The organism is Variovorax sp. P1_G12, from assembly GCF_056405555.1.
Map to the genome: position 1 here is coordinate 1 of NZ_JBFUBW010000037.1, position 57,518 is coordinate 57,518.

General features: G+C 67.5%; 46 protein-coding genes, 1 tRNA gene and 1 pseudogene (1 of these 48 running past the window's edge). 18 read left to right on the forward strand and 30 right to left on the reverse strand.

Annotation, left to right across the window (positions count from 1 at the left end):
- The coding region (locus tag AC1D2O_RS31115) for an Ig-like domain-containing protein (protein WP_478158442.1) at positions 1 to 2,094 on the reverse strand (2,094 nt) is incomplete at its 3' end.
- A gap of 621 nt (positions 2,095 to 2,715) precedes the next feature.
- Here AC1D2O_RS31115 and AC1D2O_RS31120 point away from each other — a divergent pair.
- Positions 2,716 to 3,357 (forward strand): response regulator, encoded by a 642-nt coding sequence (locus tag AC1D2O_RS31120; protein ID WP_478090688.1) that lies wholly within the window; start codon positions 2,716 to 2,718, stop codon positions 3,355 to 3,357.
- Positions 3,358 to 3,406: 49 nt separating this feature from the next.
- On the opposite strand, the gene AC1D2O_RS31125 is transcribed toward AC1D2O_RS31120, so the two are convergent.
- From AC1D2O_RS31125 to AC1D2O_RS31145, 5 genes and pseudogenes are all read right to left on the reverse strand, one after another.
- A complete protein-coding gene (locus AC1D2O_RS31125; RefSeq protein WP_478158443.1) occupies positions 3,407 to 6,442 on the reverse strand; it encodes an ATP-binding protein in 3,036 nt (1,011 codons plus the stop codon).
- Between the two features lie 53 nt (positions 6,443 to 6,495).
- Positions 6,496 to 7,275 (reverse strand): hypothetical protein, encoded by a 780-nt coding sequence (locus AC1D2O_RS31130; RefSeq protein WP_478092393.1) that lies wholly within the window; start codon positions 7,273 to 7,275, stop codon positions 6,496 to 6,498.
- Positions 7,272 to 8,114, reverse strand: coding sequence for a DUF1266 domain-containing protein (locus AC1D2O_RS31135; RefSeq protein WP_478158444.1), 843 nt, complete (start codon positions 8,112 to 8,114; stop codon positions 7,272 to 7,274). The genes AC1D2O_RS31130 and AC1D2O_RS31135 overlap by 4 nt, the downstream gene beginning before the upstream one ends.
- A 377-nt stretch (positions 8,115 to 8,491) precedes the next feature.
- Entirely contained in the window at positions 8,492 to 11,260 is a 2,769-nt protein-coding gene (locus AC1D2O_RS31140) for a YadA family autotransporter adhesin (protein WP_478158457.1), read from the reverse strand.
- Between the two features lie 243 nt (positions 11,261 to 11,503).
- Positions 11,504 to 11,695 (reverse strand): annotated as a pseudogene (locus AC1D2O_RS31145) (ESPR domain-containing protein); the annotation flags it as partial.
- Between the two features lie 349 nt (positions 11,696 to 12,044).
- Between AC1D2O_RS31145 and AC1D2O_RS31150 the strand changes: the two are divergent.
- Positions 12,045 to 12,719 carry a histidine phosphatase family protein gene (locus AC1D2O_RS31150; protein ID WP_478158445.1) on the forward strand — a complete coding sequence of 225 codons (675 nt, stop codon included), beginning with the start codon at positions 12,045 to 12,047 and terminating at the stop codon, positions 12,717 to 12,719.
- A gap of 27 nt (positions 12,720 to 12,746) precedes the next feature.
- On the opposite strand, the gene AC1D2O_RS31155 is transcribed toward AC1D2O_RS31150, so the two are convergent.
- The 4 genes from AC1D2O_RS31155 to AC1D2O_RS31170 all read right to left on the reverse strand — a co-directional run bounded on the left by AC1D2O_RS31155 (position 12,747) and on the right by AC1D2O_RS31170 (position 15,281).
- On the reverse strand, positions 12,747 to 13,088 hold the full coding sequence (locus AC1D2O_RS31155; RefSeq protein ID WP_478092375.1) for a hypothetical protein: 342 nt from the start codon (positions 13,086 to 13,088) through the stop codon (positions 12,747 to 12,749).
- Between the two features lie 19 nt (positions 13,089 to 13,107).
- On the reverse strand, positions 13,108 to 13,356 hold the full coding sequence (locus AC1D2O_RS31160; protein ID WP_478092377.1) for a GlsB/YeaQ/YmgE family stress response membrane protein: 249 nt from the start codon (positions 13,354 to 13,356) through the stop codon (positions 13,108 to 13,110).
- A 97-nt stretch (positions 13,357 to 13,453) separates the two neighbouring features.
- Positions 13,454 to 14,272, reverse strand: coding sequence for a creatininase family protein (locus AC1D2O_RS31165; RefSeq protein ID WP_478092379.1), 819 nt, complete (start codon positions 14,270 to 14,272; stop codon positions 13,454 to 13,456).
- Positions 14,273 to 14,378: 106 nt separating this feature from the next.
- On the reverse strand, positions 14,379 to 15,281 hold the full coding sequence (locus AC1D2O_RS31170) for a LysR family transcriptional regulator (protein ID WP_478092381.1): 903 nt from the start codon (positions 15,279 to 15,281) through the stop codon (positions 14,379 to 14,381).
- Between the two features lie 85 nt (positions 15,282 to 15,366).
- Here AC1D2O_RS31170 and AC1D2O_RS31175 point away from each other — a divergent pair, with 85 nt between their 5' ends.
- The gene (locus tag AC1D2O_RS31175) at positions 15,367 to 16,377 is read left to right on the forward strand and encodes a zinc-binding alcohol dehydrogenase family protein (RefSeq protein ID WP_478092383.1); all 1,011 of its coding nucleotides are present in this window, start codon (positions 15,367 to 15,369) and stop codon (positions 16,375 to 16,377) included.
- Positions 16,378 to 16,396: 19 nt separating this feature from the next.
- Here the strand turns inward: AC1D2O_RS31175 and AC1D2O_RS31180 are convergent, their stop codons facing one another.
- A complete protein-coding gene (locus tag AC1D2O_RS31180; protein WP_478092385.1) occupies positions 16,397 to 17,737 on the reverse strand; it encodes a PQQ-dependent sugar dehydrogenase in 1,341 nt (446 codons plus the stop codon).
- Positions 17,738 to 17,855: 118 nt separating this feature from the next.
- On the opposite strand from AC1D2O_RS31180, the gene AC1D2O_RS31185 reads away from it, so the two are divergent.
- The 5 genes from AC1D2O_RS31185 (at position 17,856) to AC1D2O_RS31205 (ending at position 25,545) form a co-directional block, all read left to right on the forward strand.
- Positions 17,856 to 18,608 (forward strand): alanyl-tRNA editing protein, encoded by a 753-nt coding sequence (locus AC1D2O_RS31185; protein ID WP_478092386.1) that lies wholly within the window; start codon positions 17,856 to 17,858, stop codon positions 18,606 to 18,608.
- Positions 18,609 to 18,653: 45 nt separating this feature from the next.
- Positions 18,654 to 20,846 (forward strand): protein-disulfide reductase DsbD family protein, encoded by a 2,193-nt coding sequence (locus AC1D2O_RS31190; RefSeq protein WP_478158446.1) that lies wholly within the window; start codon positions 18,654 to 18,656, stop codon positions 20,844 to 20,846.
- A gap of 312 nt (positions 20,847 to 21,158) precedes the next feature.
- Positions 21,159 to 21,848 (forward strand): redoxin domain-containing protein, encoded by a 690-nt coding sequence (locus tag AC1D2O_RS31195; protein WP_478158447.1) that lies wholly within the window; start codon positions 21,159 to 21,161, stop codon positions 21,846 to 21,848.
- A gap of 121 nt (positions 21,849 to 21,969) precedes the next feature.
- Positions 21,970 to 23,073: a uroporphyrinogen decarboxylase gene (hemE, locus tag AC1D2O_RS31200; protein WP_478088935.1), complete on the forward strand. Its 1,104-nt coding sequence runs from the start codon at positions 21,970 to 21,972 to the stop codon at positions 23,071 to 23,073.
- 372 nt (positions 23,074 to 23,445) lie between these two features.
- Complete coding sequence (locus tag AC1D2O_RS31205; RefSeq protein WP_478088934.1) at positions 23,446 to 25,545, forward strand: primosomal protein N'; 2,100 nt, start codon at positions 23,446 to 23,448, stop codon at positions 25,543 to 25,545.
- Positions 25,546 to 25,590: 45 nt separating this feature from the next.
- On the opposite strand, the gene AC1D2O_RS31210 is transcribed toward AC1D2O_RS31205, so the two are convergent.
- Positions 25,591 to 25,794 (reverse strand): hypothetical protein, encoded by a 204-nt coding sequence (locus tag AC1D2O_RS31210; RefSeq protein ID WP_478088932.1) that lies wholly within the window; start codon positions 25,792 to 25,794, stop codon positions 25,591 to 25,593.
- Positions 25,795 to 25,996: 202 nt separating this feature from the next.
- Between AC1D2O_RS31210 and AC1D2O_RS31215 the strand changes: the two genes are divergently transcribed.
- Positions 25,997 to 26,674, forward strand: a complete 678-nt coding sequence (locus AC1D2O_RS31215; protein ID WP_478088931.1) for a hypothetical protein — start codon at positions 25,997 to 25,999, stop codon at positions 26,672 to 26,674.
- A gap of 234 nt (positions 26,675 to 26,908) precedes the next feature.
- Here AC1D2O_RS31215 and AC1D2O_RS31220 read toward each other — a convergent pair whose 3' ends face one another.
- Entirely contained in the window at positions 26,909 to 27,943 is a 1,035-nt protein-coding gene (locus AC1D2O_RS31220; RefSeq protein WP_478088929.1) for an AEC family transporter, read from the reverse strand.
- Positions 27,944 to 28,065: 122 nt separating this feature from the next.
- On the opposite strand from AC1D2O_RS31220, the gene AC1D2O_RS31225 reads away from it, so the two are divergent.
- From AC1D2O_RS31225 to AC1D2O_RS31240, 4 genes are read left to right on the forward strand one after another with little or no spacing between them, the layout of a single operon-like run.
- Positions 28,066 to 30,168 carry an ATP-dependent helicase gene (locus AC1D2O_RS31225; protein WP_478158448.1) on the forward strand — a complete coding sequence of 701 codons (2,103 nt, stop codon included), beginning with the start codon at positions 28,066 to 28,068 and terminating at the stop codon, positions 30,166 to 30,168.
- Positions 30,165 to 30,653 (forward strand): hypothetical protein, encoded by a 489-nt coding sequence (locus AC1D2O_RS31230; RefSeq protein ID WP_478088926.1) that lies wholly within the window; start codon positions 30,165 to 30,167, stop codon positions 30,651 to 30,653. The genes AC1D2O_RS31225 and AC1D2O_RS31230 overlap by 4 nt, the downstream gene beginning before the upstream one ends.
- Positions 30,650 to 31,792 carry a phospholipase A gene (locus AC1D2O_RS31235; RefSeq protein WP_478088925.1) on the forward strand — a complete coding sequence of 381 codons (1,143 nt, stop codon included), beginning with the start codon at positions 30,650 to 30,652 and terminating at the stop codon, positions 31,790 to 31,792. Before AC1D2O_RS31230 ends, AC1D2O_RS31235 begins: the two co-directional genes overlap by 4 nt.
- Before the next feature lie 9 nt (positions 31,793 to 31,801).
- A complete protein-coding gene (locus AC1D2O_RS31240; protein WP_478088924.1) occupies positions 31,802 to 32,491 on the forward strand; it encodes a YceH family protein in 690 nt (229 codons plus the stop codon).
- A gap of 173 nt (positions 32,492 to 32,664) precedes the next feature.
- On the opposite strand, the gene AC1D2O_RS31245 is transcribed toward AC1D2O_RS31240, so the two are convergent.
- The 7 genes from AC1D2O_RS31245 to aptA all read right to left on the reverse strand — a co-directional run bounded on the left by AC1D2O_RS31245 (position 32,665) and on the right by aptA (position 39,519).
- Positions 32,665 to 33,303 carry a hydrolase gene (locus AC1D2O_RS31245; protein WP_442285315.1) on the reverse strand — a complete coding sequence of 213 codons (639 nt, stop codon included), beginning with the start codon at positions 33,301 to 33,303 and terminating at the stop codon, positions 32,665 to 32,667.
- 71 nt (positions 33,304 to 33,374) lie between these two features.
- Complete coding sequence (locus tag AC1D2O_RS31250) at positions 33,375 to 33,671, reverse strand: putative quinol monooxygenase (RefSeq protein WP_478088922.1); 297 nt, start codon at positions 33,669 to 33,671, stop codon at positions 33,375 to 33,377.
- Between the two features lie 29 nt (positions 33,672 to 33,700).
- Positions 33,701 to 34,390, reverse strand: coding sequence for an isochorismatase family protein (locus AC1D2O_RS31255; RefSeq protein ID WP_478088921.1), 690 nt, complete (start codon positions 34,388 to 34,390; stop codon positions 33,701 to 33,703).
- Positions 34,391 to 34,545: 155 nt separating this feature from the next.
- Entirely contained in the window at positions 34,546 to 35,418 is an 873-nt protein-coding gene (locus tag AC1D2O_RS31260; RefSeq protein ID WP_478088919.1) for a pirin family protein, read from the reverse strand.
- A 139-nt stretch (positions 35,419 to 35,557) separates the two neighbouring features.
- Entirely contained in the window at positions 35,558 to 36,502 is a 945-nt protein-coding gene (locus tag AC1D2O_RS31265; protein WP_478088917.1) for a LysR family transcriptional regulator, read from the reverse strand.
- A gap of 124 nt (positions 36,503 to 36,626) precedes the next feature.
- Positions 36,627 to 38,144 (reverse strand): CoA-acylating methylmalonate-semialdehyde dehydrogenase, encoded by a 1,518-nt coding sequence (locus tag AC1D2O_RS31270; RefSeq protein WP_478088915.1) that lies wholly within the window; start codon positions 38,142 to 38,144, stop codon positions 36,627 to 36,629.
- Between the two features lie 19 nt (positions 38,145 to 38,163).
- Entirely contained in the window at positions 38,164 to 39,519 is a 1,356-nt protein-coding gene (gene aptA / locus AC1D2O_RS31275) for an omega-aminotransferase AptA (RefSeq protein WP_478158449.1), read from the reverse strand.
- A gap of 108 nt (positions 39,520 to 39,627) precedes the next feature.
- Here aptA and AC1D2O_RS31280 point away from each other — a divergent pair, with 108 nt between their 5' ends.
- The 4 genes from AC1D2O_RS31280 to AC1D2O_RS31295 all read left to right on the forward strand — a co-directional run bounded on the left by AC1D2O_RS31280 (position 39,628) and on the right by AC1D2O_RS31295 (position 44,187).
- Positions 39,628 to 40,581: a LysR family transcriptional regulator gene (locus tag AC1D2O_RS31280; protein ID WP_478158450.1), complete on the forward strand. Its 954-nt coding sequence runs from the start codon at positions 39,628 to 39,630 to the stop codon at positions 40,579 to 40,581.
- A gap of 152 nt (positions 40,582 to 40,733) precedes the next feature.
- A complete protein-coding gene (locus AC1D2O_RS31285; RefSeq protein ID WP_478158451.1) occupies positions 40,734 to 41,888 on the forward strand; it encodes an aromatic ring-hydroxylating oxygenase subunit alpha in 1,155 nt (384 codons plus the stop codon).
- 89 nt (positions 41,889 to 41,977) lie between these two features.
- Positions 41,978 to 43,540 carry a long-chain-fatty-acid--CoA ligase gene (locus AC1D2O_RS31290; protein ID WP_478158452.1) on the forward strand — a complete coding sequence of 521 codons (1,563 nt, stop codon included), beginning with the start codon at positions 41,978 to 41,980 and terminating at the stop codon, positions 43,538 to 43,540.
- Positions 43,541 to 43,563: 23 nt separating this feature from the next.
- Entirely contained in the window at positions 43,564 to 44,187 is a 624-nt protein-coding gene (locus AC1D2O_RS31295) for a TetR/AcrR family transcriptional regulator (RefSeq protein ID WP_478091792.1), read from the forward strand.
- Between the two features lie 13 nt (positions 44,188 to 44,200).
- Here AC1D2O_RS31295 and AC1D2O_RS31300 read toward each other — a convergent pair whose 3' ends face one another.
- The 3 genes from AC1D2O_RS31300 to AC1D2O_RS31310 form a co-directional block, all read right to left on the reverse strand.
- Complete coding sequence (locus AC1D2O_RS31300; RefSeq protein ID WP_478091793.1) at positions 44,201 to 45,418, reverse strand: RtcB family protein; 1,218 nt, start codon at positions 45,416 to 45,418, stop codon at positions 44,201 to 44,203.
- Positions 45,419 to 45,554: 136 nt separating this feature from the next.
- Positions 45,555 to 46,361, reverse strand: a complete 807-nt coding sequence (locus tag AC1D2O_RS31305; RefSeq protein ID WP_478158453.1) for an SDR family NAD(P)-dependent oxidoreductase — start codon at positions 46,359 to 46,361, stop codon at positions 45,555 to 45,557.
- Positions 46,348 to 46,725, reverse strand: coding sequence for a VOC family protein (locus tag AC1D2O_RS31310; RefSeq protein ID WP_478091796.1), 378 nt, complete (start codon positions 46,723 to 46,725; stop codon positions 46,348 to 46,350). The genes AC1D2O_RS31305 and AC1D2O_RS31310 overlap by 14 nt, the downstream gene beginning before the upstream one ends.
- Positions 46,726 to 46,887: 162 nt before the next feature.
- Between AC1D2O_RS31310 and AC1D2O_RS31315 the strand changes: the two genes are divergently transcribed.
- Positions 46,888 to 47,787 (forward strand): LysR family transcriptional regulator, encoded by a 900-nt coding sequence (locus AC1D2O_RS31315; protein WP_478091798.1) that lies wholly within the window; start codon positions 46,888 to 46,890, stop codon positions 47,785 to 47,787.
- 91 nt (positions 47,788 to 47,878) lie between these two features.
- On the opposite strand, the gene AC1D2O_RS31320 is transcribed toward AC1D2O_RS31315, so the two are convergent.
- The 7 genes from AC1D2O_RS31320 to rpoC form a co-directional block, all read right to left on the reverse strand.
- Positions 47,879 to 47,954, reverse strand: a tRNA-Phe gene (locus AC1D2O_RS31320).
- Between the two features lie 18 nt (positions 47,955 to 47,972).
- A complete protein-coding gene (locus AC1D2O_RS31325) occupies positions 47,973 to 48,668 on the reverse strand; it encodes a response regulator (RefSeq protein ID WP_478091800.1) in 696 nt (231 codons plus the stop codon).
- Positions 48,669 to 48,746: 78 nt separating this feature from the next.
- Entirely contained in the window at positions 48,747 to 51,071 is a 2,325-nt protein-coding gene (locus AC1D2O_RS31330) for a sensor histidine kinase (protein WP_478158454.1), read from the reverse strand.
- Positions 51,068 to 51,646: a DUF4390 domain-containing protein gene (locus AC1D2O_RS31335; protein ID WP_478088588.1), complete on the reverse strand. Its 579-nt coding sequence runs from the start codon at positions 51,644 to 51,646 to the stop codon at positions 51,068 to 51,070. The genes AC1D2O_RS31330 and AC1D2O_RS31335 overlap by 4 nt, the downstream gene beginning before the upstream one ends.
- A gap of 34 nt (positions 51,647 to 51,680) precedes the next feature.
- On the reverse strand, positions 51,681 to 53,033 hold the full coding sequence (gene rsmB, locus AC1D2O_RS31340) for a 16S rRNA (cytosine(967)-C(5))-methyltransferase RsmB (protein WP_478088590.1): 1,353 nt from the start codon (positions 53,031 to 53,033) through the stop codon (positions 51,681 to 51,683).
- 51 nt (positions 53,034 to 53,084) lie between these two features.
- Entirely contained in the window at positions 53,085 to 53,705 is a 621-nt protein-coding gene (locus AC1D2O_RS31345; RefSeq protein ID WP_478088592.1) for a LemA family protein, read from the reverse strand.
- 93 nt (positions 53,706 to 53,798) lie between these two features.
- Positions 53,799 to 57,518: the 3' portion of a DNA-directed RNA polymerase subunit beta' gene (gene rpoC / locus AC1D2O_RS31350; protein ID WP_478088594.1), read on the reverse strand. It continues 519 nt past the right edge of the window; 3,720 of the gene's 4,239 nt are visible here — the last part of the coding sequence; its start codon lies off the right edge, out of view — the gene reads right to left on this strand; it ends in the stop codon at positions 53,799 to 53,801.

The following is a 57,518-nucleotide window of genomic DNA, read 5'->3' on the forward strand; positions in this document are numbered from 1 at the left end:
TCCGAAGGATTCCGAAGGATCGCTTTCGTTGCCGGCCTTGTCGGTTTCAGTGATGGTGATCGCGTGCGGTCCCTCGGCCAGGTCCTCGGCCGGGGTCAAGGTCCAGCGACCCTTGTCGTCGACGACGACCTCGCCGATCGGGTTGCCGTTGTCGTAGACGGTGATGGTGTCGCCGGGCGTGCCATTGCCAGTGAATTCGGGCTTGGCATCGTTCGTGACGCCGCCCTTGGAAATCGGGCCGGTGATCTCTACGACGTCGTCGATCACGCTCTCMAGCCCTTGACCATCRCCCACGCCGGGCKTTKTCGGCTTCGWCGTGTCGACGTCGACCACAAACTGGCTSCCGGCGCTGGTATTGCCCGCCGSGTCGGTCGCCGTCACTTCGAAGGTGTGCTCACCCTCGGCCAGGGGATCCTGGGGCGTGAACGTCCACGCGCCGGTCACCGGATCCGTGTCTGCCGTGCCAAGCACCTTGCCGTTGTCGATCACCGTCACCTTGCTGCCAGGCTCGGCCGTGCCGCTCAGCGTGGGCTGGGTGTCGTTGGTCGACTGGCCGCTTTGCAGAAAGCCCTCGTCCGGCGCAACGTCGTCCAGCACGGAACCGATCTCGGGGGCAGAGGGCGCCTGCGTATCGACATTCACGGGCACCTTGATCACGGTGCTGTTGCCGGCGTCGTCGATCTCGGTGACCACGACGGTGCCGCCGCCCTCGGGCAGCGGGTTCGCCGGCGCCGGTACGGCCCAGGTGCCGTCGGGCTGCACCGTCGTCTCGCTCGTCTCGCCGCCCGGGTAGGTCACAACGATGGTGTCGCCAGGCTCGCCCTTGCCGCTCAGCGTGGGCTTGTCGGTGTTGACCAGGCCGGTCTCGTCGACCGCGCCATCAATCTGCGCATCCGGCGCCTTGGGCGGCACGGTGTCCACGTCGAACTCGAAGGGATCCGAAGGCTCGCTCACGTTGCCAGCCTTGTCGGTTTCCGTGATGGTGATCGAGTGCCGACCGTCTTCCAGCGCGCCGCTCTTGTCATCAAGGGAGAAAGTCCAGTCCCCCTTGTCGTCGACGACGACCTGCCCGAGCACCACATCGTTCTTGTCGTAGATGGTGATCGTGCTGCCGGGCTCGCCCGTGCCGAAGAACCCAGGGCGGCTGTCATCGGTGACACCACCGGCGGGGATCTCGCCGACGATCGTGCCGATGTTGTCGATGGCCCCGCCCACGCTGGGCTTGCTCGGGGGCGTCAGGTCGACGACGAACTCGAAGGGGTCCGAAGAATCGCTCGTGTTGCCGTTGTTGTCGCTTTCCGTGGTGGTGATCGAGTGCGATCCCTCGGGCAGATCCTCGGTCGGGGTAAAGCTCCAGTTGCCATTGCCGTCGACGACGACCTCGCCGATCACCTTGCCTTGATCGTAGATGGTGATGGTGTTGCCAGGCGTGCCATTGCCGACGAATTCGGGGCGCGTGTCATCGGTCGCGCCCTTGTCCGAGATCGCGCCGGTGATCGGACCGACGTCGTCGATGGCGCCCGCCTGCGGCGGCGCGGAGATGGGCTTTGGCTGCTCGGGTTCGGGCTTGGGATCGGGCGTGGGTTGGGCAGGCTCGACCCAGTCCGAAGAACCGGAGTTGCTCGCCGCAATGCCGCCAGCCGCCAGACCACCGAGCATGAGCAGGGGCCAGAAGACACCGGCGTTGTCGTCATCACTGCCCGCAGTACCCGGAGCGACCGGATCGCCAGCCAGCGCGACCGCCGTCATGTCCCCGTCGGCCAACGAGAAGATCGCACCCGCCCCATCGGTCCGGCCATACGCATAGAGCTGGCCGTCTTCCGCGACGCCGAACAGGCCCGGAGGCTCGGCCAGCAGGAAGTAGCCTTCCAAAATCAAGGCAGGGCTGGTCTCGCCCTCCAAAGTCAACTGCAGGTCATCGCCGACACGCGTCAGGGTCGCGTTTTCTGGCGCAACGCCACTCTCGTCCTTGAGCAGGTATTTGACGTTGGGCAAAGCCTTGACCTTGACAGGCAACTTCCCGTCCAAGGCCACCGCCTCGCCTGCGTTCCTGCCATTCTTGTTGATAACAACTGCCGTCTTTTTTGTAGCCACTGGATGCTCGCGTCTAATGAAAATGAAATGAAACCGAAATTCGTTTTTCAACGGCAGATGCCGGGCAATGAGAAGCCCGACAGACTTGCCGCCGAACCGCAATCGGGTGCGACTGATAACTCCACAAGCTGAAAACGATGGCGTTTGCGCGCTCACCGCTCGATCGATCGAATCGAAACTGCATCGCGCAATTCGATTCAGTGATCAAGCGGATTGAAGGCACTATTGAGACGCCATTGAGTCACCTTTGCCGCGCGATTTCCGAGCACTCTCGGACCACGCTCTGCCGTCGGCGCTTGAGACTCAGAACTCTAGTAAAAGTGGATTCAATAGGGAATGAGAAAACGCCGCGATCGCTTCACGAAAAGGCCGAGCGTTGGTGCATTTCTGGCTTGCACCGAGCCCGTGCGACGACCACTCGCAGCCCCGGCGAAGGACTGGGCGGACGCCCGACAAAAATAGATACAATCCGCCGGCGCAGGCGATAGGTTGGGTCATGGTCGGTCGCGCGACACTTCTCACCGTCTTCATGCAGGAGCATTGCGGACTCGCATTCACGCGGACGCGGCGGCATCCTCTTGAACAGCCTTCGTGCCACTCCGACAGGAAGGTCTGATCGAAATGACAATGCGCGTGATCATCGCGGACGACCACCCGATCATCCTGGCCGGGGTGCGGATGCTGCTCGAGAACAGCAGCGAGATCGAGGTGGTGGCCGAGGCCGACTCACCGGACACGCTGTTGGCGGCGTTGCGCCAAACGCCCTGCGACCTGCTGATCACCGATTTTTCGATGCCGGGCGGCGAGGCGGCAGACGGCCTCGGCTTGCTTCAACGCATCCGGCGTGACCATCCCGATCTGCCGATCGTTGTCTTGACGATGATCGGCAACGTCGGCGTGCACGGCGCCATCCTGGAAGCCGGCGTTCGCGGGCTGATCGACAAGGCGTCCGGCATGGCGGAGATCTCCCTCGCGATCCAGGCAGTGGCCCAGGGCCGCAACTACATCAGCACCACTTTCAGGCAAGGCCTGCTGCAAAGCGAGTTCGACTCGGCTGCGGGCGAATCCGCGCGGCTTTCACCGCGCGAGCTCGAAGTGATTCGCCTGTTCGCATCCGGCTTGACGGTGACGGGCATTGCCGAACGCCTGGCTCGCAGCGTGAAGACGGTCAGTCGGCAGAAGTCGGACGCGATGGTCAAGCTCGGTCTCAAGAACGATCTCGAAATCTATGTCTATGCGCGTGAGAACGGCATGAATTCCTGAGCGGAGGCCTTGCCGGCCCTCGCACCGATGGATCGTGCGGCGCATTGTTTCAGGCGCCAGGGCCATGCATCCGAACGAACGCCGACGCCCTTGCCAGCGCCGACACCAGCGCTTCCCGCGTCGGGCCATACAGCGCGAGGACGGCCTTTTCCGATTCGGGCCCGTCGGCCTCGGCCTGCCGCTCGACGGCCCGCAATGCGCTGACCGCCTTGGCCTCGTCGAGTTGATGGCAAGCTGAGCTCAGCCTGTGCGCCAACTGCCGCAAGCGCGGAAGATCCTCGTGCGCGGCGGCCTGGTCCATCGCCTTCAGATCCTCTTCGGTGGCGGCGACGAAGATGCGCACCAGCTTGGCGACCTTGTCGAGGCTTCCGCCGCACAGCTGCATGAGAGCCGGATAGACCGCGTCCGTCGGCTCCGATGATCCGGTGGCCGGCGGGCCGGATGCCGTGGCTGCAGCACCCGCGGACTGCCGCTCCAGGATCTCGACCAACGCATGCCGCAGTTCATGAAGCTGCAAGGGCTTGGTCAGATAGGCGTCCATGCCGAGCGCCAGGCAACGCTCGGCTTCGCCCTGCAAGGCGTTGGCCGTCAGTGCGACGATCGGCAATCTCGAGGCTCCGAGCCTTGCCTCGTGAGCACGCAGCCGCTTCGTCAGGTCGTAGCCATCGAGCCGCGGCATGTGGCAGTCGGTCAGCAGCATCGCATAGCCGCCATGGGAGGACATCAGCATGTCCCAGGCCTGCTCGCCGTCTTCGGCGCAGTCGCAGGCGAAGCCGAGCTTGGCGAGCTGCAGCGTGAGGACTTCGCGATTGATCTCATGGTCCTCGGCCAGCAGCAGCTTGCGCCCGCGACCGATCGGCTCCGACCCTGGCCCGGCCGCGGCGGTCTTCGCCTGGCCGAACGAAGAGCGCGCTGACCGAACCTGCCCGGACAGGGCGCCCGCGCTCGGGATCCAGGGTCGCAAGGGCAGACTCACGGTAAACCGACTGCCCTTGCCCAGTTCGCTTTCGCAGCCGACGCCGCCGCCCATCAGCTCGACCAGTTGCTTGACGATCGTGAGTCCGAGTCCGGTGCCTCCGTAGCGCCGGGTGGTGGCGATGTCGGCTTGCTCGAAGGGCTGGAAGAGCGACTCAATGGCTCGCGGCTCGATGCCGATGCCGGTGTCTTCCACCGTCAACTGCAGCGAGCCGTCGACGCCCTTGTGGGCGCCGACCTTGACCCCGCCGCGATGTGTGAACTTGATCGCATTGCCGATCAGATTGGTGAGCACCTGCCGCAGCCGCACGGAGTCGCCAATGACAAATTGCGGTATCTGCTCATCGATCTCGACATCAAGGCTGATACCCTTGGGCATCGCTTCCGGCCGCAGCGTCTCGCACACGTCCTCGATCAGTCCGGACAGCGACAGCGCACGGTTTTCGATATTCAGCTTGCGCGCCTCGATCTTCGAGAAATCGAGGATGTCGTTGATGATCGTGAGCAACGCCACCGACGATTCGCGGCTGCGCTGCAACATGGCGCGCTGGTCTTGCGCGAGCGGGGTGTCCAGCACCAGATCGATCATTCCCAGCACCCCATTGAGGGGCGTACGGACTTCATGGCTCATCATGGCGAGGAACTGGCCCTTGGCGTCCAGTGCCGATCGCGCCTCCTCGGCCTTGGTGATCAGGTCCGCCTTGAGCGCCTCCTCCCTGGTGATGTCCTTGGCGATGCCGGTGAACGAGACCAGCACCCGATCGCTGCCTGCCTCCGCGCCCGTCGTCACGTGGCCTCGCACATCGACCGTACGCACCACGCCGTCACGGTTGCAGATGCGGAACTGATCGCGGTAGGCGCCGACCCCTTTTCGATAGGCCCGGTTCAGTGCGACGGCCGCTCGCCTGCGATCGTCCGAGTGCAGCAACCTGAACATGTCGCGATAGCTGAAGTCGGCATCGCGGCCGCAGATTTCGCGGACCTTGGGATCGGCCGCGATGAGGGTCGCGAGCAGTTCGCGGCCCGTCGGGCTGGCACCCTTGCGCAAGGGAATGACCGAACGCCACACACCCAGCCCGCCGCTGCCGAGGGCAAGTTCGAGTTCGAGCTGCGATTCCTCGAGTTTCGCCAGCACCCGCTCTGCCTGCGACTTGGCCTCGCTCATGGCGAGTTCGCCCAGGCGGCGCTCGGTGATGTCCCGGTTGACGCCGATCAGGTGGTTGTTTCCCCGGCGCATGCGATTGGGCGACGAGAAGCCCTCCACCCACCGGATCGCCCCTGAATCGTCGACGATGCGAAATACGTAGGCTGCCACATTCTTCTGCGTGATGGCGCGATCGACACGGGACTTGACTTCAAGCCTGTCATCGGGATGCATCCGGGCGTACACCATCGACACATCGACATGGCTGCCTTCCAGGCCCAGCACCTGCCTGCTGCGCTCATCGGCATGAAGCTCGCCGGTGCTCAGGTCCAGCTCCCAGGTGCCCATGCGCGCAGCTTCCAGCGCAATGCTCAGCCCGTCGAGTGCGTCCTCGAGTTGACGCTGCAGCTTCTTCTGCTCGGTCACATCGATGGCCACGCCGACCACGCCACGCAGCTTTCCGCGGCGATCGCGGACCGGCTGCTTGCGCGACTGGATGCTGCGGACTTCGCCATCGATCCACATCTCCTCGTCGAAGGTGCGTGCCTCTTGCGAAGCCATCAGTTCCTTGTCCTGGGCCACGAAGCGATCGCGAAGCTCGGGGCCGAAGAGCGCCATGTCGCCCGCGCCGATCGCGGCCGCTCTGTCGATATGAAACAAGCGCTCGAACTCCGCGTTCACTTCGCGATAGCGCAAGGCGGTGTCCTTGAAAAACAGGACATGAGGGACGGCGTCGAGGATGGCGTGGAGTTCGTCGTCCCGGCGTTGGCTGATTCGATTGCGCAGGAATTGCATGACCGACAGGACGATGATGCAGAGCGATCCCAGCGCCATCCAGAACCAGTGCAGCTCGATGGCCATCGGCTGGCCAAAAAAATAGCCCGCAACACCCAGCACGCAAGTCAACACCATCGTGACGGTGCTTGAATTGAGGCCCCGCACGACCAGATCGACCTTGGTGACCATGGAATCTCCCCCCGAGATGACAAGCAAACCGGGGGAGACTAAACGATCCCTGGTCAAAGCTCCAGGTGAAACCGATCAGGGGCCGAGCGTTCTGACGGGGATCTTCTGGCGGCGGCCCGTTGCACGCGCCGCAATTGGTAGCCGGTGTCGCCCAGGGGGTCGAGGGTCAAGCCGTTCGATTCGCTCAGTTGAATCGCCACGCGCAGGTCGTCGACGGTGCAGGCGATGTTGTCGATGCGATGCCAGACTGCGCCATGCCCGCCCGAAGGCAGCATGCGCTTGAGCCACTTCTTCGTCACAGGCTTCCCTATGTTGAAGAAGAGTTCGAGTGCGACGTCGAAGGCCACTGCATCCAGTGTCACTTCCTCGCCGGCGAAGGCGACGCTCTTCTCGAGCGGATGGAACGCGTAGACACCCCAGGAGAAACTCGCCTGCTCGCTTTCGATCCCCTGGGAGGCCAGGAAAGACATGACCGAGCTGCAGACATCGCCGAAGAAGCGCGGCGAAGCGGTGACGATGTTGTCGCCCGCCTCACCGCGACTGCGTGCGCGCCTGCGCCTGTCCAGGGGCGCGTGGAGCACCGGCACGTTCGGGCCGACCACGGCGAGAGCGCCCGCCACAACCGCACGCCCACGACTGTCCGTATCAGGCACATCACCGAGGAACAGCATGTCGAGGGTCGATGCGGCGGGGCCCATCGCCGTGAGTTCATCGAGATGGGCGAAGACCCGCGGCGCATAGCCGAGCGAGCGCAGAACACGTCGAAGATATTCGCGCGAGCGGGGGGCATAGGCGAGCACCCCGACACGCCGCATGGCAGCCGGGCGCGTCATGACGCGACCACGCTGGCCGTCGGGCCGCGGCTGCCGGGCTCGAAGCGGGCGGGCGCGCCCGGCGCGTTCCGCCGCGGGGCCGCAGCGCCCCATCGCGATGCGCTCCTGGTGGGCGAGCGGTGTTCGTTCAGGAAGACCGAATGCGTGCGTGCGAACTGCCTCCATTCCGCGTGGTCGAAGACTTCGAGCGACCCGCGCAGGCCAAGGCCGACCAGCGCCGCCAGCGAATAGTCCGTCCACGACGCATAGTGGGCGCGGGCGCGCATCTTCAGCGCCCCCAGAACCTCCTCGGCCGACGCCTTCGACACGTGGCCGGCCGTGCAGGCCAGGCGCACCAGATAGGCGAGTTGCTGGATGTCCCAGGCGAGGATGCTCAGGTGGTCCTGCCGGAGCTCGTCGACTTGCGCAATGTGGGCGCGCAGGGCCATGAACAGGCACGTGTCCTCGAGCGCCGCGTATTCGTTCGAGTCGACGGGTTCGCCGGTGAGCCATGCGGCGATGGCCCGCTTCTCGGCCGCCGACATCTTTCCCAGGCTCTCGAGGCGCGACTCGATCACGCGACGGCAGTCCGCCCGCGTCTCGATGCCCCAGTGCTCCCGAAGGACCCGTCCGATGCGCCGCTCGGACAGTGAACTCCCGATCTGGTTGAAGTTGTCGCGCATGAGCAGGGCGAAGTTGCCGCTGAGCAGGCAGCCGAACAACTGCTCGGGCGACATGGCTTCCTTCGGCTTGAATGCGATGGCGCGCGCCCAGGACTCCCTGGACGGACCGAATCGTCCGCGCAGAAAAATCCAGATGACAAAGCCCCAGATCAGGGCCACGGTGGTCAAGGCCGTCATGTTGGCTCCCTTGGTGCATTGCGGATCACGCATGCCCCGTTTGTTCGTTGATGATTTGCCGACGCGGCGATCGGCGGATGTCGGTCAGCCCTGCCAATTCGTCGAGGCTGCGAGGCTGCGAGGCAGAAAGTGCTTGCGTTCGGCCCGCCATGCCGGCCAACCGACTCGAGTGAAGGGCTGCAATGAATCGTACGGACCGCATCGCGGGCAGACCATCAGAACCGTCCGAAAGCACCCCCTGAAACATCAGAAGAAGTACTACAGCGCGATTGCTTACCGTTGGTAAGCCCCGGCGCGCCAGACGGTCGCACGACAAAAAAAAGGAGCGTCACGCTCAGCGTGACGCTCCTTCTTATCAATCCGTCGAGAACTTCGACTTACCAGTGAAAGCCGATGCCTGCGCTCACGCCCACATTGCCGCGCGTGTTGGCCGTGCCCGACAACTTCGTGACCCAGCGCCCGTTGTCGGCCACCTTCGACACGCCGACGGCGAGGGCGGACTCACCGTCCATGTTGCTGATCGCAGCCGATGCCATGCTGCGGCCCGGTTGGATCGACTGCGGCAGGGTCGCCACCGCCATGGCCGCCGCGGCCGCTGCGTTGGAGTCGCGCTTGACGCGGGCGATGTCCGACTGCACCTGGTTCATGCGCTGGTCGGTATAGGCCCTGGCGCTGTCCGCGACCGAGTCGAGCTGGCGCTTGTTGACGGCATCGGTGCTCATGACGGCATCCGCCACGTTGGCGATCGCGCGCTCGTTGCCTGCCGATCCGACGGACACGGTGTTCTCGCGATTACCGGTGGTCGAGCCTGCGCCGAGCGCCACGCTGTTGCTGGCCGAAGCCGTCGCGCCGGCACCGATCGCCACCGCGTTGTCGCCGCTGGCCACGGCCGTCTGCGTCACGTCGCCGCTGGTGGCCAGGTGCGAACTGGCCTGGGTCGTGCCGACCAATTTCTCGACCACGGTCAGGCGGGAGCCGTTGTGGTCGATGGTTCCGGCCAGTCCCTGCAGGGCGTCGCCGACACTGGTGTAGGTGGCATTGTTGACGGTGTACTTCGGGGCCACGATGCTGCCATCGGCGCCGACGGCCGCGCCGCCGCCCAATGCGGAAGCCACGCCACGCAGCTGGCCGACGTTGGCTGCATCCGTGTTGGCCGTGCCAGCGGCAACGTTGGAGAGCAGCACTTGCGCCACATTGGCGTCACCGAACGTGACCTTGGTGCGGTTGGAGTCTGCGTCGTAGATGACCGCATTCGTGTTGCCGTTGCCGTCGATGAGGCCACCCTTCTTGAGCTGACCCAGGTTGACGGCGTCGCCGTTCTCCGTACCGTCGGCCACGTTTTTCAGTTGCGTGCCGTTCGCGCCACCCAGGGTGATACTGCCCTTGTTCGAACCGGCGTCATAGGTCAGCACGTCCAGCGCATTGCCATTCGCGTCAATGATCCCCGACTTCCTCAGTTTCTCGTTGGTCGCAAACAGCTGCGAGCCGTTCACCGCGTCGGTGCTGGTCTCGTTCAGCGCGCCAGCCTTCACACCGCTCAGGGTGCGAGCACCTTCGGTGCCGGCGAAGCTCACCGATGTGCCCGGCTTGTCGCCAGCCACCGTGATCGCCTTGGTCGTCGCGTCCTGCTTCACCAGGCCCACCAAACCGCTGCTCACGTTGTTGGTCAGGTCCGACACCGAGCCTTCGACGATCGTGACACGGCCGTCGAGGCCAGCGATGGCCGTCGTGTTGCCTGCGATGTTGGTCGTGTTGGTCGCCACGTTCTCGTTGGTCGCGAACAGCTGCGAACCGTTCACCGCTTCGGTGCTGGTCCCGTTCAGCGCACCAGCCTTCACGCCACTCAGGGTGCGCGCACCTTCGGTGCCGGCGAAGTTCACCGACGTGCCCGCCTTGTCGCCAGCCACCGTGATCGCTTTGGTCGTCGCGTCCTGCTTCACCAGGCCCACCGAGCCGTTGCTCACGTTGTTGGTCAGGTCCGTCACCGAGCCTTCGACGATCGTGACGCGGCCGTCGAGGTTGGCGATGTTGGTCGTGTTGGCGGCCACGTTCTCGTTGGTCGCAAACAGCTGCGAACCGTTCACCGCTTCGGTGCTGGTCCCGTTCAGTGCACCAGCCTTCACGCCACTCAGCGTGCGAGCACCTTCGGTGCCGGCGAAGTTCACCGACGTGCCCGCCTTGTCGCCAGCCACCGTGATCGCCTTGGTCGTCGCGTCCTGCTTCACCAGGCCCACCAGACCGCTGCTCACGTTGTTGGTCAGGTCCGACACCGAGCCTTCGACGGTCGTGACACGGCCGTCGAGGTTGGCGATGTTGGTCGTGTTGGCGGCCACGTTCTCGTTGGTCGCAAACAGCTGTGAACCGTTCACCRCTTCGGTGCTGGTCCCGTTCAGCGCACCAGCCTTCACGCCACTCAGCGTGCGAGCACCTTCGGTGCCGGCGAAGTTCACCGACGCGCCCGCCTTGTCGCCGGCCACCGTGATCGCCTTGGTCGTCGCGTCCTGCTTCACCAGGCCCACCAGACCGTTGTTCAGGTCGTTGGTCAGGTTCGTCACCGAGTCGCCGATCGTGGTGATGTTGCCTTCGGCGGTCGTGACACGGCCGCCGAGGTTGGCGATGTCCGTCGTGTTGCCGGCGATGTTGGTCGTGTTGGTCGCGATGTTCGCCGTGTTGGCGGCCACGTTCTCGTTGGTCRCGAACAGCTGCGAACCGTTCACCACTTCGGTGCTGGTCCCGTTCAGCGCACCAGCCTTCACGCCACTCAGCGTGCGAGCACCTTCRGTGCCRGCGAAGTTCACCGACGYGCCCGCCTTGTCGCCRGCCACSGTGATCGCCTTGGTCGTCGCRTCCTGCTTCACCAGGCCCACCAGACCGTTGTTCAGGTCGTTGGTCAGGTTCGTCACCGAGCCTTCGACCGTCGTGACACGGCCGCCGAGGTTGGCAATGTCCGTCGTGTTGCCGGCGATGCTGGTCGTGTGGGTCGCAATATTCGCCGTGTTGGCGGCCACGTTCTGGTTGGTCGCAAACAATTGCGAGCCGTTCACCRCTTCGGTGCTGGTCGCGTTCAGCGCACCGGCGGCCACGCCGCTGAGCAACACGTCGTTCCCGGATGCCGTACCTGACAGGACATTCTTGGTCGTGCTCATGCCGGGATCCAGAAAAACGGAGAGTTTGCCGCTGGTAAGTCCCAAAGTGCCGCCGTTGGTTCCGATGATGGCATAGGCGGACGAACCGAAAAAGGGCAGGTAAGGGCTATTGCATCCGGTGGAAAGTGCGGTGGAACTCCCAAAAAACTGAGCGGACGAGGTGTCGTTCACACACACACCGGCGGCATTCGCCACAGGCGACAAGCCAAAGAAGAGCAAGGCCGAAGGCAGCGCGGCTGCCAGGAGAATGCGTCGCGCGGCGCGGCCCAGGCGGACCGAGCCACCCGAACGCTTGCCTCGTGATTTCACCTGTTCCGACGCAGCGACCCACGCCCCAAGGGCTTCATTCCAAACGCTGGTATATGACTTGTTCACCCGACTGATCCTTTTGATTTCAATTGACACCATGCCGCGCAGCCCGTCTGCGCGTGCCATCAATTACCCTCGGCCTGGATTACGTGAATCGCTTAATTGCAGAGAGCAACAACATGACCTCATGGTATTGCCGGCACCTTTCTGGTCATATGAGAACTGTCCGAAAGAAGACCGGACATCTGCCTAAAGAAGGCCAGAATTTTCAATCTACAGATCAATCGTGAAAAACTTCCTGAATTCGATCATTTCAATTCCGATAATTGAATTGGAATTTTCCTTCCAATGGAATGAGAATCTTCTTATATTCGGTTTGACGACGCCTCGATAAGCCTGGTCGGGGGTCAATTCTTGGCCCGGACGTCGCCGCCGCGACCCCGTGGGGCGAGCCTCGTGGGCAGAATCGCTCGCCATGGGAACTCTCTATCTCGTGCGCCACGGACAGGCCAGCTTCGGTGCGGCCGACTACGACCAGCTCAGCGACCTGGGCCGCAGGCAGGCGGTCCGGCTGGGCGAGTACTGGCGCGAGCGCGGCATGCGCTTCGATGCGGTGATCACCGGCACGCTGAAGCGCCATCGCCAGACCTGGGAGGGAATCGCGCAAGGCCTGGGGCTCGAGCGCCAGGACGTGCTGCCCTGGCCCGGCCTCAACGAATACGACAGCGAGGCGATCATTGCCACCATCCATCCCGGCAAGCTGGAGAAGCCCGACACGCCGGAGATGTACCGCCACCATTTCCGCCTGCTGCGCGAGGGCCTCGGCGCCTGGATGCAGGGCCGCACCGAACCGGTGGGCATGCCGAGCTATGTGGACTTCTTGGCCGGGGTGACGAGGGCCCTCGACCATGTGCGCGACAAGCACCATGGCGCCAAGGTGCTCGTGGTGTCGAGCGGCGGGCCGATCAGCACGGCCGTCGGCCATGTGCTGGGCACCAGTCCCGAGACCACCGTCGAGCTCAACCTGCGAATCCGCAATACCGCCGTGACCGAATTCGCGTTCACGCCGAAACGCCACATGCTGGTGACCTACAACACGCTGCCGCACCTCGACGGCCCGGCGTACGAGGGCTGGGTCACCTACGCCTGAACCTCGGCGCGCGCGGGGCGCCGCCTGCTAGGCCTGCCAGACCCCGTAACCCGCCTCGCGCAGGGCGATGCCGAGTTCGACCTCCATCTCGCGCGCGGCTTCGTAGGGCATCGGGTTGTACATCGCGTACAGCCTGGGCAGCAGCCGCAAGCCGTAGTCACGCACGAAGCTGTTGGCCTGGATGCCGGCCTTGTGCTTGTCGAAGCGCACATCCGGATCGAGCCCGGTCATGCCGACGTAGACGAAGGGCATGCCCAGGCGATAGTCGGGGTTCGCACGCCGGAAGCGCGCCACGTTCCAGACGCGGTCGTCGAGCTCGACCACGTAGACGTGGTGGTGATGGCGGCTGCGCGTCTTGCGGACCGGCATGCGCGCGCCCTGCGCAGGATCAGGTCTTGCGCTTGATCAGGCCATAGATGAACAGCAGCACGATCGCGCCGACCACCGAGGCGATGAAGCCCGCACCCTGACCCGCGGTGTACCAGCCCATGGCCTGGCCGACGTAGGTCGCGATCAGCGAGCCGGCAATGCCGATCAGGGTGGTGATGATGAAGCCGGCCGAGTCGTCGCCCGGTTTGATCGCGCGCGCCACCAGGCCCGCAACGAATCCGATCAGAATGGTCCAGACGATGCTCATACGGATCCTTGGTGTGGGTTGAGGCGGCAGGCGCACCGCCGGAGGCGGCACCGATTTGATGATAGCGGGCGCCGGCAACCCGCGCGTGGCGTCACGGTCAGGGCAGCGGCTGCGTGTGGGCGGTGGCCAGCGGCAAGCGCGACACCTCGGCCAGCAGGGCGGCCAGCTGCGTGGCGCTGGCATCGACCAGCGCCCGCCCCTTTTCAGCGGTGGCGGCGGCGGCATTCCCGGCCGCGCCCTCGGGGTTGTAGTCCTCCATCGCCCAGCCGAGCTTGGCGCTGCGACCGTTGCCGAGGATGGCGTAGTCGGCGGCGCGCTGGCGCGACGTGGAGCCGAAGTCGCGGGCCGCGGCCATCGCCACCTGCCCGGGCGCCAACGCCAGCATCATCGAGGTTTCCATCTCGCCGGCATGCACACCGAAGCGCTGCTCATCGGCGCTGAACTGCGCGCCGGCCTCGCCGAGCGGCAGGTTGAACCAGCTGGTGCTGTAGACGATCAGGCCGTGCGCCGCCCGCAGCTCGCGCGCGACGATGTCCATTGCCCCCGAATGTCCGCCGTGGGCATTGAAGAACACCAGCTTGCGCACCCCCGCGCGCGCGACGCCGGCGCCGATCTCGCTCCAGAGCCGGATCAGCGTGCCGGACGACAGGGTCAGCGTGCCCGGGAAGCGCGCATGCTCGGGGCTCAGTCCGATCTGCTGGGTCGGCAGGAACAGCACCGGAAGCTCGGCCGGCAGCAGGGGCAGCGCGGCCGCCACGATGCCGTCGGCGAGCGCGGAGTCGACCCCGAGCGGCAGATGCGGGCCATGCTGCTCGGTGGCGCCGAGCGGCAGCACCGCGACGGTCGCCGCCGGGTCGAGGGCGGCGAAATCACGCGTCGTGAGCTGGGACCAGAAGCGGCTGGCGGGGGCTGTCATGCGGCAATCTTAGAACAGAGCCCCCACGCTCCCTCACTGCGTGTGGTCGCTGCCCCCCGGGGGGCCCAGGCCGCCTTGGGGCGGCCCGGCGCCGGCCTGAGCCTGTTCACGCCGGGACAGCCTCGAACTTGAGCGCCAGGAAGTCCACCAGCGCCCGCACCCGCGCCGGGACGAAGCGGCCGCTGGGCAGCAGCGCGTGCAGCGGATAGGGCTCGGTCTCCCATTCAGGCAGCAGATGCACCAGGGCGCCGGACGCCACGTCACGCTGCAGGTCGAGCGCCGACTTCAAGGTAATGCCGCGCCCGGCCAGCGCCCATTCGCGCGCCAGCGAGGCGTCGTCGACCACCCGGTCGCCGTCCACCCGCACCTCGGTCCAGTGGCCGTTGCGCACGAAGCGCCAGAGCCGCTGGCGTCGCCCGCCGCGGTGAAAGGTCAGGCAGTTGTGCTGCAGCAGGTCCTGCGGCGTCTGCGGCGCCGGATGGCGGCGCAGGTAGGCGGGCGACGCGCACAGCGCCGGCCGCGATTCGGCGAGCCGCCGCGCCACCAGCCGCGAATCGGCCAGCGGGCCATAGCGCAGCGCGACGTCGACCTCGTCGCGGGTGACGTCGAGCGGCCGGTCGCCGACGGAGAGCGACAGCTGCAGGCCCGGGTGCAGGTCGAGAAACTCGTCGAGCCAGGGCAGCAGCACGACCCGCGTGAGGTCCGATGGCGCCGCCACGCGCACGGTGCCGACCAGCGCGCCGCGGTCGGCCAGCACCAGCGACTCGCCCTCGGCCAGCAGCTCGAAGGCGCGCACCGCGTAATCCAGCAGCGTCTGGCCCTGGGGCGTCAGGCGCATGGCCCGGGTCGAGCGCTCGAACAGGCGGACGCCGAGCTGCGACTCGAGCCGCTTGAGCGTCGCGCTGGCCGCTGCCGGCGTGATGCCGAGCGCCGATGCCGCGGCGGTGAGCGTGCCCGCCCGAGCGGTGTGGACCAGCACCTGCAGATCGGCTGTATTTTCAATTTTCATTTGAAAGTAATGCTTCGAAATGTCGGCTTATCAATTTCTATTTGCCACTCTACAGTCCCGGCATCGCAACGACCCAGGACGCCCCATGAAAGCCATCGGCTATCGCCAATCGCTCCCCATCGACAACCCCGCCGCGCTCGAAGACCTCGAGCTGCCGGATCCCACGCCGGGCGCCCGCGACCTGCTGGTGCGCGTGAAGGCGATTTCCGTCAACCCGGTCGACACCAAGGTGCGTCGCAACGCAGCGCCGGACGCCGGCCAGGCCAGGGTGCTGGGCTGGGACGCGGCCGGCACGGTCGAGGCGGTCGGCACGGCGGTCACGCGGTTCAAGCCCGGCGACCGGGTCTACTACGCCGGCTCGATCGTGCGGCCCGGCGCCAACAGCGAACTGCACGCGGTGGACGAGCGCATCGCGGCGCTGGCGCCCCGGAGCCTCGACGACGCCCAGGCCGCCGCGCTGCCGCTGACCACGATCACGGCCTATGAGCTGCTGTTCGACCGCCTGCGCGTGCCCCGGGACGGCGGCGCCGGCCAGACCCTGCTGATCGTCGGCGGCGCCGGCGGCGTCGGTTCGATCCTGATCCAGCTGGCGCGCCAGCTCACCCGGTTGCGCGTGATCGCCACCGCCTCGCGCGCCGAAACGCGCGCCTGGTGCCTCGCGCTCGGCGCCCACGCGGTGATCGACCACGCGAAGCCGCTGGCCGCGGAGCTGAAGGCCGCGGGCATCGGCGAGGTCGACAGCGTCGCCAGCCTGACGCAGACGGGCCAGCACTACGCCCAGATCATCGAGAGCCTCAAGCCCCAGGGCCAACTGGCGGTGATCGACGACATGCCGTCGCTCGACGCGATGGCGCTCAAGGGCAAGTGCATCTCGCTGCACTGGGAAATGATGTTCACGCGCTCGAAGTTCGAGACGCCCGACATGGCGCGCCAGGGCGAACTGCTCGCAGAAGTCGCGCAGCTGGTGGACGCCGGCCGCATCCGCACCACCGCCAACGCGGCCTTCGGCACCATCAATGCCGCCAACCTGCGCCGCGCCCACGCGCTGATCGAGAGCGGCAAGGCGCAGGGCAAGGTGGTTCTGGCAGGGTTCTGAGACCCGGCGGCGGCAATCGCTACTTCTTCCTGACTTTCCAGACGACGTTACCGACGTCGTCGGCCACCAGCAGGGCACCGCGCCTGTCGAGCGCCACGCCCACCGGCCGGCCCTGCGCCTCGTCGTCCGCGCTCAGGAAGCCGGTCAGGAAATCGACCGGCGGGCCGCTCGGCCGGCCGCCGATGAAGGGCACGAAGACCACCTTGTAGCCCGCGAGCGGCCTGCGGTTCCAGGAGCCGTGTTCGCCGATGAAGGCGCCGCTGGCGAATTCCGGCGGCATGCCGCGTGGATTCGAGAACGCGATGCCGAGCGGCGCGCGGTGCGAGCCCAGCGCGTAGTCCGGCACCACGGCCTTGGCGACCATGTCGGGGCGCTGCGGCTGCACGCGCGTGTCGACGTAGCCGCCGAAGTAGCTCCAGGGCCAGCCATAGAAGGCGCCGTCCTTGATCGAGGTCAGGTAGTCGGGAACCAGGTCGCTGCCGAGCTCGTCGCGCTCGTTGACCACGGCCCACAGCACGTTGGTGTCCGGCTCCCAGGCGAGCGCGGTCGGGTTGCGCAGCCCGCTCGCGAACAGGCGCTTCTCGCCGCTCTGGAGATCCACCTCCCAGATCGCGGCCCGCCCCGCCTCGACCTCGAGCCCGTTCTCTCCCACGTTGCTGTTGGAGCCGACGCTGACGTAGAGCTTGGTCCCCTCGCGGTTGGCGACGACGTGCTTGGTCCAGTGGTGATTGGGGTCCGCGGGCAGGTCGGTCACCTTCACCGGCGCCGCGGTGATGGTGGTCTGGCCCTCGACGTAGGGCACCTTGACCAGCGCGTCGGCATTGGCGATGAAGAGTTCGCTGCCGACCAGCACGACGCCGAACGGCGACACCAGGTCCTGCATGAACACCTGCCGCAGCTCGGCCACCCCGTCATTGTCGGCGTCGCGCAGCAGGGTGATGCGATTGGCGCTCTGCACGTCCGCGCCGGCGCGCTTCTGAACCAGGTCTGTGACCTTCCGCCGGATCTCGGCAACGAGGCCGCCGCCGTGGCCGTCCGCGGGCTTGGGCGGCTGGTTGCTCTCGACCGCCAGCACGTCGCCGTTGGGCAAGGCGTAGACCATGCGCGGATGGTCGAGCCCGCGGGCCAGCGCCGTCACCGCGAAGCCCTCGGGCGCGGTGGGGCCCGCGGTGTCGGTCCAGCCCACCGAGGGCGCGATGTTCACGGTGGGCAGCAGGGTGGGGTTCGGCGCCGGCAGCGTCGGCGTCGGGCCGGTTTCCGCTTCGGGCGGCAGCTTCGCCCTGTCGCCGCAGGCGGCCAGCAGCAGCACGGCGGCGATCGGCGCGAGCAGCCACCGCCGCGAGGAATGGGGCATCGTCATGGTGGAAGTCCTTTGGCGCATCGGTGAATGATGCCGGCGGCGCCGCGGCGCATTGTCGGCCACAGGCGCTTCCGAAGGTCGGCGCACCCCCGTCCGGCCGCACCGCTACCATCGAGCCATGACCGACGACCTGTTCCGTTCCGATGCCTACCTGCGCGAGTGCGAGGCCCTGGTGATGGGCGTCGACGAGGCCGGCATCCTGCTCGACCGCACGGTGTTCTATCCGATGGGCGGCGGCCAGGCCGGCGACAGCGGCCGGTTGCTGCTGGCCGACGGCCGCGAACTCGCCATCGCCGACACCCGCAAGGCCAAGGATGCCGAAGGCCGGCCGACCGACCGGATCCTCCACGTGCCCGCGCCCGGCCAGGAGGCGCTGGCGGCCGCGCTGCGGCCCGGCGACCGCGTGACCGCACGCATCGACTGGGAGCGCCGGCACCGGTTGATGCGCTTCCACACCGCGACCCACCTGCTGTGCCACCTGGTGCCGCAGCCGGTCAACGGCTGCTCGATCACGCCCGACTACGCGCGGCTCGACTTCCACATGACCGAGCCGCTCGACAAGGAGGCCCTGACGGCCGGCCTGGCGCGGCTGGTGGCTGCCGCCCACCCGCTGGCCGTCGGCGCGATCAGCGATGCCGAGCTCGACGCCAATCCGGCCCTGGTCAAGAGCATGAGCGTGCAGCCGCCGCGCGGCACGGGCACGGTCCGAACGATCCGCATCGGACCCGTGGGAGACGGCCAGGCGATCGATTTCCAGCCCTGCGGCGGCACGCATGTCGCGAACACGCGCGAGATCGGCGCCGTGGTGGTCACCAAGATCGAGAAGAAGAGCGCCAACAGCCGGCGCGTGGTGCTGGGGTGGGGCCCGTGAGCCGGCGCCGGAACTTCGCCGCGCCGGCCCGCTCCGACTGACGGCATGCCTCATCTTTCCCGCCTTCGTTTCGCGAGCTTTCTCTTCGCCGCCTTCGCAGTCTGCCTGCCAGCCGCGGCTCAGCTGACTTCCCGTATCGGCCCGGTGGTCACGACCCCGCACGTACGGGCCGAACTGGTCGCCCATGCGCCGGACGGCGTGGCCCCCGGTGCCCCGGTCTGGCTCGGCCTGCAGATCGTGCACCAGCCCGGCTGGCACACCTACTGGAAGAACGCGGGCGACTCCGGCCTGCCGACCGAACTGGCCTGGTCGCTCCCGGCGGGCGTCTCCCCCGGCGACATCGCCTGGCCGGTGCCGAGGAAGATCCGGATCGGCAACCTGGCCAATTTCGGCTACGAGGACGCGCTGCTGCTGCCGGTGCCGCTCACGGTGGCGCCCGATTTCAAGCCGCAGCCGGCCCTCGCGGGTGCCGCCCAGATCGACGTCAGGCTCAAGGCTTCCTGGCTGGTGTGCAGCAAGGAGTGCATACCCGAAGAAGGCGAGTTCCTGCTCAAGCTGCCGTTGCAGGGCTCGACGGCGCTTCACAAGGCGGAATTCGATGCCGCCTTCGCGGCGCAGCCGGCGCCGCTGGCCCGGCCGGGCCGGATCACGGTGGACGGCGACAAGCTGCAGGTCCGGCTCGAAGGCCTGCCCGCCGCCGCACAAGGCAGGACCCTCGAATTCTTCCCCGAAACCGCCGAAGTGATCCACTCCGCCGCCGTGCAGGGCAAGGACTGGACGCAGGCCTGGCAGGGCGAGGCCTGGACCGCCACCGTGCCGCTGGCGGCGCAGCGCAGCGCCAGCCCGGCGGTGATGCCGGTGGTGGTGACGCTCGCCGAGGCCGACCGGCAGGCCGGCCAGCCGATCGCCTGGCGCGCCGAGGCGCCGGTCGCCGGCGTCTGGCCGGCCACCGCGGCCCCGGCCCAGGTCTCGCCGGCCTTGCAGGCCGCGCTCGAAGCCAATGCCGCGGCGCCGCAGCCGCAGCCACAGGCCGCAGGCGGCTTCATCGTCGCCCTCCTGGGCGCGCTGATCGGCGGCCTGCTGCTGAACCTCATGCCCTGCGTGTTCCCGGTGCTCGCGATCAAGGTGCTCGGCTTCACGCGCCATGCCGACGACCGGCGCGCCCACCGACTGGCCGCACTGGCCTACACCGGCGGCGTGGTCCTGTCCTTCCTGGCGCTGGGTGGCGCGATGCTGGCGTTGCGCGCCGCCGGCGCGCAGCTCGGCTGGGGCTTCCAGCTGCAGTCGCCCGCCGTGGTGGCCGTCCTCGCGGCCCTGTTCACCCTGATCGGCCTCAACCTGGCCGGCCTGTTCGAGTTCGGCCGCATGGCGCCGGCGTCGCTCGGCGCCGTCCAGGCCCGCCATCCGCTGGCCAACGACTTCCTGTCGGGCGTGCTCGCAGTGGTGGTCGCCTCGCCCTGCACCGCGCCGTTCATGGGCGCCTCGCTGGGCTTCGCGATCGGCCTGCCCGCCAGCCAGGCCCTGCTGATGTTCGGCGTGCTCGGCTTCGGCCTCGCCCTGCCCTACCTGGCGGCCGGCTTCGTGCCGGCCGTGGCCCGCCTGCTGCCCAGGCCCGGCGCCTGGATGAACACCCTGCGCCGCCTGCTCGCGTTCCCGATGTTCGCCACGGTCGCCTGGCTGGTCTGGGTGCTGGGCCAGCAAAGCGGCATCGACGGCGCCGGCGCCCTGCTGGGCCTGCTCGTGTGCCTCGCCGCCATCGCCTGGGCGCTGACCCTGCGCGGCCGCACCCGGCTCGTGCTCACCGGCCTGACCGTGGCCCTGACCGCCGTGCTGGCGGGCGCCATCGGCGGCCATGTGGTGCGGCCGGCCGAGCCCGCAGCCAGCTCGGCCGCCGCGGGCCAGCGCTGGCAGCCCTGGTCGGCCGAACGCGCGCGCGAACTGGCGGCCGCCGGCCGGCCGGTGTTCGTGGATTTCACGGCCGCCTGGTGCGTGACCTGCCAGTACAACAAGCGCAGCACGCTGGACAGCGCCGAGGTGCTGGCCGATTTCGACGCCCGCCAGGTCGCGCTGCTGCGCGCCGACTGGACCCGGCGCGACCCGGCCATCACCGCGGCGCTGACCGCGCTCGGGCGCAGCGGGGTCCCGGTCTATGTCTTGCAAGCACCGGGAAAGCCGCCCGTGGTGCTGACGGAAATACTCGGCAAGGATGAACTGCGCGCCGCGCTCGCGGCGCTTTGACACCGGGCATCATTGGCTCCTTCGGGGGCCGCGGAGCGCCCCGGCGCCGGCCTTACTGGCCCCCCACGCTCCCTCACTGCGTGTGGTCGCTGCCCCCCAAGGGGGCCGCAGGCCGCCTTGGGGCGGCCCGGCGCCGGCCTTACTGGCCCCCCACGCTCCCTCACTGCGTGTGGTCGCTGCCCCCCAAAGGGGGCCGCAGGCCGCCTTGGGGCGGCCCGGCGCCGGCCTTAACGGGTTGTCACATGAACATGAGGAATCTGTTCTAAGCTGTCGCAGTTGTTGAGTATTTATCACCGGGAGTACAAGCTGACCATGTCATCGTCATCCTCCGCCTCGCGTTCCTACCGCGCCGCGCGCGATGCCCGCGCCGCCCTCAGCCGAGCCTCGCGGCGCGCCATCATGACGGCCGCCGTCGCACTTGGCGCCACCTTCCTGATGAACGCGCAAGCCGCCGCCGCGCCCGCCGTCGGCCAGCCCGCGCCCGATTTCGTCGCCGTCGACACCGCCGGCGCGCAGCACCGCCTGTCGGACTTCGCCGGCAAGTTCGTGGTGCTCGAATGGACCAATCCGGGCTGCCCCTTCGTCGGCAAGCACTACGGCAGCGGCAACATGCCCGCCACGCAGAAGGCCGCCACCGCCCAGGGCGTGGTCTGGCTGGCCATCAATTCGACCGAGCGCGGCGCCAGCGACTACCTGAAGCCGGCGGCGCTGGCCGCCTGGATGAAGGCGCAATCGGGCGCGCCGACGGCCGTGCTGATGGACGAAGACGGGGTCATCGGCCGCGCCTACGGGGCCCGCACGACGCCGCACATCTTCATCGTCGACCCCAAGGGCACGCTGGTCTATGCCGGCGGGATCGACAGCATCCCCTCGTCCCGCGCCGAGGACATCAAGACCGCCACCAACTACGTCAACCAGGCGCTCGGCGAAGCCTTCGGGGGCAAGGCGATCAGCGCCGCGGCCACCCGACCCTACGGCTGTTCCATCAAGTACAAGTCCTGACCGGACCCACGCTCCCCGAGGGGGCGGCCCGGCGCCGGCCCGAGCCGCCCGGCCGCTACGAAGGCGCATGCCAAAGCGCTGCTGTGCCAAGGTCATTCGACGCCCCTGCGACAATCGCAGGATGCCTTTCGCCCCCCTGAAGAACGACACGTTCCTGCGCGCCTGCTGGCGCCAGGCCACCGACCACACCCCCGTCTGGCTGATGCGCCAGGCCGGACGCTACCTGCCCGAGTACCTGGCCACCCGGGCCAAGGCCGGCAGCTTCATGGGCCTGGCCACCAACGTGGACTTCGCGACCGAGGTCACGCTGCAGCCGCTCGAGCGCTTCGCGCTCGATGCCGCGATCCTGTTCTCCGACATCCTGACGGTGCCCGACGCGATGGGGCTCGGCCTCTCGTTCGAGGCTGGCGAAGGCCCGCGATTCGCTCGGCCGGTGCGCGACGAGGCCTCGATCGCGGCCCTGGCCGTGCCCGACATGGACAAGCTGCGCTACGTCTTCGATGCCGTCACGTCGATCCGCCGCGCGCTCGCCGGCCGGGTGCCGCTGATCGGCTTCTCGGGCAGCCCGTGGACACTGGCCTGCTACATGGTCGAGGGCGCGGGGTCGAGCGACTACCGGCAGGTCAAGACACTGCTCTACAGCCGCCCCGACCTCATGCACCGGCTGCTGGCCGTCAACGCCGACGCCGTGGCCGCCTACCTCAACGCGCAGATCGACGCCGGCGCCCAGGCCGTGATGGTGTTCGACAGCTGGGGCGGCGTGCTGGCCGACGGCGCCTTCCAGGTCTTCAGCCTGGCCTACACGCAGCGCGTGCTGTCGCAGCTCAAGCGCGACGGCGCCGACGGCCGGCCGGTGCCGCGCATCGTGTTCACCAAGGGCGGCGGACTCTGGCTCGAAGAAATGCAGCCGCTCGACTGCGAGGTGCTGGGGCTGGACTGGACCGTCAACCTCGGACGCGCGCGCGCGCTGGTGGGTGAAGGCCCGGCGGGCAAGGCCCTGCAAGGCAACATCGACCCCAATGTGCTGTTCGCGCAGCCGCGCCAGATCGAAGAGGAAGTGGCCAAGGTGCTGCAGAGCTTTGGCCGCCCGCACACCGACCCGGACACCACCGGAGCGACGCACGTGTTCAACCTGGGCCATGGCATCAGCCAGTTCACCCCGCCCGACCACGTGGCGGCCCTCGTGAACGCGGTGCATGCGCAGTCCCGCCTGCTTCGTTCCTGAGCGCATTGTTATGACTTGTAAGCACCGGAGATCGACTGCCCGAGCGTTTGTCAAGCGCCAAAACGGTGAGGAGGGACTGACTTATGCACAAAACGGCTGCTGCGGTGCGCAAAAACATCTGACGCTCGATAAAGGCTGCTCCTAAAGCGATAGCGAAGCTAAGTCATTGATTCATATAGGTTTTGAACTTTGCTTTTTTTGCGTGCATTCCAGCCGAAGCCTTGATTTTCAAGGGCTGGCGACGAGTCGAGGCGGGATATCAACAAAGTTATCCACAGAAACTCTGGATGGACTGCAAAGCACTGAAAAATCAACAACTTAAGTCCATTTGCTCAAAGTCGCTTTAACAAACCCGCGCAGCGGGAACCCGCCTTGAACTGGTGCATCGACGTCGCCGTCCAGACCCCGGCGCACAGCGCACTAGGGGATGTACTTAGCTACAAAAGCCACGTCGCCCTGACTCCGGGGGCCCTCGTGCGGGTGCCGTTGGGCCGCCGCGAGGTGCTGGGCGTGGCCTGGGCGGTGCGCAGCCTGGAGGCCGACCCGCCTTCCCCGATGGAACTCAAGCCGGTCGCCGGCGCCCTGGACGCCTTGCCTGCGCTGGGCGAGGCCTGGCGCGACCTGGTGGCCTTCGCCGCGCGCTACTACCAGCGCTCGCTTGGCGAGATCGCGCTGGCGGCCCTGCCGCCGCAGTTGCGGGACCTGAGCGCGGTCCAGCTGGCACGGCGGCTCAAGCGCCAGGCCCCTGCGGCGCGCGCCGGCAACGCAGCGCCCGACGGCCCCGCGGTGGCGCTCACCGCCGAGCAGGCCGCCGCGCTGGCCCGCTTCGATGCCGAGCCCGGCCCCTTCCTGCTGTTCGGCAGCACCGGCAGCGGCAAGACCGAGGTCTACCTGCGCTGCGTGGCGACGCTGCTCGAGCGCGAGCCCGAGGCGCAGGCGCTGGTGATGGTGCCCGAGATCAACCTGACGCCGCAGCTGGAAGCCCGCTTCAAGGCGCGTTTCGGCGCCGACTCGGTGGTCTCGCTGCACAGCGGCATGACGAACCCGCAACGGCTCGCCAGCTGGCTGGCAGCGCACGGCGGCGCGGCGCGCATCGTGCTCGGCACCCGGATGGCGGTGTTCGCCTCGATGCCGGCGCTGCGGCTGATCGTGGTCGACGAGGAACACGACCCCAGCTACAAGCAGCAGGAAGGCGCACGCTACTCGGCCCGCGACCTGGCCGTCTGGCGCGGCCGGCGCGAGGGTGCCAAGGTGATCCTCGGCTCGGCGACGCCATCGCTCGAAAGCTGGCATCGCAGCCGGCCGGCCGAGGGCGAGGACGCCGGCGGCAACTACCTGCGGCTGGCAATGCCCTCGCGCGTCGGGGCCGGCGCGCTGCCGGCGGTGCGGCTGGTCGACATGAACCTGCAGCCGCCGAAGACCGTGCTGTCGGGCGCGCTGCTCGACGCCATCGGCCAGCGCATCGCGCGCGGCGAGCAGAGCATGGTGTTCCTGAACCGGCGCGGCTACGCACCGGTGCTGGCCTGTGGCGACTGCGGCTGGAAGAGCGAATGCCCGCATTGCAGCGCCTACCGCGTGTTCCACAAGATCGACCGCACGCTGCGCTGCCACCACTGCGGCTTCACCGAGCGCGTGCCTCGCGCCTGCCCGGCCTGCGGCAATCCCGACATCGCACCGGTCGGCCGGGGCACGGAGCGGCTCGAGGAGCACCTGGGCGAGCTGTTCGCCGCGGTCCGGCGGCCCGACGGCAGCGCGGTGCGCGTCGCCCGCATCGACGCCGACAGCACGCGCAAGCAGGGGGCGCTCGAGTCGCAGCTCGCCGCGGTGCACGCCGGCGAGGTCGACGTGCTGGTGGGCACGCAGATGATCGCCAAGGGCCACGACTTCCGCCGCATCACGCTGGTGTCGGCCATCAACCCCGATGGCGCCCTGTTCTCGAGCGACTTCCGCGCGCCCGAGCGGCTGTTCAGCCTCCTGATGCAGTCGGCCGGCCGGGCCGGACGCGATGCCGCCTACCTGACGGCGCAGGAGGCGACCGCCGAGATGTGGATCCAGACCCATCATCCGCAGCACCCGCTGTTCGCCGCGCTGCGGCGGCATGACTATGCCGCCTTCGCCCAGGGCGAACTGGAGGAGCGAGCGGCCGCCGGCATGCCGCCCTTCGCCTTCCAGGCGCTGCTCAGGGCCGACGCGCGCACGCAGGACGCGGCGCAGGCGTTCCTGAATGCCGCCAGTGCCGCGGCCGACGCGCTACCGGGCGCCGACCGGGTCACGCGCTACCCCGCGGTGCCGCTCGCGATCCAGCGGGTGGCCAATGTGGAGCGGGCGCAGATGCTGATCGAGAGCGGCTCGCGCGCCGCCCTGCAGCGGCTGCTGGCGGAATGGCAGCCGCTGCTGCACGCGCTGCGCCGCCAGCCCGAGGGCAAGGGCGTGATCCGCTGGCTGGTGGACGTCGATCCGCAGAGCATCTGACGCGAGCGGCGCGCCCATCGCGGAAACGCCGCGGAACCGGGAGCGCTACAGCAACCCGACCGGCTCCTTGCCCATTTCCACGTACTGGAGGCCGGATCGGCGGCGCCGGACAGCCCCTGGGACGAAGAGCAGCAGGCTCAGCACGGCCGCTGCCAAGGCAGCCCCGGTTCCGAGCGCCCCGCCGACCCACAGCCAGCCGACGACGGCCAGCCACACCATCCACAGCACCCCGCGTGTCAAAGTCGTCATGCCACTCTCCCGATGCAGGAGCCCACTTTAGCAGCGCTTCTGAATACAGAAGCATTAGCCAAAGGCAATAGTTCACGCAAACCCCTTCTTCGTGAGAAAAAAGCAAGAAATACTCTGCAACAACGGTTGACGAAGCGCCGGCTCGCTGCCCAAGCTATGGATGCGTCAGAACCCACTGCGGGGTTCTGCGAAAGGTCATCTCATGAAGACGCTTTCTAGGACTTTGTGGGGCCTGGGCCTTGCGATTGCTTGCCTGGCCACCGGCGCACCGGCGGCGGAGCTGGAGCTCGAAGGCAACCGGCTGCTGGTCAGCGGCATGCTCGATGGCAGCGCCCTCAAGGATTTCGAATCGCAGCTGGCCAGCGGCCAGGTGCGCACCGTGGTCTTCGAGAACGCGCTGGGCGGCTCGGCCGAGGTCGCCAAGGCGTATGCGCGTGCGATCCAGGCTTCTGGCGTCAACACCGAGGCCAAGGGCCAGTGCCAGGCAGCTTGCGCCTTCGCGTTCCTGGCCGGCAAGGAGCACCGTTTCGGGCGCGGCTTCCAGATCCACGCGCTGCTGATCCCGGTCGCCAGCCGGCCGCAGCCCGGCGAACTCGCGAGCCGCTGGCGGGGCGAGGATGGGGCGCATCGGACGCAGGCGGAGTTCAACCCGCCGGCCGGCGAGTCCGGCCCCGCCGCGATGCCGGCCCCGGCCTCCGGCGCACCTGCCGCGAAGGACACCTGGAACCCGAACCAGGGGGTTCTGTTCACCTCGACCCCCACGCTGTTCGGCCGGGTCCACAACACCTTCTATTGCGACGGCACGCAAGGGCGCGACCCGTCGCACTGCGAGCTGCTGTCCGATGCCGACCCCTACAAGCTCGGGGTCTTGACGCCCTAGCTCGCCCCCAGGTTGCCCCGCACTTCGTGTCGGGGCGCCCACCCCCTACCGGGGGCAACACCAGCGGCCCGGCGAAGCCGGTTCCGCGGTGTTTCACCAACGGGCCTGGCTGCGCCGGCCGGTGGATACTGGCGCTGGGTTCTTCTACGGCTGCGCGCAGCGCGCCGGTTCGTGGGCAGTCGCGGAACCGGCTTCGCCGGGCCGCTGACTGCGCCCCCGGTAGGGGGTGGGCGGCTACACGAAGTGAGCCAACCTGGGGGCGAGCGCGACCACCGGAAAGCTGAAAAACGCCGCCACCGTGCTCCACAGGATGATGCGGGCGATGCGGCCGTTGTCGGCGCCGAAGCGCTCGGCCAGCATCGACACGTTGCTGGCGCTGGGCAGCGCGGCCACCAGCACGATCGCCACCAGGGCCGGCGTTCCCAGCGGCAGGCCGAGCGCCATGGCGCCGCGGGCGACGCCGTAGACCAGCAAGGGATGCGCGATCAGCTTGATCGCGACCACCGGCAGCACATCGGCGAGCCGCGCCTGCGGCGGCGACCCGGGCCCGCCGGCCGCACTGCCCAGGGCCTGCGCGACGACCGCGCTGGCGCGGTGCTCGCGCGCCAGCAGCGCCGAGCGCGCCAGCACCGCGCCGATCGTGAACAGCGCCACCGGCGAAGCCGCCTCGGCCAGCATCGCAACCGTGCGGTCGACCGGGCCCGGGAGCGCCAGCCGCGTCGCCGAGGCCAGCACGCCCAGCAGGATCGACCACGGCATCGGGTTCAGCAGGATGCCGCGCAGCGCCTGCCGCGCCGCCTTGGCGGCCCCATGCTCGTCGGCGCCGTCGAGCCGCGACAGCGCGATGCACAGCGACGAGGTGACGATCATGTCGAACGCGATGGTGATGATGGTGGGCGAGGCCGCCTGGGCGCCGAGGATCGCCACCAGCAGCGGCACGCCCATGAAGCCGGTGTTCGGGAAGGCCGCCACCAGCGCACCGAATGCAGCGTCGTTCCAGCCAATGCGCCCGTTGCGGCTCAGGGCCACCGTGGCGCCGACCACGATCAACGCGCTCAGGCCCCACACCAGCGCCACGCCGCCGTCCAGCAACTGGCCGATCGGCGCATTGGCACCGAAGCGGAACAGCATGCACGGCAACGCGAAATAAAGGACGAAGGCGTTCAGCCCCGGAATCGACGACAGCGGCAACAGGCCGCCGCGCGCGGCCGCATAGCCGGCGGCGATCAAGGCAAAGAAGGGAACAGTAACCAAAAATATCTGCAGCACGCAGCCCATTGTGCTTGGGCTCCGGCGCCGGCTTCGGCCGAAGCCCTAGCACATCCGCCCGGCCGAGCCGCCGCGAAGGCCCCCGTATCATTGGCCGTTTGCGCCTTCCGTTCCCGAACTCCATGTCTTCCGGTCTCAATCTCGCGCAACAAGAAGCCGTCAACTACATGCACGGCCCCTGCCTGGTCCTTGCCGGCGCGGGCTCGGGCAAGACGCGCGTGATCACGCACAAGATCGCGCGCCTGATCCAGGCCGGCCTGGAGCCCAAGCGGATCGCCGCCATCACCTTCACCAACAAGGCGGCCTCCGAGATGCGCGAGCGCGCCAAGGGCCTGATCGGGCGCGACGCCAGGCACGTGGTGGTCTGCACCTTCCACGCGCTGGGCGTGCGCATGATGCGCGAGGACGGCGCCGTGCTGGGCCTGAAGCCGGCCTTCAGCATCCTCGACAGCGACGACGTCACCAAGATCCTCAAGGACGCCGGCGGCACCACCGACGCGGCCACCGCCCGCATCTGGCAGTGGACCATCAGCAAGTGGAAGAACATGGGCCTCAACGCGGCCCAGGCCGAGGCCCAGGCGGCCGACGACAACGAGCGCATCACGGCGCGCATCATGGCGCGCTACGAGGAGCGGCTGGCGGCCTACCAGAGCGTCGACTTCGACGACCTGATCGGCATGCCGCTCAAGCTGCTTCAGCAGCACGACGAGGTGCGCGCCAAATGGCAGGCCGCGCTCGGCCACGTGCTGGTCGACGAATACCAGGACACCAACGCGACCCAGTACGAGGTGCTCAAGGCGCTGGTCGGCGAGCGCGGCCGCTTCACCGCGGTGGGCGACGACGACCAGTCGATCTACGGCTGGCGCGGCGCCACGCTCGACAACCTCAAGAAGCTGCCGGTCGACTACCCGACCCTCAAGGTCATCAAGCTGGAGCAGAACTACCGCAGCACCAGCGCGATCCTGCGCGCCGCCAACAACGTGATCGGGCCGAACCCCAAGCTGTTCCCGAAGACGCTGTTCAGCGAACTCGGCGAGGGCGAGCCAGTGCGCATCGTCGACGCCGACAGCGAGGCCCACGAGGCCGAGCGCACGGTGGCGCGCATCCAGAGCCTGCGCGCCGGCGACGCCACCGCGCAGGGCCCGCAGCACAAGGAGTTCCGCGACTTCGCGATCCTCTACCGCGCCAACCACCAGGCCCGCGTGTTCGAGCAGGCGCTGCGCAAGGCGCAGATCCCGTACAAGGTCTCGGGCGGCCAGAGCTTCTTCGACCGTGCCGAGATCAAGGACCTGTGCGGCTGGTTCCGCCTCTGGGTCAACAACGATGACGACCCGGCCTTCCTGCGCGCGGTGACCACGCCCAAGCGCGGCATCGGCCACACCACGCTGGCCAGCCTCGGCACCTTCGCGAGCCAGTACAAGCTGAGCCTGTTCGAGGCGCTGTTCAGCCCCTCGCTGCCGAGCGTGATGCCCAAACGCGCGCAGGAGGGGCTGCACGAGTTCGGCCGCTACATCAACGACCTCGAATACAAGGCCCGCCGCACCATGGGCGCCGAGGACGCGCGCGCCTTCCTGGCCGAGTGGCTCAAGGAGATCGACTACGAGAAGCACCTGTACGACGGCGAGGACAGCGAGCAGGCCGCGGCCAGCCGCTGGACCAACGTGATGGAGTTCTGCGACTGGATGTCGCAGCGCTGCGGCGGCACGATCGACGACGCCTCGGGCGCCACGGTCGAGAGCGAGCGCAAGAGCCTGCTCGAGGTGGCGCAGACGATCTCGCTGCTGTCGACCATCAGCGAGCGCGAACAGGACCAGAACGTGGTCACGCTGTCGACGCTGCACGCCTCCAAGGGCCTGGAGTGGCCGCACGTGATGCTGGTCGGTGTGACGGAGGGGCTGCTGCCCTTCAAGCTCGACGACGACGGCGGCCGCCAGGAAAAGATCAGCGACGAGACGCTGACGCGGCTGCAGGAAGAGCGCCGGCTGATGTACGTGGGCATCACGCGCGCCCAGCGCAGCCTGGCCGTGAGCTGGACCAAGCGGCGCAAGAAGGGCCGCGAGATGGTCGCCGCCCAGCCGAGCCGCTTCATCGCCGAGATGGCGCTCGACAAGAAGACCGCCAAGGAAGACCCGCGCGAGAAACTCAAGGCGCTGCGCGCCGAGTTCGCGCGCAAGGTGCAGGACAACGCGGCCGCAGCGGCGGCGGCGGCCGCTTCGGCGCCATGAGGTTTCTGCAGACGGCCTGCCTGGCCGCCGCCTGCCTCGCTGCCGCCGGCGCGATGGCCCAGGGAGCGCCGGCGGCCCCATCGACACCGACGGGCCCATCGCCGGTTGCCTGCCCCGCCAAGGGCTCCGAGCTGCCGCTCGAGGCCTTGTTCGGCACCTGGGAGGCGCGCATCGACGGCCTGAAAGGCGTCGCAAAAGTCAAGCTCGACCAACATCCGGACTACGCCGGCGTGCGCGGCACAATCACGCGCGGCGGCGACGGCGCGCCGGCCACGGTCGCCCGGCTGGCGGGCGACATCGACGACGACGGCATGCTGAGTCTCGACGAATCGCTGGACGGCCACGCCATCAGCGGCGTCTGGCTGGGCGAGCTGGATGCGTCCTCGTGCGGCAACGCATGGAAGGGCGTCTGGCGCGACGCCGCGAACGACAGCACGCATCCCTTCGTGATGAACAAGACAGGCGACCCGACCCGCGATCGATGAACAAACGCATTCTTTTTTTCACCGCTTTTTTCGCAGGCATCGGCGCCACCGGCGCGCAGGCCGAGGCCGTGGACAAGCCGCCCAGCCCGCTGGCCGAATCGCAACTGACCTGGCAGCAGTGCCAAGGCCTCGCGGGCAGCGGCAACAACGAGGCGCGGCTGGCCTGCTTCGATCGCTGGGCCCAGCAGCAGACCCTGCCGGCCGCCGCGGTGCCGCCGGCGCCGCCGGTGCTCGCCGAAACCCAGCCGCCCGTGGACGCCACGGTGCCGGCCACACGCGTGATCACCCTCACCACCGAGGACGGCTGCCGCGACCACCAGTACTCGCCGCTGTCGCGCTTCTGGGAGCTCGAGGCCGGCAGCAACTGCGGCACGTTCGGCTTCCGCGGCTACCGACCGCTCAGCGTCGGCCTCGGGGTGGCCGCGAGGGACCCGGAAGTCGCGACCTCGCCGGCGCCCAACCACACCGGAGTCGACCGGCCCTACCAGTCCCAGGACATGCGCATCGGCCTGTCGCTGCGCACCAAGCTCGCGCAGGGACTGCTCACGGGGGACGACCCGATCAAGAAGGACGGGCTCTGGTTCGCCTACTCGCAGGCGTCGACCTGGCAGGTGTTCAACGAAGATCTCTCGCGGCCGTTCCGCACGACCGACCACGAGCCCGAGCTGATCTACAGCTACCCGACCGACTACCAGCTGCCGGGCGGCTGGCGCTTGCGCTACACCGGCCTGGGCCTGGTGCACCAATCGAACGGCCAGGACCTGCCGTACTCGCGCAGCTGGAACCGGGTCTACCTGATGGGCGGCATCGAACTCGGCGACAAGTTCGTGATCACCGGGCGGGTCTGGAAACGCATCTCCGAAAACGCCGCCGACGACGACAATCCCGACATCACCAAGTACCTGGGCAACGCCGACATCCGGGCCGCCTGGCAGGTCAACCGCCTCAATCAGGTCGGCGTCATGGTGCACGGCGGCAAGGGCGCGATCCGGCTCGAATGGCTGAAGGTGATCGGCGACCCGGTCAAGAGCAACCTGCGCTTCCAGACCCAGCTCTTCTACGGCTACGGCGACACGCTGATCGACTACAACCGCAAGCGCACCGTATTCACCATCGGGCTGGCGCTGGTCGACTTCTAATCTAACCCCATGAACTCGCCACTCCCGACCCTCTCGCTGCTGGAGACCCGCGTGCTGGGCGTCCTGGCCGAAAAGCAGCGCACGGTTCCCGACAGCTATCCGCTCACGCTCAACGCGCTGGTCGCGGGCTGCAACCAGAAGACCAGCCGCAACCCGATCCTGGAAGTGACGGACGCCGAGGCGCAGGCGGCCCTCGACAGCCTCAAGGGCTACAGCCTGGTGTCGGAGACCAGCGGCGGGCGCACCTTCCGCTACGCCCACAACGTCGACGGCGTGCTGCGGATCCCCTCGCAATCGATCATCCTGCTGACCGTGCTGATGCTGCGCGGACCGCAGACCGCGGGCGAACTGCGCATCGCCTGCGATCGCATGCACAACTTCGCCGACATCTCGGCGGTCGAGGGCTTCCTCGACGAGATGGCGCAACGGCCCGCAGGTGCGCTGGTCGTCAAGCTCGCGCGGCTGCCGGGCGCGCGCGAGAGCCGCTGGGCGCACCTGCTGAGCGGTGCGCCGGCCGAGGAGGCGGCCGGCGCCGGCATGGGATCGACTGCGGGCGCCGATGTGTCGCTCGGCGAAGTCGCAGCGCTCAAGGCCAACGTGGCGCGGCTGGAGGCCGAGGTCGCTGGCCTCAAGGCGTTGGTGGCGCGGGTCTGCTCGGAGTTGGGGATCGCGTCCGACGGGAACGACCCGGTCGCCTGAGCCACTCGGTGTTCAAGGGCGCTGCGTCGCGGACGTCCGCTGTATCGATTGGTGCACGACCTGAGCGGCAGCACGCGGATCGAGCGCCGAAGAACTATCGTGACAGCGCGTGACGTCGCCTGGCGCAGGGGACCCCGCAGCGAACGGGTCGATCCTGCCCCCGGCGTGCTGACCTACTCGCGATCGTAGGAGAACTGGATCCCCGCCGTGCCGCCGGTCTCGATGAAGAGATTGATGAACGCCGGCACCGTTTCCTTGCGCGCCCAATCGCGCTGCAGCTCGCAGAACAGCTGCGGCACGCTGATCATCTTGCCGCCGGCCTGTTCGATCCGGCGCAACGCCGCTTCATGGGCGGCCAGCGAAGTCCCGCCGACCGCATCGGCCACGACGTAGACCTCATAGCCTTCGTTCAGCGCATCGAGCGCGGGGAAGGTCAGGCAGGCCTCGGTCCACAAGGCGGTCATGATCAGCTTCTTCCGGCCGGTCGCCTTCACCGCGGCCCGGAACTCGACGTCCTCCCACGAGTTGATGGTCGTGCGGTCGTAGGTCGGGATGCCTTCCAGTGCTTTGCGCACCTGCGGGATCGGCGGCTTGTTGAGGCCGGTCTTGACATTGACGGTGGAGTGCACGATCGGCAGGCCATAGGCCACGGCGGCCTTGGACGCGCCGACGATGTTGTTGATCAGCAGTTGCCGGTCCATCGACGCGATCGAGTTCACCTGCACCGGCTGATAGTCGATGATCACGAACGCGGCGTTCTGGGGGGTGAGCAGTATGTCCTTGACGGGGTCTCGAATGGTTTCACTGGCCATGGTGTTCTCCTGACGGTGGGTCTCTATGTGCTGGAACGCAGCACGCGCGGATGCCCTGGGGCATGTCTCGATCAGGCGACGCGGTTCAGCTTGTGGAAGAACTCGATCTTTTCCACTGCGCCTGCGCCTTGTTCGTTGAAGCGGCGGATGTGCTCGCTTTGGGTGTGATGCTTCATCTGCGCCTCGGGGCTTGCCCAGTGCTCCACGAAAATGAAGCGGCGCGGATCGTCCTGGTCCGCGAACATCTCGTAGCGCAGGTTGCCCTCGTCCTTGCGCGACGGCTCGACCACGGCAACCAGGTGGGCACGCAGTTCGTCCTCGCGCCCTTCTTTCGCGTACAGCGAAACGACGATGAAGAAATCGTTCATGGCCTTGTCCTCCATGAATCAGCTCGCGCCTAGGTTCGCGTCGAGTCGAGCTGCTCGTTGCTCCGAGCGACGTCCTGCGCCTTCAGGTAGCTCTCGATGAGCAGGCCGTACGAAGGCATTGCCTGGGTGTAGACCGCCGCCCATTCCTGCGCGTCGGGACGGTTCCAGGTCTTCTGGATCTCGGAGAGGGCCGCCATGGTGTCCATGACGACGACGCCGGCCTGGAGCAGGCGCGCGACCGTCAGCTCGGACGCCATCTTGGACACGGTCCCGGATGCGTCCACGATGGCAAAGGTCTTGTAGCCGGCCGCCACGGCGCTGATGGACGGGAAGGCGAGACACACGCTCGTGATCGTGCCCGCGATCACCAGGCTCTTCTTGCCCGTCGCTTCGACCGCGGCCGCGAAGTCGGCGTTGTCGAAGGCGTTGATTTCACCGCGGCGCGCGATGTACCTGGCATGTGGCGCCAGTTCGTGAATCTCGGGAATCAGCGGGCCGTTCGGGCCTTGCGGGACCGAGGCCGTGGTGATGACCGGCATGCCGGCCAGCGTCGCGGCCTTGGCCAGGGCCTTCACGTTCGCGCGGAGCTGGGTCAGCGGAATATCCTGGACGACCTGGAACAGGCCGCTCTGGTGATCGATCAGCAGCATGGCCGCGTCGGCCGGATCGATGACGGGGCGCTGGCCGTTGAAGTTGGCAACATTTGCAAAAGCATTCATCTTCGTGGCTCCTGGCTGGCTGGGTTGAAGCAATTCTGGTCACTTCGCCCACGCTGCGGTAGCGGCACTTCGGGGAACACCACGTTCTCCGATCGAGAACACGGGCCCCGAGAAGAGGCGGGCTCCGACGTCGTCGAAGCCGCCCGTTCCATCGGTCAAGCTGCCGGTGCCGCGATCCGGCCCATGCGGCCGTTCTGGTAGTCGGTGAATGCGCTTGCGATCTCCGCCTCGGTGTTCATCACGAAGGGCCCGTATCCCACCACCGGCTCATTCAGCGGCTGCCCTGTCAGCAGCAGCACGGTCGAGTCTTCGGTCGCGTCGAACGCGAGCGCCGTCCCTTCTCGCTCGAGCACGGCGAGTTCGGCCTCTGCCACCGCATCGCTGCCGAACCGGATCGCTCCCTTGAGCACGAAGACCGCCGTGGTATGACCTTCCGGCACCTTGAACTCGACACGCCGGCCCGCCTTGACCCGAACGTCCCACACGTTCATGGGACTGAAGGTGTGCGCAGGTCCGGCCTGCCCCTCGAATCCGCCGGCGATCACGCGCACGGAGCCGGCGTCCTCGGGCAGCGCCATCCTCGGGATCTGCGCATCCGTGATGTTCTGGTACCCCGGCGAGGTCATCTTGTCCTTGGCAGGCAGGTTCACCCAGAGCTGGATCATCTCGAACGCTCCGCCGCGCTGGGCGAACCCGGCCCCGTGATACTCCTCGTGCACGATGCCGGCGCCCGCGGTCATCCACTGGACGTCGCCCGGCCCGATGGACCCGCCTCCTCCGGCCGAGTCCCGATGCTCGACTTCGCCGGTGTAGACGATGGTGACGGTCTCGAACCCGCGATGAGGGTGCTGCCCGACACCCCGGCGCTGTTGCGTCGGCGAAAAATCCGCCGGCCCCGCATAGTCCAGCAGCAGGAACGGTGACAGTTCCTGCGCGACGTCGTTGTACGAAAAGATGCTGCGCACCGGAAAACCGTCGCCCACCCAGTGGCGTCCGTTGTTGCGTCTCTTGAAGGCAAGTTTCTTCATGATGATCGACTCCTTTGCCTTCCCATCTGGGTCCTGGCAGGCGCTCCCGGTAGATCGCTTTTCGCGAACGCGGCGTTTCAGCAGAGCGGTGACCCCGCGGCTGGAGGAGCTGGGAACCTGCGGCCGCGGCGGATGATGCTCAGGGCGAGACGCGGTCCCACGGTGCGATGTCGCCGGCCCAGGCGTCGGCCAGCACGTCGATGATGCTGCGAACCTTGGACGACAGGTTGCGCGATTGCGTGTAGACCGCATGCACCGTGTCGTCGGTGGGAACGAGTCCGTCCAGCGGCAGTTCCACGAGCTCGCCGGAGCGCAGCAGGCCGCCGACAAGAAAGGTCGGCAGGACGGTCAGGCCCAACCCGCTCAATGCGGCCTGGCGCATCGCCTCGCCGTTGTTCGTCACCACGCGTGCACGGACGTTGGTGGCGACAGGCTCGCTGCCGCGCTCGCTCGGTGCATCGCCCATCCTGCGGAACTGCCAGATGTGGTTCGAGGACACCAGGCCATAGCCGATGCATTCATGCTGCGACAAGTCTTCGAGATTGGCCGGAGCGCCGCGTCGAGCCAGGTAGTCCGGGCTGCAGCACAGGATGCGCCTGCTGGTGGCGAGCCTGCGCGCGATGAGGCTGGAGTCCGCCAGCACGCCGATGCGAATCGCCAGGTCGTAGCCGCCTTGTACGAGGTCGACATGCCGGTCATCCAGGTCCATGTGCACGATCAGTTCGGTGTTCTTGCGCAGGAACGGCATCAGCGTGGGCAGGATGCAGCGCTGCCCGAAACTCATCGGGAGAGCGAGCCGGACCGTTCCCTGCAGGCCGCGGTGCTCTCCTCGCATCGATTGGGCAAACTCGTCGAAGTCCTGCAGGAGCAGCTTGCTTCGTTCGAAGAAATGGGTCCCGCTCGTGGTCGGCGTGGCGCGCCGCGTCGAGCGCTGAAGCAGCGCAACGCCCAGGCAGTCTTCCAGCGACGTGACCCGTTTGCTCACGACGGACTTCGCCACATCCAGCCTGACGGCGGCGGCACTGATGCTGCCGGCCTCCACCACGGCGATGAAGGCCTCGATATCTTCGATGCGATACCGCACAACGCGTCCTCCTGGGTTGCAGGCACTCCGACATGAAGTCGGCATCCGGGCCTGCAGTCAGTGTAGACGCTGGCCGCCACCCCTCTCGCGGCCAGGAGTGGTGTCGGCGTTGGCGCAGCGGGCCCTAGCGGCTGGACGGAAAGCTGAACACCGCACCCTCGCGCACACCGGCCGAGGGCCAGCGCTGCGTGATGGTCTTGCGCTTGGTGTAGAAGCGCACGGCGTCGGGGCCGTAGGCATGCAGGTCGCCGAACAGCGAGCGCTTCCAGCCGCCAAAGGAGTGGTACGCCACGGGCACCGGCAGCGGCACGTTGATGCCGACCATGCCGACCTGGATGTTGTCGCTGAACCAGCGCGCGGCTTCGCCGTCGCGCGTGAACAGGCAGGTGCCGTTGCCGTATTCGTGGGCGTCGATCATCGCCATGGCTTCCTCGAGCGTCTTCACGCGCACCACGCCGAGCACCGGGCCGAAGATCTCTTCCTGGTAGATCGTCATGCCGGGCTTGACGCCGTCGAACAGGCAGGGGCCGAGGTAGTAGCCGCCGTCGTGGCCCTCGACCTTGACGCCGCGGCCGTCGACCACGAGCTTCGCGCCCGCCGCCACGCCGGCATCGACGAAGGCCTTGACCTTCTCGAAGTGCGGCTGGGTGACCAGCGGGCCCATGTCGTTGCCGTTGTCGTTGCCGGGGCCGACCTTCATCTTCGCGATCTCGGCCTTCAGGCCCGCCACCACGGCGTCGCCCGTTTCGTCGCCGATGGCCACGACCAGCGGAATCGCCATGCAGCGCTCGCCGCAGGAGCCGTAGGCCGCGCCCATCAGGGCGCTGACCGCGTTGCCGATGTCGGCGTCGGGCATGACGACCGCGAAGTTCTTCGCGCCGCCCAGGGCCTGCACGCGCTTGCCGTGCGCGCAGCCGGTGGTGTAGATGTACTCGGCGATGGCGGTCGAGCCCACGAAGCTCACGGCCTTCACGCGCGGGTCGGTCAGGAGCGTGTCGACGGCTTCCTTGTCGCCGTTGACCACGTTCAGCACGCCCGGCGGCAGGCCGGCCTCGAGCGCGAGCTCGGCCACCAGCAGCGTCGAGGAGGGCGTGCGCTCCGAGGGCTTCAGCACGAAGGTGTTGCCGCAGGCCACGGCCATCGGCCACATCCACAAGGGCACCATCACGGGGAAGTTGAACGGCGTGATGCCGGCCGTGACGCCCATCGCCTGGAACTCGCTCCACGAGTCGATCGCCGGGCCGACGTTCTTGCTGTGCTCGCCCTTGAGCAGTTCGGGCGCATAGCTGGCGTACTCGACGTTCTCGATGCCGCGCTGCAGCTCGCCGTGCGCATCCGAGAGCACCTTGCCGTGCTCGGCCGTGATGAGCGCGGCGATGCGGTCGGCGTTGGCTTCGAGCAGCGTCTTGAGCTTGCTCATCACGCGGGCGCGCTTGAGCGGCGGCGTGTTGCGCCAGGCCGGGAAGGCGGCTTGCGCCGAGGCGATGGCCTGCTCGACCGTGAGCTTGTCGGCGAGCGCAACGCTCTTGTCCGAGAAGCCGGTGGCCGGATCGAACACCGGCTGCACGCGGGTGCCGCCTGCGACGCGCTGGCCGTCGATGAAATGGCCGATGGTGGTGGTGACGTTCTTGTCGTTTTGCATGGAATGACTCGGTGGGGGATCAGGCGGTTTCGGCGAGGGCGTCGGCCAGGGCGTTGACGAGGCGGTCGATCTCGGCCTTCTCGGTGATGAAGGGCGGCGCCAGCTGGATCGTGTCGCCGCCATAGCGCACGTAGAAGCCCTTCTTCCAGCAGTTCATCGCGATCTCGTACGGCCGGCGCGCCGGCTCGCCGGGCAGCGCGGCGATCGTCAGGCCCGCGGCGAGGCCGTAGTTGCGGATGTCGGCCACGTGCTTGCTGCCCTTGAGGCTGTGCACGGCATTCTCGAAGTGAGGCGCCAGCGTCTTCACGCGGCCGATCATGTCTTCCTTCTGCAGCACGTCGAGGGCGGCGATGCCGGCGGCGCAGGCCACCGGGTGCGCGCCGTAGGTGTAGCCGTGCGGGAACTCGAGCATGTAGTCGGGGCCGCCTGCGGCCATGAAGGTGTCGTAGATCTCCTTGCTGGCGACCACGGCGCCCAGCGGCTGTGCGCCGTTGGTGACCTGCTTGGCGATGTTCATGATGTCGGGCGTCACGCCGAAGGCTTCCGCGCCGGTGAGCGCGCCGCAGCGGCCGAAACCGGTGATCACCTCGTCGAAGATCAGCAGGATGTTGTTCGCGGTGCAAATGTCGCGCAGGCGCTTCAGGTAGCCCTGGGGCGGAATCACCACGCCGGCCGAACCCGCGAAGGGCTCGACGATCACGGCCGCGATGTTCGAGGCGTCGTGCAGCGCGATCAGGTCGAGCAGGCGGTCGGCCAGCTCGGCGCCGGTCTCGGGCATGCCGCGCGTGAAGGCGTTGCTTGCGAGTTGCGTGTGCGGCAGGTGATCCGCTTCCACGCCCTGGCCGAACAGCTTGCGGTTGGCGGCGATGCCGCCGACCGAGATGCCGCCGTAGTTGACGCCGTGATAGCCCTTCTCGCGGCCGATCAGGCGCGTCTTGCCCGCCAGGCCCTTGGTGCGCCAGTAGGCGCGCGCCAGCTTGAGCGAGGTGTCGGCCGCTTCGGAGCCCGAGCCGGTGAAGAACACGTAGTCGAGCCCGGCGGGCGTGAGCTCCTTGATCCTGTTGGCCAGCTCGAACGAAAGCGGGTGGCCGAACTGGAAGGCGGGCGAATAGTCGAGCTTGGCGATCTGGCGGCTCACCGCTTCGGTGATCTCGGGGCGGCCGTGGCCGAGGCCCGAGCACCAGAGGCCCGAGAGGCCGTCGAAGATCTTGCGGCCGTCGCTGTCGGTGAAATAGGCGCCCTTGGCCTCCACGATGATCCGCGGATCGGCCTTGAAGTTGCGGTTGCCGGTGTAGGGCATCCAGTGCGCGTCGAGCCAGGCGGCGTCGGTCCGCAGGGCGGGCGTGGGTTCGATGGCGGGCGTTGCAAGGGTCATGGCGATTCCCGCGTGATGCGGGCTCCGATAGGGAAATGAGGTGGGTGGATTGTTCGCAGACCGTTCAGTGTGGAGAATGGTGCAATATCAATGTTCACTTGACACTTTATGCAAGTAAAGACACCGCCCGAAAGCGTTGCCCGGAACCGCGCCGTGCTGGGACAGCTCAGCGACATGGATCTGCGCCTGCTCAAGGTGTTCAAGAGCGTGGTCGATTGCGGCGGCATGGCGGCCGCCGAGCTGGAGCTGAACATCGGCACCTCCACGGTCAGCCGGCATGTGAAGGACCTCGAGACGCGGCTCGGCCTCGTGCTGTGCCGGCGTGGGCGGGCCGGCTTCGCGCTCACGGCCGAGGGCCAGCGCGTCTACGACGAGACGCTGCGGCTGCTGGCCTCGGTGGACGCCTTTCGCGGCAGCATCGACGACATCCACAACCGCATGGGCGGGCAACTCGAGGTGGCGCTGTTCGACAAGACGGCGACCAATCCGAAGGCGCGCATCAGCGAGGCCATCGCGCGCTTCTCGGAGATCGCGCCGGAAGTGCGCCTGGCCGTGCACGTGGGATCGATCAACGCCATCGAGCAGGGCGTGCTGGAGGGCAAGTTCCAGATCGGCATCATTCCGGCGCACCGCAGCTCGCAGAGCCTGGTCTATGCGGACCTGTTCGATGAAACCATGCTGCTGTACTGCGGCGCAGGACACCCGCTCTTCAAGGGTCCGCACGGCAAGCTGACCTGGTCGCGGCTGCGCGAGCACGACTTCGCCGGCCTCGGCTATCACTCGCCGAACATGGAGCTGAGTCACCGGGCCCAGTTGGCGCGCAAGGCCACCGGCTTCGACCAGGAGGCCATCGCCACGCTGATCCTCTCGGGACGCTTTCTCGGGTTCCTGCCCGACCACTATGCCCAGGTCTTCGAACAGCGCGGCGCGATGAAGGCGGTGCTGCCCGAGCGCTTCAACTACGCCTGCCGCTTCGTCAGCCTGATGCGGCGCTCGCCCAAGCCTTCACGCACCGTGCTGGCCTTCGAATCCTGCCTGAGCGCGGCCCACGCGCCCCGCTGAGACGGGCCATCGGATATCGACCTCGAGATTGCTGCGGGTCGTCGCTGTTCGACCGGGCGAAGCATGCCGAATTGACGGACTGACTAGTCAGTCGGTAAACTGCGGCGGACGAACTTTGATCGATCCTGATTCACGCGACCGAGACACCCCCGATGAGCCAAGACTTTGCCGCCGATCTCCATCGCAGAGCGACCGCCGCCATGCTGGCGGAGCGAGCGGACGCGGATGCCCACGGTGGCCAGGTCGAGGTCGGCCGCTACACGAGCGACGCCGGGGCGACCCAGGAGCTGAACCTGCTGCGCCGCTGTCCGCAAGCCGTTGCAGCAGGATCGTCGCTCGCATCGCCCGGGGCCTGGCTTTCGATGACCCATCTCGGCATCCCGCTGCTGCTGGTTCGCCAGGAGAGCGGGCAGGTTCAGGCCTTCGTGAACGTCTGCCGCCATCGTGGCGCCCGCGTGGTGCCCGAGGGCAGCGGCAGCGATGCGCGCGCGTTCGTCTGTCCCTATCACGCGTGGACCTACAAGCCCGATGGCGCGCTTCGGGGTGTGCCCCAATCCTTCGGCTTCCCATGTCTCAAGCAGGAAGAATCCGGACTGCGCAAGCTGGCCACGGTCGAGCGCGCGGGGCTGGTCTGGGTCATCCTCGATCCGGAACTGTCGCAGAAGGATCCCAACGAGAGCCTGGGGTCGCTGATGAACAACCTGGAATCGCTGGCGGGGCTCGGCGCCCCGGTGGCGTTCGCGCCGCGCTCCTACGAGGTCGAAGCCAACTGGAAGCTGCTGGTCGATGGCGCCTTCGAGGCCTATCACTTCAAGGTCGCCCACCGAAAGACCATCGCCCACATGTTCGTGGACAACATGCAGATCGTCGACGAGTTCGACCTCAACCGGCGCCTCTACCTCATCAAGGCGAGGTTCTCGGAAGACGCGCCCGAGGCGACAGGCTTCGATCCGAGAAAGTACGGCAACCTGACCTACTTCTTCTTCCCGAACACGACGATCCTGGTCCAACCTGACCACGCGCAACTCAGCAGCCTCGAGCCCCTCAGCGCCACCCGGACGCGCGTGCATGAGCTCACGCTGATTCCAGAAGCGCCGGCTTCGGACAAGGCGACGGCGTACTGGCAAGCCAACGTCGACCTGTATCGCCGCACCCTGGCGGAAGACTACGAACTGGCCGAATCGATTCAAAGGGGCCTGGCGTCCGGCGCCAATGAAGTGCTCACCTTCGGCACTTTCGAATACAGCGCGCCGCGCTTTCATTCGCAGCTCCAGCAGCAAATGGCCGACCTGCAAGCCGGGCGCTGAGCGCCAAGCGCTTCATCAGCGATGCAAAGCCGGCGACCCGGTCGACGGGTGGCTGCGCGTCGCACGAATACAAAACAAGGAGACAAGACATGAATGAAACGAATCTGATCGATGGCCTGGCCCGAAGGGCGCGTGAAACGCCGGACGCGACGGTGTTCGCATCCGGCGCGCAGTCCGTCACCTTCGCCGAGATCGACCGGCGCACGAGCAAACTCGCGAATGCACTGCGTTCGCTCGACATGGGGCCCGGCAGCCGCATCGCGATCCTGACCAGAAGCCCCGAAGACTGTGCCCTTCTCGTGTTCGCGGCCATGAAGATCGGCGCGGTCTGCGTCCCGATCAACTGGCGCCTCGCGCCGGACGAGATCAAGTTCATTCTCGAGGACTCCGGTGCGCGAGTGCTGGTCGCGGATGCGGAGATTCTGGCCCGCGTGTCGGACGTCGTCGCGCAATGCGGCGTCAGCGCCTTCGTGGTCGATGGCGCGACCGGCGATCACTTGCGGCTCGATACCTGGTACGCGAGCTTCGACGACCGTACCGCGGACCGCGCGATCGCGCTCGAGGACGAGGCGCTCCATATCCATTCATCGGGCACCACAGGCCGCCCCAAGGGGGTCGTGCTGACGCATCGCGGCCTGCTTTCCGCCTGTCAGGTGACCTCGGAGGCCTGGAAACTCGACCAGAACGCCACGCTGGGGCATGCGCTGCCGACCTTCCATATCGCAGGGATGCTGCTGCTTCTGTTCCCGATCTACGCAGGCTGCCGATGCGTGACGTTCAAGGAGTTCAATCCGAAGGAGTACCTCTCGGCGCTGTCGAGCCAGAAGATCACGCATGTGCTCGTGGTGCCCGCGATGATCAGCTTCCTGCTGTCGCAGCCCTCTGCGCGCGAATTTGATTTCGGCAGTCTCAAGCTCATGGCGTACGCCGGGTCTCCCATCACCGAGCCCGTGCTTCGCGCGGCGATGGAAGTCTTCGATTGCGACTTCTCCCAGATCTACGGCCTGACGGAGGTGTCGGGCGTGGTCACCACCCTGACGCCCGAAGACCATCGACGCGGCGCCGAACTGCTGCGCTCGGCGGGCCGACCGATGCCTCGCGTGGAACTGCGGGTCGTCGATCCCGTCGCACTGACCGACATGGAAGAGGGGCGCGTGGGAGAGGTCTGGATCCGCAGCGATCGGAACTTCAAGGAGTACTGGGGGAAGCCGGAGTCCACGCGGGAGGCGTTTCCGGAAGGGCGCGATGCTTCGGGCGGTTGGTTCCGCTCCGGCGATGCCGGCTACCTGAAGGGCGGCTATCTCTACCTGAGCGATCGGATCAAGGACATGATCGTCTCCGGCGGCGAGAACATCTATCCGGCGGAGGTCGAGAACACCCTGATGAAACACCCGGACGTGGCCGACGGCGCAGTGATCGGGGTCCCCGATCCCGTATGGGGCGAATCCGTCAAGGCCTGCGTGGTCCTGCGCCCGGGCACGTCGGCCAGCGAGGCCGACCTGATCCACTTCATGCGGGCCCACATCGCCCACTTCAAGTGCCCGAAGACGGTCGACTTCGTCGCGGCGCTTCCGCGCACGGAGTCGGGCAAGCTGCTCAAGCGGGAGCTGCGCGCGACCTATTGGGTCGGGCATGAGCGGGCGATCCACTGAGCGCCCCTTCCTACAATCGCGAGATGCCCAGCAAACCGAAGTCCCGCAAAGAAATCATCCTCGACCGCGCGGAGCATCACTTTGCCGAGCATGGATTTCAAGGCGGGTCGCTGTCGGCCATCGCGCGCGAATGCGATGTCGGAAATCCCGGGCTGCTCCACCACTTCCCGAGCAAGGAGGAGCTGTACCGGGCCGTCCTCGAACAGCAGGCCGAAGAACTGATGGAGCGCCTCAACAAGCGCTTCGAATCGGCCGGCAGCCTGCAGGAGCGCTTGCAAGCCTTTGTCGAACTTCAGGTCGAATGGATGCAGGCGAGGCCGACGGGATTCAAGCTCATCACGCGCGAGCTGCTCGACAACTCCGAGCGGATCCAGGTGGCGCAAGCGAGGCCGCTCGAAGCTTTCCTGGCGGGCAGCCTGCAGCTGCTGGACGATGCGCAATCCGCCGGCCTGGTTCGCCGCGACCTTCCCGCCGTCGTCATCCTCACGATCATTCTCGGCACCTTGAACTACGCGAAGATGGTCCGCCCTACCTTCGAGAAGGCCTTCGCGGACCCGGCGTTGAAGAGCGACCAGCGATGGATGGAATCGATCGCGCGCGATGTGCTGCGCGTCATTTCCCCCGGCGACGGCCCGGCGACTTCGTAGCAGCGCTTGACGCTCATCCTTTCACGCACACCACCTGCTTCAAGGTGTGGACGACCTCGACCAGGTCCTTCTGCGCCGCCATGACCGCGTCGATGTCCTTGTAGGCCATCGGGATCTCGTCGATCACGTCCTTGTCCTTGCGGCACTCGACGCCTTCGGTGGCCTTGACCTGGTCATCGACGGTGAACAGCTTCTTCGCCTTCGTGCGGCTCATCACGCGGCCGGCGCCGTGGGAGCAACTCTCGAAGCTCTCGGGATTGCCGAGGCCGCGCACGATGAAGCTGCGCGCTCCCATGCTGCCCGGGATGATGCCCAGCTCGCCGCGCTTCGCGCTGACCGCGCCCTTGCGGGTCACGAACACGTCCTCGCCGAAGTGGCGTTCCTGCTGCACGTAGTTGTGGTGGCAGTTCACCGCCTCGACGTGCGACTCGAAGGGCTTGGCGATCACCTTGCGCACGGTCGCGATCAGGTTGGCCATCATCACTTCGCGGTTGCGCGCCGCGAACCGCTGGGCCCAGCCCACGCCGCGCACGTAGTCGCCGAAATACTGAGCCCCCTCCTCGAAGTACGCGAGGTCCTGGTCGGGCAGATGGCGCTGGTGCCGTTCGGCGTCCTTCTTCGCGAGCGCGATGAAGTGCGTGCCGATCGCGTTGCCCACGCCGCGCGAACCCGAGTGCAGCATGAGCCACACGGCGCCGGCTTCGTCGAGGCAGACCTCGATGAAGTGGTTGCCGCTGCCGAGCGTTCCCAGATGCTTGCGGTTGTTCGTGTTCCTGAGGCGCGGGTGCAGCTCGCACAGCGCGTCGAACTCGTCCGCCAGCGTCGCCCAGGCCTGATCGACCGCATCGGGCGGGTTCTCCCAGCTGCCTTGATCGCGGCCGCGGTGGCGCGGCGACGCGCCGTGCGGCACCGCGCGCTCGATCGCCGCGCGCAGCGGCCCGAGGTTGTCGGGCAGGTCGTTCGCATGCAGCGTGGTCTTGCAGGCCATCATCCCGCAACCGATGTCCACGCCGACGGCCGCCGGAATGATCGCGCGCAGGGTCGGGATCACCGAGCCCACGGTCGCGCCGATGCCCAGGTGCACGTCGGGCATGGCCGCGATGTGCCTGAACACGACCGGCAGGCGCGCTGCGTTGAAGAGCTGCTTCTTCGCTTCATCTTCGACCGGCACGCCGCGCGTCCACATCTTGACGGGCACGCCGCCTTCGGGGTGTTCGGTGTCGTAGGGCATTTCGTTCTTCCTCGGTTCAATGGGTGAACGCGACGGGACTCGGGTCGGCCGACCGGGGCGGCGCCGGTTCAGGCGGGCCCCCTTCGGCAGGCGCTCTGCCATCAGGCTACGCGCATCGCAGCGGCCTGGCGGGTCATCACACCATCACCCGGCCTCCCGCGACATCAAGCACCACGCCGGTGACCCACGCGGACGCGTCGCTGAGCAGGAACAGCGAGGCGGCAGCCACGTCTTCCGGCGTGCCCAGGCGCCCGAGCGGAAAGCCCTCCAGCATTCGCGTCTGCCGCTCGGGCGAAAGCGTTGCCCGAGTGCGTTCCGTCAACACCGCCGAGGGTGAAACGCAGTTGACGCGCAATCCCCGGGGACCTACTTCCTGGGCCAGGTGGCGGGTCAGCATGATGACCCCGGCCTTTGCCGCACCGTATCCTGCTGGCGCTCCTGATGCCACGCGGGCGCCTGCAGAGGCCATGGTCAGAATGCCACCACTGCCACGCGCCAGCATGCCGGGCAGGAAACACCGGAGGGCAAAGAACGTCGAAGTGAGGTTGTTGTCGATGCTGGAGCGCCAGTCCTGCTCGGTGATGTCCTGCACCGGGACGGGCCGTCCCGTGCCGCCTCCCGCGAAGGCGAGAACGAAGTCCGGCGGGCCGAAATGCGCTTCCACGCGGGCCTGCATGCGCTGGACCTGCACGAGATCCGAACAGTCGGCCTCCAGGCCAATCGCTTCCCCGCCCGCGGCTTGCGCGGCCGCCACACTGGCCTGCAACGCCGCAGGATCGCGTCCATTGATCGCCAGCCGCACGCCGTTGCGGGCCAGAGAGAGGCACGTCGCAGCGCCGATGCCGCGCGAACCTCCAGTCACAACCGCCACCTTGCCGCGCAGGTCTGTGAACACAGGGAGCGCGGCGCCTCTGGCAGGGGTCCGGGCATTAGCGTTGATCATGAGTGCGCACCTCGATGTTGTGGCGATCGGGATCGGAGAAATACAGCGCCTCCGCCCAGCCACGGGCGCCGAATTGCGAGGCGGATCGGCCATCCCGGACGAACGGATCGCCACCGAAAGGAACGCCCATGGCCTGCAGCCGTTCGCGGACGCCTTCGAAGGCGTGCCGGTCCAGGCAAAAGGCCAGATGGACGGGGTCCTTCGGCGGCTCGGCCAGCAGGTCGAGCGTGCTGTCGTCGTTCACGCGAAGCACTTCGAATGGCGCTGCGCCACCGTCGTGGTGCAGGCCGAGCAGCCTTTGGTAGAACTGCACGGACGCCTTCGCATCGCTGACGCGCAGGATGAGGTGGTCGATCTGGAGCATGTCGTCGATTTCCGGAAGTGCAAGGTGGCGCACGAGTGCCCTCGTGGCCGGAGACTTGACTGGTGGAGAAAGCGTGTGACAGTCTAGGATGCGCCGCGGGCCAATGCAGTCATCGATCTGGCATGCCCGTCATTCGAAAACGCATGGAACAGGCTCGGCCCGATGACGATTGACTGGGATGATCTGAAGGTGGTGCTGGCCATCGCCCGCAATGGCACCTTGAGCGCGGCAGCGCGCACACTCGGCACGACACAGCCCACGGTGAGCAGGCGGCTCGAATCCCTGGAGCGGCGCCTGGACGCGAAACTGTTCGACCGCGACGCGGGCGGCTTGCGCTTCACCGCGCTGGGCCAATCCCTGGTCGATGGCCTGGAACAGATGGACGCGGGAGCGCTGTCGGTGCAGCGACAGGTTGCCGCGCGTGATACCGGCCTGAGCGGAGAGATCCTGGTGACGAGCCTGGACTGGCTCGGCGATGAGGTGATCGCGCCGATGCTGGCGCGCTTCGGTGCATTGCATTCCGGGCTGGTGATCGAACTGGTCAACGACACGAAGGTGTTCAACCTGGCCCGTCGCGAAGCGGACCTGGCCTTCCGTTTCGGCTCATTCGCGCAGGAAAATCTGGTGGAGCGCCGCGTCGGCGAAGTCGCGTACGCGCTGTACGCATCCAAGAGCTATCTGGAACGGCATGGGCAGCCTGAAGCCACCGAGGGCTTCAGCGGCCACTTGTTGGTACTTCTGGACCGGGCAGCGGGGGAAGTGCCCCACGAAGCCTGGCTGCCCGCGTTGGCACACCGGGCGCGCACGGTGCTTCATGCCAATGGCCTGCGCTCCCACCTCGCCGCCGTGCGTAGCGGCGCGGCCATGGCCGTGTTGCCGTGCTTCATGGCGGAAGGCGATTCCGCACTGCGTCGCGTCGAGGTGTCGCATCCCATGCCGGTACGCGCGGTGCGGGTCGGCTTTCACTCGGACATGCGCGACACTCCGCGCGTTCGCGCCCTGGTGGACTTCGTCGTGCGGGAGTTCTCGCAGATGGAGAAACTGCTCAATCCGCTGGGTTGATGGGCTTGGGTAGAGAAGCAGTTGCCAGTTGCCAGATGCCAGATGCAAAAACGCCCCAGAACCCGAAACGGGCGCTGGGGCGCTTGGAATTTGGTGGCCTGGGGCGGAATCGAACCACCGACACGCGGATTTTCAATCCGCTGCTCTACCAACTGAGCTACCGGGCCTTGGTGTGCAGCCCGCGATTATACAGCGCTTCGGCGGCCTCGTGAAAGATCGACGCCGAGTTGCTTGAGTTTTCGATAGAGGTGGGTGCGTTCGAGCCCGGTCTTCTCGGCCACGCGGGTCATCGAGCCGTTCTCCATCGCGAGGTGAAATTCGAAGTACGCCTTCTCGAAGCCGTCGCGCGCGTCGCGCAGCGGGCGATCGAGGTCAAAGCTTTGCGTTGACTGCGGGCCCAGATCCGCGGCCTGCAGCTGCGGCGGTGCCGGCACCAGGGCGCTGTCGCCGACGGTGGTCACCACGGCGGCGAAGCTGCTCGCCGGCGGCACCACGCTGGCGGCAGCACGGCGCGCGCTTTCGCGCGCCAGCCCCTGCTCGACCGCCTTCAGCAGCTTCTGCAAGGTGATGGGCTTCTCGAGGAAGGCGAAGGCGCCGATGCGCGTGGCATCGACCGCCGTGTCGATCGTCGCGTGGCCGCTCATCATGACCACCGGCATGCTGAGGAGGCCTGCCGTCGACCATTCCTTGAGCAGCGTCACGCCGTCGGTGTCGGGCATCCAGATGTCGAGCAGGACGAGGTCGGGCCGGGCCCGCTGTCGCGCGGCCCGCGCTTCGGCCGCGTTCTCGGCGAGCTCCACGTTGTGGCCTTCGTCATTGAGAATTTCGAAGAGCAGGTCCCGGATGCCCAGCTCGTCGTCGACCACGAGGATGTTTGCCATGTGTGCTTGAGTTGTGCGCGTTTGTATTTTGAGTGATCGGTCCGTTTGCCGGTCCATTTGCCGCGCGCCGGCAAGCGCTCAGATGATGGATGACTTCGAATCTTCGGTGTGAGCAACCGCTCCCTGCGGCTTCGCTGCAAGCGCGAATGATAACGAGACTTGCGCGCCAGCCACAGCCCCGTCGACGATGCGGTTCGAAAGTTCGATCCGGGCCCCGTGTTCGTCGGCGATTTTCTTCACCACCGCCAGGCCCAGCCCGGTGCCCTTCGCCTTGGTCGTCACATAGGGCTCGAAGGCCCGCTTGAGGATGTTGTCGGCGAAGCCCGGGCCGCTGTCCTGCACCGTGAGTCGCACCCGCTGCCCCGATTCGCCCAACCGGGTGCGGATCACGACCTCGCCGCCCTGCCCGGTGCGCCCGGCATTGGCCTCTGCCGCATCCTGGGCGTTTTGCAACAGGTTGTGAATGACTTGCCGGATCTGCTGTTCGTCGGCGCGGATCGGCGGGCAGCGCTCGTCGAGCTCGGCCTTGAGCGCGACGGCGGCGTGTTCGGGCGGATAGAGGTGCATCACCTCGGTCACCAGCAGGTTCAGATCGACCGGCCGGAGGTCGGCCGCCGGCAGCCGCGCGTAGTCGCGGAACTCGTTCACCAGGCGCTTCATGGCGTCGACCTGGTCGACGATGGTCTTGACCGACTTGGTGAGGATCGCCTGCTCGGGGGGCGCGACCTTGCCCGACAGCTTCATCTCGAGCCGCTCGGCCGAGAGCTGGATCGGCGTCAGCGGATTCTTGATCTCGTGCGCCAGCCGGCGCGCCACCTCGCCCCAGGCCTGCGCGCGCTGGGCCGAGACGATCTCGGAGATGTCGTCGAACACCAGCAGCCGCTCGGCGCCCGGCAGTTCGGCGCCGCGCGCGACGATGTTGATCGCGTCCTGCCCCATCGCGTCGCCGCCCGCGTGCAGTTCGAACGCGTGCTGCCAGTGGTCGAGCCCGTGCTGGAGGCGCTCGACCTCGAAGTCGTCGAACTGCTGCTGCACGTTCTGCGCGAATTCCGACAGGCCCGGGACCTCGGCCAGCTGCTGGCCTTCAAAGGCCGCCAGCGGCGCCCGCAGCACCCGGGTGGCGCCCGGATTGGTCGAGAGGATGAAGCCCTGGGCGTCGAGCACGATCACGCCCGAGGTCAGGTTGTCCAGGATGGTCTGCAGGTTGGAGCGGGCGGCGTCGAGTTCGCCCATGGTCTTTTCGACAGCGCCGCGCGCATCGGCCAACTGCTGGGTCATGGTGGCGAATGAGCGCGTGAGGCCGCCGAGTTCGTCCCGGCCTTGCAGCACGGCGGTGGGCCGCAAGTCGCCGCCTGCCACCTGGCGCACGCCGTCGGCCAGCACCAGCAGCGGCCGTGCCAGCCGGGTGCCGAACAGCACGGCCAGCAGCACGGCGCCGAACACCGCCAGGAACAGCGTCAGCGTCAGCGTGCCGATGTACATGCGGCGCAGGCCCTCGCGCGCCAGCGCCCGTTCCTGGTACTCGCGGTTGGCCTCCTGCACCGCCAAGGCGTTGCTCACCACGGCCGGGGGCAGCGGCTGCGTGACCTGCAGGAAGCGCGGCTCGGTGTTGAATTCGAAGCCCTGGCTCTGCACCAGCGCCAGGGCCCGCACGCTGGCCACGGGCGTCGGCGCGCCCGGCACCGGCGTCTCGTCGAGGCCTTCGATGTGGGCGACGGCGCGGTCGGCACGCACCTGCCGCAGTTGCTGCTGCGTCGGCCGCTCGGGGCTGAGCTCGAAGCGCGACGCGCCCGCACTGGCCACCAGCTGGCCGCTGCCGGTCCAGAGGATGACGTCGGTCGCGCCCAACTGGTCGCGGATGCGCTCCAGCACCAGCCCGGCGCGGGTGTCCGGCACGTTGGCCAGCTGCGCGCTGGCCGTCCGCGTCTTGCTCGCGAGGTCGTCGGACAGCGAATCCAGCGTGGCGCGGCCGAGGTTCAGGCCGGCGTCGAGCGCCCCCTCGACCTTGACGTCGAACCAGCTCTCGATCGAGCGGGCGACGAATTGATAGGAAACGACGTACACCAGCATGCCGGGCACGACGCCGACCAGCGCGAAGATCGCCGCCAGGTTGATCAGGAGCCGGCTGCCGAACTTGCCTTGCCGCAGCCGCCGCAGCAGCCGGAACGCGACCCATCCGATCACGAGCACGAGCGCCACCGCCACCACCACGTTGATGCCGAACAGGCGGGCGTAGTTGCGCTCGTAGAAGGCGCGGTTGTTGGTGGCCTGCGCCAGCAGGAACATCAGCACCAGGCCGATCGCCGTGACCAGCGCCGCCACCACGCCGATGGCCCAGCGCACGGCGCGCGAACGTCGCGCCGCCGGCGACGCCCGCGGGGTGACCCGCGGGTCAGTGCTCACTTCAGTTTCTCCAGCGGGAGCCGGACGCTTTTCTCGGCCGAGATGTTCCAGTCGGACTGGCCGACCGCGCCGATCTGGAACGGGCGCGGCAACTGGGAGGTGTCGAGGCGGAAGTGGAAGGCCACGGGGTGCGTGGCATCGTCACCGATCTCGGCCAGGTCGCCCAGGCGCATGCGCCCGACCCGGCTGATGGCCTCGAGGGCATCGGCCAGGGTGTCGAAGTTCTGGTTCAGCGAGACGCCGAAGCCTGAATTGGTGATGGGCACGGGAGACACGTTGAGGCGCCATCGGCGGGTCAGGGGCTGGTAGGCCAGCCGCATGTATCGCGCCGCCTGGGCCACTTTGAGATCGGTCCAGTACCAACGTTCCCGGTACAGCTCGGCCTCGGCGACGAAATAGATCGCGATGCCTTTCTCGAGCACCTCCTCGACCACCGGCGGCAGGTCGAATTGCACCTGGGCCGTGAGGTAGACGCCGTCGTCCGCCTGCTCGAGCCGCAACTGGGTGACCGCCGGGCTGCGCGAGTCCGCCCGGGCCGGGCCCGCCAGCCAGACCGACAGAGCCCAGACAAGCACCAGGAGCGCGGCCAGCCGAGCCGGCCAACGCCTTTCAGCGTGGCAGCTTCTCGAGCAGCGCGTAGAAGAAACCGTCGTGATCACCCAAGGCATTGTCCGGGACGCCGCGCGCATTGACCCCGCTTTGGGGTAGCAAATGCCCGGGCGAGGGCAGCAATCGGGCATCGGTGTTGTGTGCAAGGAACGCCTCGATCTGGTGCGCCCCCTCCTCCAAAAACACCGAGCAGGTGCAATAAAGCAGGCGGCCGCCCGGCCGGACCAGCGGCCAGAGGGCGGCCAGCAGCATCGCCTGCTGCACCGCCAGCTGCTCGATGTCGCTCTCGCGGCGCAGCCAGCGCACGTCGGGATGGCGCCGGACGATGCCCGAAGCCGTGCACGGGGCGTCGAGCAGGATGGCGTCGAAGGACTGGCCGTCCCACCAGGCCGCGGGCCGCGAGGCGTCGGCAACGACTACTTTGGCTTTCAAGCCCAGGCGGGACAGCGTGTCGTCGATGCGGCGGCTGCGCGCGGCGTCGACCTCCAGTGCCGTGACCTCGATCGCGGCGCCGCCCGCCAGTTCGAGCAGGTGGGCCGTCTTGCCGCCCGGCGCGGCGCAGGCGTCGAGCACCCGCAGCGGCGCGGCACCGCGCAGGTCGAGGCCGGAGAGCAGCAGCGGGGCGGCGATCTGAGCGGCCGCATCCTGCACCGAGCATTCGCCCTCCAGGAAACCCGGGATCTGGGCCACCGGGCGAGCCCGCGCCAGCTGCAATCCACTGGCGCCGACCGGCACGGCCTTCAGGTCGACCGCCGCCAGCCCCTGCTGGAAAGCGGCGACATCGGTCTTCTGCAGATTGACGCGCAGGGTCATCGGCGCCTGCGTGTTGTCGGCCGCCAGCACACGCTGCCAGTCGCGCGGATGCTGGCGCCTGAGCCGTTCGATCCACCAGCGCGGATGGTTCCACTGCGCGACCGGCTCGCGCTCCGTGATCGCCACCAGTTCGTCGCGCTCGCGCAGGAAGCGCCGCAGGCAGGCATTGATGAAGCTGGCCTGGGCCCGGGTGCCCGGGTTGCGCTTGGCGGCCTCGACCGACTGGTCGACCAGCGTGAAGGGTTCATAGGGCGAGCGCTCGGCGTCCCAGGCCAGCGCGAGCGCGGTGCACAGCAGCGCATCGGCCGCCGGCGGGGGCGTGCGCTTGGCGAGCTGGCGGCGCAGCGCCTCGGCCCGGCCGAGCCAACGCAGCACCTGGAAGCCGAGCGCCTGCACGCCGGGCCGCAGCGCCGGCTCGACGGCCTCGAATGCGACGGCGCCCGAGACGCCGCTGCGGATCGACGCCAGCGACGCAGCGGTGAGCTGCAACTGGCGCCACAAGGGCGGCGAACCGGGGATGGAGTCTGGAAGATCTGGCAACTTGAGGTCGATGGTAAGGGCGGGAAGCGCAGGCGGACACCTGCGCCACGTTCAACGCAGCGGGGCTGCGGGTCTGAGCTGCATGATCCACGCCACCAGCAGGGCGGGAAACTGTCCGATCGCCGCGTTGTACTGCGCCACCGCCAGATTGAACTGGCTGCGGGCGATTTCCGCCGCGGCGGAGGGCTCGGGCCAGGCGATCGGTACGCTGTCGGCCAGCGGCTCGACCCTGCCGGGGAGCGGCACCGGCCGCGACAGCGTGCCATCGGCGTCGAAGCTGACGACCGCGTCCGGGTGCAAACGCTGCCACGCCGCCAGCAACACGTGCAAGGCGGTGCCCAATGCGGCAATGCCGGCCGGGTCGAGCGCCCGCAGCCGAGTGGCGGCCAGCAGGGTCGCGAGCTGGCCGGCTGCGGCCTGCAGCGAGGCGCCGGACGGCGGCGGGCCGGCAGGTGCGGCAGGTGCGGCAGGTGCGGCAGGTGTGGCGGGCGCGGCTGGTTCGGCCTCGGCCGCCCGCGCCAGCACGAACTCGAGCTGCCGCACCAGCGCGGCGTCGAGCGTCGCATAGGCCTGCAGGGCCGCGGAGCGCAGCCGCACCAATCGGTTGTAGGCGCCGACGAACCAGAACAGCGCCAGCGCGCCGCCGATCCAGAACGGCAGTGAATCGGGCATGCCGCTCATGGCAAGGGCGAAAAAAGAAAAGCCCCCGATCCGCGGGCGGAAAGGGGGCTTCGGGTTCCGGTCATGGCCGGAGATGCTAACCAGTTATTCGGTCGCGGCGCCTTCGCTGGCGTCGACCGCGGTGGTCACTTCCTCGGCGGCGGTGTCGGAGCCGGCCAATTCGGCCGCTTCCGACTCGGCGATCGCGCGGCGCTCGGCCTCGTCCATCGCGTCCTTGACCTTGCGTGCCTGGTGGTACGCCATGCCGGTGCCCGCAGGGATCAGGCGGCCGACGATGACGTTTTCCTTCAGGCCGCGCAGCTCGTCGCGCTTGCCCATGATCGCGGCTTCGGTCAGCACGCGCGTCGTTTCCTGGAACGATGCGGCGCTGATGAAGCTGTCGGTCGACAGCGATGCCTTCGTGATACCCAGCAGCAGGTTGGTGAACGTCGCGGGGATCTTGCCAGCGGCGCGCAGGGCGTCGTTGGTGTTGAGCATTTCGCTGCGTTCGACCTGTTCACCGGCGATGTAGTTGGTGTCGCCGACGCTCTCGACCACGACCCGGCGCAGCATCTGGCGAACGATCACCTCGATGTGCTTGTCGTTGATCTTCACGCCTTGCAAGCGGTACACGTCCTGCACTTCGTCCACGATGTAGCGCGCCAGTTCTTCCGAACCCAGCAGGCGCAGGATGTCCTGCGGGTCCGCCGGGCCGTCGACCACGCTTTCGCCCTTGTTCACCACCTGGCCTTCGTGCACCAGAATGTTCTTTTCCTTCGGCACGAGGTCTTCCCAGACGGTGCCTTCGGGGTCGGTGATCTGCAGGCGGATCTTGCCCTTGGTCTCCTTGCCGAACGACACGGTACCGGTCATTTCGGCCAGCATGCCCTTGTCCTTCGGCGAACGGGCCTCGAACAGCTCGGCCACGCGCGGCAGACCGCCGGTGATGTCCCGCGTCTTCTGGCCTTCGACCGGAATCCGCGCCAGCACTTCGCCGGGGCCCACGTCCTGGCCGTCGCGCACCTGGACCAGCGCACCGATCGGGAAGCCGATGGTCACCGAGTGGTCGGTGCCGGGGATCTTGACCTCGGCGCCCGAGGCGTCGATCAGCTTCACTTGCGGACGCACGACCTTGGCAGCGCCGCGGCGCTTCGGATCGATCACGACCAGGGTCGACAGGCCGGTGACTTCGTCCACCTGCTTGGCGACCGTGAGGCCTTCCTCGACGTTCTCGAACTTCGTCTGACCGGCGAATTCCGTGATGATCGGGCGCGTCAGCGGATCCCAGTTGGCCAGCACGTGGCCGGACTTGATCTGCTGGTCGGCCTTGACCGCCAGGATGGCGCCGTACGGCACCTTGTGGCGCTCGCGCTCGCGGCCGTGCTCGTCATGGATGATGATCTCGCCCGAACGCGAGATCACGACCAGTTCGCTCTTGCTGTTGGTCACGTAGCGCATCGTGGCGTTGAAGCCGATCGAACCGTTCGACTTGGCTTCGACGCTGGAGGCCACCGCCGCGCGCGAGGCCGCACCGCCGATGTGGAAGGTCCGCATCGTCAGCTGCGTGCCGGGCTCGCCGATCGACTGCGCCGCGATCACGCCGACCGCTTCGCCGTTGTTGACCAGGCCGCCGCGGCCGAGGTCGCGGCCGTAGCACTTGGCGCAGATGCCGAAGCGGGTCGCGCAGGTCAGCGCCGTGCGCACCTTGACTTCGTCGACGCCGTCGGCCTCGATCGCGTCGATGACGTCCTCGTCGAGCATGTCGCCGGCATTCACCAGCACGGCACGCGTTTCGGGGTGCAGCACGTCTTCCGCAGCGGTACGGCCGAGGATACGGTCGCGCAGCGATTCGATCACTTCACCGCCTTCGACGATGGCGCGCATCAGTGCGCCGTCGTGGGTGCCGCAATCCTGCTCGATCACGACCAGATCCTGCGTCACGTCGACCAGGCGGCGCGTCAGGTAGCCGGAGTTCGCGGTCTTCAGCGCCGTGTCGGCCAGACCCTTACGGGCACCGTGGGTGGAGATGAAGTACTCCAGCACGTTCAGGCCTTCACGGAAGTTCGCCGTGATGGGCGTCTCGATGATCGAGCCGTCAGGCTTGGCCATCAGGCCCCGCATGCCGGCCACCTGGCGGATCTGCGCGGCGGAACCGCGAGCGCCCGAGTCGGCCATCATGTAGATCGAGTTGAACGACTCCTGCTCGACTTCCTTGCCGTGGCGGTCGATGACGGTCTGCTTCGACAGCTTGGCCATCATGACCTTCGACACTTCGTCGCCGGCCTTGCCCCAGATGTCGACCACCTTGTTGTAGCGCTCGCCGGAGGTCACGAGACCGGAGACGTACTGCTGCTCGATCTCCTTCACTTCCTTGGCCGAGCGGTCGATGATGCCGTGCTTCTCGGCCGGCACCAGCATGTCGTCGATCGCGATCGAGATACCGGCCTTGGTCGCCAGGCGGAAGCCGTTCTGCAACAGCTTGTCGGCGAACACGACGGTCTCTTTCAGGCCGCACTTGCGGAACGAGACGTTGATGAGCTTGGAGATTTCCTTCTTCTTCAGCGCCTTGTTGATGTTCGAGAACGGCAGGCCCTTCGGCAGGATCTCGGACAGCAGCGCACGGCCCACGGTCGTGTCCACCAGCGAGGTCGACGGCACGAACGCGCCGCTTTCCTTGTCCTTGGTGTACTCGGTGATGCGGACCGCGACCTTGGCGGTGAGCTCGACCACGTTGGCGTCGAGCGCGCGCTGGACTTCACCGATGTCGGAGAAGATCAGGCCCTCGCCCTTGGCGTTGATGCGGTCGCGGGTCGTGTAGTACAGACCCAGCACCACGTCCTGCGAAGGAACGATCGACGGTTCGCCGGACGCCGGGAACAGCACGTTGTTGGAGGCCAGCATCAGCGTGCGGGCTTCCATCTGCGCTTCCACCGACAGCGGCACGTGGACGGCCATCTGGTCGCCGTCGAAGTCGGCATTGAAAGCCGCGCAGACCAGCGGGTGCAGCTGGATCGCCTTGCCTTCGATCAGGATCGGCTCGAAGGCCTGGATGCCCAGGCGGTGCAGCGTCGGTGCGCGGTTCAGCATCACCGGGTGTTCCTTGATCACTTCTTCAAGGATGTCCCAGACCACCGGCGTGCCCGATTCCACTTCCTTCTTGGCCGCCTTGATGGTGGTCGCGATGCCCATGGCTTCGAGGCGCGAGAAGATGAAGGGCTTGAACAGCTCGAGCGCCATCAGCTTCGGCAGGCCGCACTGGTGCAGCTTGAGCGTCGGGCCGACCACGATGACCGAACGGCCCGAGTAGTCGACGCGCTTGCCCAGCAAGTTCTGGCGGAAGCGACCGCTCTTGCCCTTGATCATGTCGGCCAGCGACTTCAGTGCGCGCTTGTTGGCGCCCGTCATGGCCTTGCCGCGACGGCCGTTGTCCAGCAGCGAGTCGACCGCTTCCTGGAGCATCCGCTTCTCGTTGCGCGCGATGATTTCCGGCGCCTTCAGTTCGAGCAGGCGGCGCAGGCGGCTGTTGCGGTTGATGACGCGACGATAGAGGTCGTTCAGGTCGGAGGTCGCGAAGCGGCCGCCGTCCAGCGGCACCAGCGGACGCAGGTCCGGCGGCAGCACGGGCAGCACTTCGAGCACCATCCAGTTGGGCTTGATGCCCGACTTGCGGAAGGCTTCCAGCACCTTGAGGCGCTTGGAGTTCTTCTTGACCTTGACTTCGGAGCCGGTCAGGTCGCCGCGCAGACGCTCGATCTCGCTGTCGAGCTCGATGCCTTCCAGCAGGTCCTTGATGCCTTCGGCGCCCATCTTGGCGATGAACTCGTC

Excerpts from the sequence above, each read along its gene's own strand:
- AC1D2O_RS31120 (WP_478090688.1), top strand. The coding sequence starts at position 2,716 with ATGACAATGCGCGTGATCATCGCGGACGACCACCCGATCATCCTGGCC.
- AC1D2O_RS31125 (WP_478158443.1), bottom strand. The coding sequence starts at position 6,442 with ATGGTCACCAAGGTCGATCTGGTCGTGCGGGGCCTCAATTCAAGCACC.
- AC1D2O_RS31130 (WP_478092393.1), bottom strand. The coding sequence starts at position 7,275 with ATGACGCGCCCGGCTGCCATGCGGCGTGTCGGGGTGCTCGCCTATGCC.
- AC1D2O_RS31135 (WP_478158444.1), bottom strand. The coding sequence starts at position 8,114 with ATGACGGCCTTGACCACCGTGGCCCTGATCTGGGGCTTTGTCATCTGG.
- AC1D2O_RS31150 (WP_478158445.1), top strand. The coding sequence starts at position 12,045 with ATGGGAACTCTCTATCTCGTGCGCCACGGACAGGCCAGCTTCGGTGCG.
- AC1D2O_RS31155 (WP_478092375.1), bottom strand. The coding sequence starts at position 13,088 with ATGCCGGTCCGCAAGACGCGCAGCCGCCATCACCACCACGTCTACGTG.
- AC1D2O_RS31160 (WP_478092377.1), bottom strand. The coding sequence starts at position 13,356 with ATGAGCATCGTCTGGACCATTCTGATCGGATTCGTTGCGGGCCTGGTG.
- AC1D2O_RS31165 (WP_478092379.1), bottom strand. The coding sequence starts at position 14,272 with ATGACAGCCCCCGCCAGCCGCTTCTGGTCCCAGCTCACGACGCGTGAT.
- AC1D2O_RS31170 (WP_478092381.1), bottom strand. The coding sequence starts at position 15,281 with ATGAAAATTGAAAATACAGCCGATCTGCAGGTGCTGGTCCACACCGCT.
- AC1D2O_RS31175 (WP_478092383.1), top strand. The coding sequence starts at position 15,367 with ATGAAAGCCATCGGCTATCGCCAATCGCTCCCCATCGACAACCCCGCC.
- AC1D2O_RS31180 (WP_478092385.1), bottom strand. The coding sequence starts at position 17,737 with ATGACGATGCCCCATTCCTCGCGGCGGTGGCTGCTCGCGCCGATCGCC.
- AC1D2O_RS31185 (WP_478092386.1), top strand. The coding sequence starts at position 17,856 with ATGACCGACGACCTGTTCCGTTCCGATGCCTACCTGCGCGAGTGCGAG.
- AC1D2O_RS31190 (WP_478158446.1), top strand. The coding sequence starts at position 18,654 with ATGCCTCATCTTTCCCGCCTTCGTTTCGCGAGCTTTCTCTTCGCCGCC.
- AC1D2O_RS31195 (WP_478158447.1), top strand. The coding sequence starts at position 21,159 with ATGTCATCGTCATCCTCCGCCTCGCGTTCCTACCGCGCCGCGCGCGAT.
- hemE (WP_478088935.1), top strand. The coding sequence starts at position 21,970 with ATGCCTTTCGCCCCCCTGAAGAACGACACGTTCCTGCGCGCCTGCTGG.
- AC1D2O_RS31210 (WP_478088932.1), bottom strand. The coding sequence starts at position 25,794 with ATGACGACTTTGACACGCGGGGTGCTGTGGATGGTGTGGCTGGCCGTC.
- AC1D2O_RS31215 (WP_478088931.1), top strand. The coding sequence starts at position 25,997 with ATGAAGACGCTTTCTAGGACTTTGTGGGGCCTGGGCCTTGCGATTGCT.
- AC1D2O_RS31225 (WP_478158448.1), top strand. The coding sequence starts at position 28,066 with ATGTCTTCCGGTCTCAATCTCGCGCAACAAGAAGCCGTCAACTACATG.
- AC1D2O_RS31230 (WP_478088926.1), top strand. The coding sequence starts at position 30,165 with ATGAGGTTTCTGCAGACGGCCTGCCTGGCCGCCGCCTGCCTCGCTGCC.
- AC1D2O_RS31235 (WP_478088925.1), top strand. The coding sequence starts at position 30,650 with ATGAACAAACGCATTCTTTTTTTCACCGCTTTTTTCGCAGGCATCGGC.
- AC1D2O_RS31240 (WP_478088924.1), top strand. The coding sequence starts at position 31,802 with ATGAACTCGCCACTCCCGACCCTCTCGCTGCTGGAGACCCGCGTGCTG.
- AC1D2O_RS31245 (WP_442285315.1), bottom strand. The coding sequence starts at position 33,303 with ATGGCCAGTGAAACCATTCGAGACCCCGTCAAGGACATACTGCTCACC.
- AC1D2O_RS31250 (WP_478088922.1), bottom strand. The coding sequence starts at position 33,671 with ATGAACGATTTCTTCATCGTCGTTTCGCTGTACGCGAAAGAAGGGCGC.
- AC1D2O_RS31255 (WP_478088921.1), bottom strand. The coding sequence starts at position 34,390 with ATGAATGCTTTTGCAAATGTTGCCAACTTCAACGGCCAGCGCCCCGTC.
- AC1D2O_RS31260 (WP_478088919.1), bottom strand. The coding sequence starts at position 35,418 with ATGAAGAAACTTGCCTTCAAGAGACGCAACAACGGACGCCACTGGGTG.
- AC1D2O_RS31270 (WP_478088915.1), bottom strand. The coding sequence starts at position 38,144 with ATGCAAAACGACAAGAACGTCACCACCACCATCGGCCATTTCATCGAC.
- aptA (WP_478158449.1), bottom strand. The coding sequence starts at position 39,519 with ATGACCCTTGCAACGCCCGCCATCGAACCCACGCCCGCCCTGCGGACC.
- AC1D2O_RS31280 (WP_478158450.1), top strand. The coding sequence starts at position 39,628 with ATGCAAGTAAAGACACCGCCCGAAAGCGTTGCCCGGAACCGCGCCGTG.
- AC1D2O_RS31285 (WP_478158451.1), top strand. The coding sequence starts at position 40,734 with ATGAGCCAAGACTTTGCCGCCGATCTCCATCGCAGAGCGACCGCCGCC.
- AC1D2O_RS31290 (WP_478158452.1), top strand. The coding sequence starts at position 41,978 with ATGAATGAAACGAATCTGATCGATGGCCTGGCCCGAAGGGCGCGTGAA.
- AC1D2O_RS31295 (WP_478091792.1), top strand. The coding sequence starts at position 43,564 with ATGCCCAGCAAACCGAAGTCCCGCAAAGAAATCATCCTCGACCGCGCG.
- AC1D2O_RS31300 (WP_478091793.1), bottom strand. The coding sequence starts at position 45,418 with ATGCCCTACGACACCGAACACCCCGAAGGCGGCGTGCCCGTCAAGATG.
- AC1D2O_RS31305 (WP_478158453.1), bottom strand. The coding sequence starts at position 46,361 with ATGATCAACGCTAATGCCCGGACCCCTGCCAGAGGCGCCGCGCTCCCT.
- AC1D2O_RS31310 (WP_478091796.1), bottom strand. The coding sequence starts at position 46,725 with ATGCTCCAGATCGACCACCTCATCCTGCGCGTCAGCGATGCGAAGGCG.
- AC1D2O_RS31315 (WP_478091798.1), top strand. The coding sequence starts at position 46,888 with ATGACGATTGACTGGGATGATCTGAAGGTGGTGCTGGCCATCGCCCGC.
- AC1D2O_RS31325 (WP_478091800.1), bottom strand. The coding sequence starts at position 48,668 with ATGGCAAACATCCTCGTGGTCGACGACGAGCTGGGCATCCGGGACCTG.
- AC1D2O_RS31345 (WP_478088592.1), bottom strand. The coding sequence starts at position 53,705 with ATGCCCGATTCACTGCCGTTCTGGATCGGCGGCGCGCTGGCGCTGTTC.